50 protein-coding genes, 1 tRNA gene and 1 pseudogene (1 of these 52 cut by a window edge) are annotated in these 56,308 nt (G+C 61.1%); 24 read left to right on the top strand and 28 right to left on the bottom strand.

Annotated elements, in window-relative coordinates; genetic code table 11:
• The 6 genes and pseudogenes from AC07W0_RS20940 to rpsU form a co-directional block, all read right to left on the bottom strand.
• Positions 1 to 304 (bottom strand): annotated as a pseudogene (locus tag AC07W0_RS20940) (hypothetical protein) (its annotated part extends 115 nt beyond the left edge of the window); the annotation flags it as partial.
• 197 nt (positions 305 to 501) lie between these two features.
• Positions 502 to 578: transfer RNA gene (locus tag AC07W0_RS20935), tRNA-Ile, on the bottom strand.
• Positions 579 to 593: 15 nt separating this feature from the next.
• A complete protein-coding gene (locus tag AC07W0_RS20930) occupies positions 594 to 4,337 on the bottom strand; it encodes an EAL domain-containing protein (protein WP_017847824.1) in 3,744 nt (1,247 codons plus the stop codon).
• Positions 4,338 to 4,470: 133 nt separating this feature from the next.
• Positions 4,471 to 6,321, bottom strand: coding sequence for an RNA polymerase sigma factor RpoD (gene rpoD / locus AC07W0_RS20925; protein WP_017847823.1), 1,851 nt, complete (start codon positions 6,319 to 6,321; stop codon positions 4,471 to 4,473).
• A gap of 67 nt (positions 6,322 to 6,388) precedes the next feature.
• Positions 6,389 to 8,359 (bottom strand): DNA primase, encoded by a 1,971-nt coding sequence (dnaG, locus tag AC07W0_RS20920; protein ID WP_102618127.1) that lies wholly within the window; start codon positions 8,357 to 8,359, stop codon positions 6,389 to 6,391.
• A 448-nt stretch (positions 8,360 to 8,807) separates the two neighbouring features.
• Positions 8,808 to 9,023, bottom strand: coding sequence for a 30S ribosomal protein S21 (gene rpsU, locus AC07W0_RS20915; RefSeq protein ID WP_002551877.1), 216 nt, complete (start codon positions 9,021 to 9,023; stop codon positions 8,808 to 8,810).
• Between the two features lie 203 nt (positions 9,024 to 9,226).
• Here rpsU and tsaD point away from each other — a divergent pair, with 203 nt between their 5' ends.
• Positions 9,227 to 10,252 carry a tRNA (adenosine(37)-N6)-threonylcarbamoyltransferase complex transferase subunit TsaD gene (gene tsaD / locus AC07W0_RS20910; RefSeq protein WP_017847821.1) on the top strand — a complete coding sequence of 342 codons (1,026 nt, stop codon included), beginning with the start codon at positions 9,227 to 9,229 and terminating at the stop codon, positions 10,250 to 10,252.
• 33 nt (positions 10,253 to 10,285) lie between these two features.
• Here tsaD and plsY read toward each other — a convergent pair whose 3' ends face one another.
• Positions 10,286 to 10,855, bottom strand: a complete 570-nt coding sequence (gene plsY / locus AC07W0_RS20905) for a glycerol-3-phosphate 1-O-acyltransferase PlsY (protein ID WP_102618126.1) — start codon at positions 10,853 to 10,855, stop codon at positions 10,286 to 10,288.
• Positions 10,856 to 10,927: 72 nt separating this feature from the next.
• On the opposite strand from plsY, the gene folB reads away from it, so the two are divergent.
• Both folB and folK read left to right on the top strand, forming a co-directional pair.
• Positions 10,928 to 11,281 carry a dihydroneopterin aldolase gene (folB, locus tag AC07W0_RS20900; RefSeq protein WP_026140135.1) on the top strand — a complete coding sequence of 118 codons (354 nt, stop codon included), beginning with the start codon at positions 10,928 to 10,930 and terminating at the stop codon, positions 11,279 to 11,281.
• On the top strand, positions 11,272 to 11,790 hold the full coding sequence (gene folK, locus AC07W0_RS20895; RefSeq protein WP_046381854.1) for a 2-amino-4-hydroxy-6-hydroxymethyldihydropteridine diphosphokinase: 519 nt from the start codon (positions 11,272 to 11,274) through the stop codon (positions 11,788 to 11,790). The genes folB and folK overlap by 10 nt, the downstream gene beginning before the upstream one ends.
• Here folK and AC07W0_RS20890 read toward each other — a convergent pair.
• From AC07W0_RS20890 to AC07W0_RS20840, 11 genes are all read right to left on the bottom strand, one after another.
• Complete coding sequence (locus tag AC07W0_RS20890; protein WP_017847817.1) at positions 11,785 to 13,014, bottom strand: multifunctional CCA addition/repair protein; 1,230 nt, start codon at positions 13,012 to 13,014, stop codon at positions 11,785 to 11,787. The genes folK and AC07W0_RS20890 overlap by 6 nt on opposite strands.
• Before the next feature lie 63 nt (positions 13,015 to 13,077).
• The gene (locus AC07W0_RS20885) at positions 13,078 to 14,640 is read right to left on the bottom strand and encodes a SpoVR family protein (RefSeq protein ID WP_017847816.1); all 1,563 of its coding nucleotides are present in this window, start codon (positions 14,638 to 14,640) and stop codon (positions 13,078 to 13,080) included.
• Positions 14,637 to 15,908, bottom strand: a complete 1,272-nt coding sequence (locus AC07W0_RS20880; protein WP_017847815.1) for a YeaH/YhbH family protein — start codon at positions 15,906 to 15,908, stop codon at positions 14,637 to 14,639. Before AC07W0_RS20880 ends, AC07W0_RS20885 begins: the two co-directional genes overlap by 4 nt.
• A gap of 113 nt (positions 15,909 to 16,021) precedes the next feature.
• On the bottom strand, positions 16,022 to 17,944 hold the full coding sequence (locus tag AC07W0_RS20875) for a PrkA family serine protein kinase (RefSeq protein WP_017847814.1): 1,923 nt from the start codon (positions 17,942 to 17,944) through the stop codon (positions 16,022 to 16,024).
• Between the two features lie 285 nt (positions 17,945 to 18,229).
• Positions 18,230 to 18,559, bottom strand: a complete 330-nt coding sequence (glpE, locus tag AC07W0_RS20870; protein WP_102618125.1) for a thiosulfate sulfurtransferase GlpE — start codon at positions 18,557 to 18,559, stop codon at positions 18,230 to 18,232.
• Positions 18,560 to 18,592: 33 nt separating this feature from the next.
• Positions 18,593 to 19,444: a symmetrical bis(5'-nucleosyl)-tetraphosphatase gene (locus tag AC07W0_RS20865; protein WP_102618124.1), complete on the bottom strand. Its 852-nt coding sequence runs from the start codon at positions 19,442 to 19,444 to the stop codon at positions 18,593 to 18,595.
• Positions 19,444 to 19,824: a Co2+/Mg2+ efflux facilitator ApaG/CorD gene (gene apaG, locus AC07W0_RS20860; protein ID WP_017847811.1), complete on the bottom strand. Its 381-nt coding sequence runs from the start codon at positions 19,822 to 19,824 to the stop codon at positions 19,444 to 19,446. The genes AC07W0_RS20865 and apaG overlap by 1 nt, the downstream gene beginning before the upstream one ends.
• Before the next feature lie 107 nt (positions 19,825 to 19,931).
• The gene (rsmA, locus tag AC07W0_RS20855) at positions 19,932 to 20,744 is read right to left on the bottom strand and encodes a 16S rRNA (adenine(1518)-N(6)/adenine(1519)-N(6))-dimethyltransferase RsmA (protein WP_017847810.1); all 813 of its coding nucleotides are present in this window, start codon (positions 20,742 to 20,744) and stop codon (positions 19,932 to 19,934) included.
• Positions 20,741 to 21,730 (bottom strand): 4-hydroxythreonine-4-phosphate dehydrogenase PdxA, encoded by a 990-nt coding sequence (pdxA, locus tag AC07W0_RS20850; protein ID WP_017847809.1) that lies wholly within the window; start codon positions 21,728 to 21,730, stop codon positions 20,741 to 20,743. The genes rsmA and pdxA overlap by 4 nt, the downstream gene beginning before the upstream one ends.
• Positions 21,727 to 23,067, bottom strand: a complete 1,341-nt coding sequence (locus AC07W0_RS20845; RefSeq protein ID WP_026140134.1) for a peptidylprolyl isomerase — start codon at positions 23,065 to 23,067, stop codon at positions 21,727 to 21,729. Before AC07W0_RS20845 ends, pdxA begins: the two co-directional genes overlap by 4 nt.
• The gene (locus AC07W0_RS20840; protein ID WP_102618123.1) at positions 23,042 to 25,819 is read right to left on the bottom strand and encodes an LPS-assembly protein LptD; all 2,778 of its coding nucleotides are present in this window, start codon (positions 25,817 to 25,819) and stop codon (positions 23,042 to 23,044) included. Before AC07W0_RS20840 ends, AC07W0_RS20845 begins: the two co-directional genes overlap by 26 nt.
• Positions 25,820 to 25,949: 130 nt before the next feature.
• Between AC07W0_RS20840 and AC07W0_RS20835 the strand changes: the two genes are divergently transcribed.
• The 3 genes from AC07W0_RS20835 to AC07W0_RS20825 are packed head-to-tail and all read left to right on the top strand — an operon-like array spanning position 25,950 to position 28,415.
• On the top strand, positions 25,950 to 26,975 hold the full coding sequence (locus AC07W0_RS20835) for an aminoglycoside phosphotransferase family protein (protein WP_046489158.1): 1,026 nt from the start codon (positions 25,950 to 25,952) through the stop codon (positions 26,973 to 26,975).
• Positions 26,972 to 27,646, top strand: a complete 675-nt coding sequence (murU, locus tag AC07W0_RS20830) for an N-acetylmuramate alpha-1-phosphate uridylyltransferase MurU (protein WP_046489161.1) — start codon at positions 26,972 to 26,974, stop codon at positions 27,644 to 27,646. The genes AC07W0_RS20835 and murU overlap by 4 nt, the downstream gene beginning before the upstream one ends.
• 1 nt (position 27,647) lies before the next feature.
• Entirely contained in the window at positions 27,648 to 28,415 is a 768-nt protein-coding gene (locus AC07W0_RS20825; protein ID WP_017847804.1) for a TerB family tellurite resistance protein, read from the top strand.
• Positions 28,416 to 28,438: 23 nt separating this feature from the next.
• Here the strand turns inward: AC07W0_RS20825 and AC07W0_RS20820 are convergent, their stop codons facing one another.
• Positions 28,439 to 29,413 (bottom strand): alpha/beta hydrolase family protein, encoded by a 975-nt coding sequence (locus AC07W0_RS20820; RefSeq protein ID WP_102618122.1) that lies wholly within the window; start codon positions 29,411 to 29,413, stop codon positions 28,439 to 28,441.
• Between the two features lie 77 nt (positions 29,414 to 29,490).
• Here AC07W0_RS20820 and AC07W0_RS20815 point away from each other — a divergent pair, with 77 nt between their 5' ends.
• From AC07W0_RS20815 to AC07W0_RS20750, 14 genes are all read left to right on the top strand, one after another.
• Entirely contained in the window at positions 29,491 to 31,485 is a 1,995-nt protein-coding gene (locus AC07W0_RS20815) for a sensor histidine kinase (protein ID WP_102618121.1), read from the top strand.
• 18 nt (positions 31,486 to 31,503) lie between these two features.
• Positions 31,504 to 32,133, top strand: a complete 630-nt coding sequence (locus AC07W0_RS20810; RefSeq protein WP_017847801.1) for a response regulator — start codon at positions 31,504 to 31,506, stop codon at positions 32,131 to 32,133.
• Between the two features lie 225 nt (positions 32,134 to 32,358).
• On the top strand, positions 32,359 to 33,471 hold the full coding sequence (locus AC07W0_RS20805; RefSeq protein WP_017847800.1) for an ABC transporter ATP-binding protein: 1,113 nt from the start codon (positions 32,359 to 32,361) through the stop codon (positions 33,469 to 33,471).
• Positions 33,472 to 33,515: 44 nt separating this feature from the next.
• Positions 33,516 to 34,556, top strand: coding sequence for an ABC transporter substrate-binding protein (locus AC07W0_RS20800; protein ID WP_017847799.1), 1,041 nt, complete (start codon positions 33,516 to 33,518; stop codon positions 34,554 to 34,556).
• A 149-nt stretch (positions 34,557 to 34,705) separates the two neighbouring features.
• A complete protein-coding gene (locus AC07W0_RS20795; RefSeq protein WP_102618120.1) occupies positions 34,706 to 35,953 on the top strand; it encodes an ABC transporter permease in 1,248 nt (415 codons plus the stop codon).
• A 12-nt stretch (positions 35,954 to 35,965) separates the two neighbouring features.
• Positions 35,966 to 36,790 (top strand): ABC transporter permease, encoded by an 825-nt coding sequence (locus tag AC07W0_RS20790; protein WP_017847797.1) that lies wholly within the window; start codon positions 35,966 to 35,968, stop codon positions 36,788 to 36,790.
• 123 nt (positions 36,791 to 36,913) lie between these two features.
• Positions 36,914 to 38,062, top strand: coding sequence for an iron-containing alcohol dehydrogenase (locus tag AC07W0_RS20785; RefSeq protein ID WP_102618119.1), 1,149 nt, complete (start codon positions 36,914 to 36,916; stop codon positions 38,060 to 38,062).
• Between the two features lie 84 nt (positions 38,063 to 38,146).
• Positions 38,147 to 38,821, top strand: a complete 675-nt coding sequence (rpe, locus tag AC07W0_RS20780; protein WP_046381868.1) for a ribulose-phosphate 3-epimerase — start codon at positions 38,147 to 38,149, stop codon at positions 38,819 to 38,821.
• The gene (locus AC07W0_RS20775; RefSeq protein WP_017847794.1) at positions 38,818 to 39,636 is read left to right on the top strand and encodes a phosphoglycolate phosphatase; all 819 of its coding nucleotides are present in this window, start codon (positions 38,818 to 38,820) and stop codon (positions 39,634 to 39,636) included. The genes rpe and AC07W0_RS20775 overlap by 4 nt, the downstream gene beginning before the upstream one ends.
• 69 nt (positions 39,637 to 39,705) lie before the next feature.
• Positions 39,706 to 41,187 carry an anthranilate synthase component I gene (trpE, locus tag AC07W0_RS20770; protein ID WP_046381870.1) on the top strand — a complete coding sequence of 494 codons (1,482 nt, stop codon included), beginning with the start codon at positions 39,706 to 39,708 and terminating at the stop codon, positions 41,185 to 41,187.
• 20 nt (positions 41,188 to 41,207) lie between these two features.
• Positions 41,208 to 41,801: an aminodeoxychorismate/anthranilate synthase component II gene (locus tag AC07W0_RS20765; RefSeq protein ID WP_102618118.1), complete on the top strand. Its 594-nt coding sequence runs from the start codon at positions 41,208 to 41,210 to the stop codon at positions 41,799 to 41,801.
• A gap of 9 nt (positions 41,802 to 41,810) precedes the next feature.
• The gene (gene trpD, locus AC07W0_RS20760; protein ID WP_017847791.1) at positions 41,811 to 42,860 is read left to right on the top strand and encodes an anthranilate phosphoribosyltransferase; all 1,050 of its coding nucleotides are present in this window, start codon (positions 41,811 to 41,813) and stop codon (positions 42,858 to 42,860) included.
• Complete coding sequence (gene trpC, locus AC07W0_RS20755; RefSeq protein ID WP_102618117.1) at positions 42,857 to 43,693, top strand: indole-3-glycerol phosphate synthase TrpC; 837 nt, start codon at positions 42,857 to 42,859, stop codon at positions 43,691 to 43,693. Before trpD ends, trpC begins: the two co-directional genes overlap by 4 nt.
• 176 nt (positions 43,694 to 43,869) lie before the next feature.
• Entirely contained in the window at positions 43,870 to 44,565 is a 696-nt protein-coding gene (locus AC07W0_RS20750) for a lipoate--protein ligase family protein (protein ID WP_017847789.1), read from the top strand.
• On the opposite strand, the gene crp is transcribed toward AC07W0_RS20750, so the two are convergent.
• On the bottom strand, positions 44,562 to 45,206 hold the full coding sequence (crp, locus tag AC07W0_RS20745) for a cAMP-activated global transcriptional regulator CRP (RefSeq protein WP_017847788.1): 645 nt from the start codon (positions 45,204 to 45,206) through the stop codon (positions 44,562 to 44,564). The two genes, AC07W0_RS20750 and crp, sit on opposite strands and share 4 nt — an antisense overlap.
• Before the next feature lie 248 nt (positions 45,207 to 45,454).
• On the opposite strand from crp, the gene AC07W0_RS20740 reads away from it, so the two are divergent.
• A complete protein-coding gene (locus tag AC07W0_RS20740; RefSeq protein ID WP_005792019.1) occupies positions 45,455 to 45,877 on the top strand; it encodes an OsmC family protein in 423 nt (140 codons plus the stop codon).
• 57 nt (positions 45,878 to 45,934) lie between these two features.
• On the opposite strand, the gene coq7 is transcribed toward AC07W0_RS20740, so the two are convergent.
• From coq7 to hemJ, 6 genes are all read right to left on the bottom strand, one after another.
• Positions 45,935 to 46,582 carry a 2-polyprenyl-3-methyl-6-methoxy-1,4-benzoquinone monooxygenase gene (coq7, locus tag AC07W0_RS20735; protein ID WP_017847787.1) on the bottom strand — a complete coding sequence of 216 codons (648 nt, stop codon included), beginning with the start codon at positions 46,580 to 46,582 and terminating at the stop codon, positions 45,935 to 45,937.
• Positions 46,583 to 46,700: 118 nt separating this feature from the next.
• Positions 46,701 to 47,039, bottom strand: a complete 339-nt coding sequence (locus AC07W0_RS20730) for a histidine triad nucleotide-binding protein (protein WP_017847786.1) — start codon at positions 47,037 to 47,039, stop codon at positions 46,701 to 46,703.
• A 46-nt stretch (positions 47,040 to 47,085) separates the two neighbouring features.
• Positions 47,086 to 47,874, bottom strand: a complete 789-nt coding sequence (locus AC07W0_RS20725) for an SDR family NAD(P)-dependent oxidoreductase (protein WP_017847785.1) — start codon at positions 47,872 to 47,874, stop codon at positions 47,086 to 47,088.
• A 63-nt stretch (positions 47,875 to 47,937) separates the two neighbouring features.
• The gene (locus AC07W0_RS20720; protein WP_017847784.1) at positions 47,938 to 48,888 is read right to left on the bottom strand and encodes a DUF805 domain-containing protein; all 951 of its coding nucleotides are present in this window, start codon (positions 48,886 to 48,888) and stop codon (positions 47,938 to 47,940) included.
• A 68-nt stretch (positions 48,889 to 48,956) separates the two neighbouring features.
• A complete protein-coding gene (locus AC07W0_RS20715; RefSeq protein WP_102618116.1) occupies positions 48,957 to 49,919 on the bottom strand; it encodes an NAD(P)H-dependent flavin oxidoreductase in 963 nt (320 codons plus the stop codon).
• Positions 49,920 to 49,943: 24 nt separating this feature from the next.
• Positions 49,944 to 50,372: a protoporphyrinogen oxidase HemJ gene (gene hemJ, locus AC07W0_RS20710; protein WP_017847782.1), complete on the bottom strand. Its 429-nt coding sequence runs from the start codon at positions 50,370 to 50,372 to the stop codon at positions 49,944 to 49,946.
• Between the two features lie 136 nt (positions 50,373 to 50,508).
• Here hemJ and argC point away from each other — a divergent pair, with 136 nt between their 5' ends.
• Positions 50,509 to 51,543 (top strand): N-acetyl-gamma-glutamyl-phosphate reductase, encoded by a 1,035-nt coding sequence (argC, locus tag AC07W0_RS20705; protein ID WP_017847781.1) that lies wholly within the window; start codon positions 50,509 to 50,511, stop codon positions 51,541 to 51,543.
• 165 nt (positions 51,544 to 51,708) lie between these two features.
• Positions 51,709 to 52,059 (top strand): iron-sulfur cluster insertion protein ErpA, encoded by a 351-nt coding sequence (erpA, locus tag AC07W0_RS20700; RefSeq protein WP_007906865.1) that lies wholly within the window; start codon positions 51,709 to 51,711, stop codon positions 52,057 to 52,059.
• Between the two features lie 78 nt (positions 52,060 to 52,137).
• On the opposite strand, the gene AC07W0_RS20695 is transcribed toward erpA, so the two are convergent.
• Both AC07W0_RS20695 and AC07W0_RS20690 read right to left on the bottom strand, forming a co-directional pair.
• A complete protein-coding gene (locus AC07W0_RS20695) occupies positions 52,138 to 53,229 on the bottom strand; it encodes an anhydro-N-acetylmuramic acid kinase (RefSeq protein ID WP_102618115.1) in 1,092 nt (363 codons plus the stop codon).
• Between the two features lie 3 nt (positions 53,230 to 53,232).
• Positions 53,233 to 54,651 (bottom strand): peptidoglycan DD-metalloendopeptidase family protein, encoded by a 1,419-nt coding sequence (locus tag AC07W0_RS20690; RefSeq protein ID WP_017847778.1) that lies wholly within the window; start codon positions 54,649 to 54,651, stop codon positions 53,233 to 53,235.
• Positions 54,652 to 54,860: 209 nt separating this feature from the next.
• On the opposite strand from AC07W0_RS20690, the gene tyrS reads away from it, so the two are divergent.
• On the top strand, positions 54,861 to 56,060 hold the full coding sequence (tyrS, locus tag AC07W0_RS20685) for a tyrosine--tRNA ligase (protein WP_017847777.1): 1,200 nt from the start codon (positions 54,861 to 54,863) through the stop codon (positions 56,058 to 56,060).
• Positions 56,061 to 56,308 lie beyond the last annotated feature (248 nt).

Here is a 56,308-nt window from a genome sequence, read left to right as displayed (position 1 = left end):
TTCGAAGCAAACGAACGACCCAGTAAGCCGTTTGCATGGGTATAGCTCGAAAGTTGTGCGTTCATCTGTTGCATCAAGTCGAGCAGATCACACACCACCTGAAAGATGTTCACGCTCTCAGATCCGACATGATTTTTTGGTGCATGCATCTGCAGACTGACCCCCGCTACGCTCTTACGCAGCCCCTCAATCCTGTCCTCCATATCCCCACCCACCGTGGCGTTGCGTTTTTGCCCCACCACCAAGTTCAAGTCCGGCCAGTCGCTTGGTGCAGATCATCCACTGCCGCTAGGCTTGCAGCTCCAGGTATTGGAATGGAAAGGTTGAGCACTATATGGAGATACACGCTTTCCTATTGAGGGCGTTGAACCCCACCTATCAGGATCTCCAGATAGGGTGATGTGGACGTTTTGTGGACGGTAGTGCCTTTATGAAATTTCCTGGCTGAAGATTTTGCATCTTAAAAAACGACGAAAGCCGCGCAATGCGCGGCTTTCGAATTGGTGGGCCCACACGGACTTGAACCGTGGACCAAAGGATTATGAGTCCTCTGCTCTGACCAACTGAGCTATAGGCCCTTAACAGGTCGCGGATTATAGCGATGGTTTCTCCGCTGTGCTATCCGAAAAATCCTGAACCCTCATACGAAGAAACGTTGCGGCAAAAAGCTCCGGGGGCAGGGGCAGGCTGACGATGTAGCCTTGCATCTGTTCGCAGCCCTCGGCGGCGAGGAAGGTTTGTTGGGCGGGGGTCTCTACGCCTTCGGCGATGATGGTGAATTGCATGCTGTGGCCCAGGGCAATGATGGCGCGCACGATCGCCACATCGTGGGGGTCGTCGGGCAGGCCGCGGATGAAGGATTGGTCGATTTTCAGGAAGTCCAGGGGCAGGCGCTTGAGGTAGCTGAGGGATGAATAGCCGGTGCCGAAGTCATCGATCGCCAGTTGTACGCCCAGGCGTTTGAGTTGGTGCAGCACGTCCAGCGCTTCTTCGGCCTGGCTCATGATGAAGTTTTCGGTGATCTCCAGTTGCAGGCAGCCGGGTTCGAGGCGGTAATCGCGCAGTAGCTGTTCGATGCGTGACAGCAGGTTGGGCTGGCGCAGTTGTGCGCCGGCGAGGTTGACTGACAGCGGGCCGAAGTGATCGAACACGGTTTGCCAGGCGTGCATTTGTTGGCAGGCCTGTTCCAGGACCCAATCGCCGATCTGCAGGATCATGCCGTTCTCTTCGGCCAGGGCGATGAAGTGTTCGGGCGGTACGTCGCCGAAGGTCGGGTGGTGCCAGCGGATCAGCGCTTCGGCGCCGATCAGTTCCTGGGTCTCCAGGCTCCGTTTGGGTTGGTAATACAGGCTCAGCTCATTGCGTTCGATGGCCCGGCGCAGTTCATGTTCCAGCGCCACGCGTTCTTTGGCCTGGGCGGTCAGGTCGCGGGTGTAGCCTTCGACGCGGTTGCGGCCCTTGGCCTTGGAGCGGTACATCGCGGCGTCGGCGTTTTTGACCAGGGTGGCGACGTCCATGCCGTCCTGGGGGTACAGGCTGGTGCCGATGCTGGCGCTGATAAAAAACTCGTGCTCACCCGCCTGGAACGGCGGGGTGAAGCAGGCCAGCAGTTTATTGGCCAGGTGCTGGGCGTCGCTGGCTTGCTGCAGGCCGGGCAGGAGGATGATGAATTCGTCGCCGCCCAGGCGGGCGACGGTGTCGATGTCGCGCAGTTGCTCCTTGAGGCGCACGGCGATGTTCTGGAGCAGCAGGTCGCCGATCGGGTGGCCGAGGCTGTCGTTGATGTGTTTGAAGCGATCCAGGTCGAGGAACAGCACGGCGCCCTGGTGGCCGCTTTCCTGTTGATTGTTGAGCGCGGCCTGTAGCCGGTTTTCAAACAGGGTGCGGTTGGGCAGGCCGGTCAGCGGGTCGTGATGGGCTTGGTAGTCGAGGCGGGCCTGGGCGTGTTTGAGGCTGGAGATGTCGGCAAACACCGCGACGAAGTGCGTGATCGCCTGGTCGCGGTTGCGCACGGCGCTGATGGTCAGCCAACTGGGGTAGACCTCGCCGCTCTTGCGACGGTTGGAGATCTCGCCCTGCCAATGCCCGTGAGTGGTCAACTGGTGCCACATTGCGGCATAGAATGCGCTGTCATGCAGGCCGGAGGCGAGCAGGCGCGGGGTGTGGCCGAGGGCTTCGGCTTCGCTGTAGCCGGTGATCTCGCTGAAGGCGCGGTTCACGGCGCTGATGTTTTGCCGGGTGTCGGTGATCAACACGCCTTCGGCGGTGCTTTCGAAGACGGTGGCGGCCTGTTGCAGTTTTTCCTGCATCTGTTGGCGCTCGGTAATGTCCCGGGCGATGGTCAGCATGCAGTCGTCATCGCCGATGGGCAGCGGACGGCTGGACAACTCGCACAGCCGGATCTGCCCGTCGCTGCGGCGGATATGGCAGATGAAATCGCGGACAAACCCGTCGCGTTGCAGCAGCTCCAGCATGTGTTTGCGTTCGTTGAGGTCGACCCAGATGCCCAGGTCCAGGGTCGACTGGTCGAGGGTACTCACGCTGGCGATGCCGGTAATGCGGCTGAACCCTTCGTTGACCTCGATCAGTTGGCCATCGCTCTGACGGCTCAAAAGCAAACCGTCGGGCGAGGCATGGAAGGCCTTGGCGAATTTCTCTTCGGAGGTTTGCAGCTGTTGCTGGGTTTCCTTGAGCTGGGTGATGTCTCGCACCACAATTACCAGGGCTTCGGTCGTGTCGAGTTGGAACGGTTCGGCGGAAATCAGCCCGGTAAAGGCTTGGCCGTTGCTGCGCAGAAAGCGCATTTCCAGGTTGCGGATGCTGGTGGTCTGCAGCCGTTGCAGCAGGTCCGGACCGATGCCCGGGATACCCCAGATATTCAGCGAAGTAGCGGTTTTACCGATCACGTCCTCGGCCTTCAGGCCCACCTGGTCCTCAAACGCTTTGTTGACCTCCAACAGGCAGCCGTCGGACATTCGTGCGATCACCAGAATGTCTGGGCACTGTTGGAACACCGAGGCAAATTTTTGCTCGGACAATTGCAGCGCCTCTTCCGTGCGCTTGGCGTCACTGATGTCGATCATCAAGCCACGGAGTACCGGTTCATGGCCGTGTTCGATCAGGCTGACAATATCGCGTACCCACAGGCAACGGCCGTCGGCGGTGATCACCCGGTAATCGACGCTGTGATCACGGCTGGCGCGGGTTTCGCGGTAGCAATAGGCTTCGGTGCGCGTCAGGTCGGCGGGGTGAATGATGCTGCGCCAGAAGCCTGGAATCAGCCAATGGGCGCGGGGGTAACCGAGCAGTTCTTCGGCATGCGGCGACACGTAACTGTAGGTGAAATCGCTAATGCTGGCTTCCCAGGCGATGGCGGACAAGCTCTCCACCAGGCCGCGATAGTGATATTCGCTGCTGCGCAATTCCTGCTCGAGGGCGACGCGGCGGGAAATTTCCGAGCTGAGCCGACGATTGATCCGAATCACGACGACCAATACGCTGCTCAGCAGCAGTATCGTGGGCAGGCCATACGTCAGCAGATCCGTCCAGAACGTGCGGTGATCGGTGAGGCTGCCGACCCAGTGTCGCTGGATCGCTTGCGTTTCGTCCGGGCTGAGGTCGGCGAGGACCTTGTCCAGAATCCCTACCAGCATTTTGTTTTCACGAGGCACGCCCATCGCCAGTTGGTAGCGGTAGGGCGTTTCACCGCTGACGTACAAGCCGTCGAGCTTGAGTTGGCGCAGGCTCCATACGCTCGAAGCCAGGTCGCCGACTACTGCGTCCACTTCATCGGTGGCCAGCGCCTGCAGGGTCGAGCTGACATTCGGCAAGGCCACCAGGTTGAGGTCGGGGTGGTGGGTACGCAGCAATTCATGGGGCGCGTAGTTTTCCACCACGGCAATCTTCAACCCATAGAGGTCCTTCAGGTTGTGCGGTTGCGCACCGCCTTCATGGGCGAGGATGACGATGGGGAAGTCCAGGTAAGGCCGCGTGAACGCCATGTAGGCCTGGCGCTCGGGGGTGGACATGATGCCCGGCAGCAGGTCGAGCTGGTTGTTGCGGGCCTGTTCGAGGACGGCGCTCCAGTTCACCGGCTCGATCAGCTTGATCCGGACGCCCAGGCGGTCTTGGATCAGGCGCACGTAATCCGCCGCCAAGCCTTGGTAGCGTCCGTTCTCGTCGCGGTATTCGAAGGGCGGCCAGGAGGCATCTACCCCCAGGCGCAGCTCCTGATGGTCCGCCAACCAGCCACGCTCATCCTCCGTGAGAGTCAAGGCGCCAGCCGTTGCGGTCCAGGTCAGCAGCGACAGCAAAAGCACGGTCGGCAATCTGGGCATAACGGTCTCGTTATGGCACGGGGAATGTTTCGAGTGTAGACGGGCATTGCGGGGGAGGGAGGGCGCAGCGGTGAATCTATAAAAAGTAATCGGTAGAAAGCAAAACCCCCGGCCTGGGCCGGGGGTTCTGGGATCACTCGTCGAGGAAGGAGCGCAGATGCTCGCTTCGCGTCGGGTGACGCAACTTGCGCAGCGCCTTGGCTTCGATCTGACGGATCCGCTCGCGGGTCACGTCAAACTGTTTACCGACTTCCTCAAGGGTGTGGTCGGTATTCATGTCGATGCCGAAACGCATGCGCAGTACCTTGGCTTCACGGGCAGTGAGGCCGGACAGTACGTCGCGGGTCGCTTCTTTAAGGCTCTCAACGGTGGCTACATCGATTGGCGACTGCATGGTCGAGTCTTCGATGAAGTCGCCCAGGTGGGAGTCTTCGTCATCACCGATCGGGGTTTCCATGGAGATCGGCTCTTTAGCGATCTTCAATACCTTGCGGATTTTATCCTCAGGCATTTCCATGCGTTCGCCCAGCTCTTCCGGGGTCGGTTCGCGACCCATTTCCTGCAACATCTGCCGGGAAATACGGTTGAGCTTGTTGATCGTCTCGATCATGTGCACCGGAATACGGATGGTGCGGGCCTGGTCGGCGATCGAGCGAGTGATCGCCTGACGGATCCACCAGGTGGCATAAGTCGAGAACTTGTAGCCGCGACGGTATTCGAACTTGTCCACCGCCTTCATCAAGCCGATGTTGCCTTCCTGGATCAGATCGAGGAATTGCAGGCCACGGTTGGTGTACTTCTTGGCAATGGAGATCACCAGACGCAAGTTCGCTTCAACCATCTCTTTCTTCGCGCGGCGGGCCTTGGCCTCACCGATCGACATGCGACGGTTGATGTCCTTGATCTCGGCAATCGTCAGGCCGGTTTCGGTCTGAAGTGCGGTCAGCTTCTGCTGGCAACGAATGATATCGGGCTGCAGGCGACCAATGGCTTCGGCGTATTTCGCCTTGCCCTTGGCCAGAGCGTCGGTCCAGCTTTCGTCAACTTCGTTGCCCGGGAACTGGCGCAGGAAGTCGGTACGCGGCATGCGCGCATCACGTACACAGAGCTGCATGATCGCCCGCTCTTGTGCGCGCAGACGCTCAAGGGCGCTACGAACACGCTCGACCAGGCCTTCGAATTGCTTCGGCACCAGCTTGATCGGCATGAACAGCTCAGCCAGCGCCACCAGCTCGGCAATTGCCAGCTTGTTGGAGCGACCGTGCTTTTTCAGGGCCTTGCGGGTGATTTCCATTTGATCGGAAACCGCACCGAAACGCTGGGCAGCGATGATCGGGTCTGGACCGCTTTCGACTTCATCTTCGTCGTCGGTGCTGGCTTCGGCATCGTCGTCTTCGGCATCGTCGTCCGCTTTCACGGCTTTCGGGTCGACAGGCGGCGGCACTTCGGCAGCAGGTGGCGCAATGCCGTCGTCCGGGTCGATATAACCGCTCAGGACGTCGGACAGGCGGCCACCTTCGGTGGTGACGCGAGTGTACTCGGAGAGAATGTGGTCAACCGTGCCAGGGAAGTGCGCAATTGCGCCCATCACTTCACGGATACCCTCTTCAATACGCTTGGCGATTTCGATTTCGCCTTCGCGTGTCAGCAACTCGACGGTACCCATTTCACGCATATACATGCGTACAGGGTCAGTCGTGCGACCGATGTCGGTCTCCACCGCGGCCAACGCGGCAGCGGCTTCTTCAGCGGCTGCCTCGTCGGTATCGGCGTCGGCCAACATAAGGGCGTCCGCATCCGGAGCACTCTCGTGTACGGGGATCCCCATGTCGTTGATCATGCGGATGATGTCTTCCACCTGCTCTGGATCTGAAATATCCTCAGGCAGGTGATCGTTGACCTCTGCGTAAGTCAGATACTTCTGCTCACGACCCAGGGTGATCAACTCTTTGATACGAGACTGCTGTTGCGCTTTTCCGGACATAACACCCTATCCACTGAAGGTCTTGGCGGGCAAAAAACAAGCCGAGGATTATACCCGAGCTATGACCTCACGCGCCAGCTGAGGTCGGGTTTGATGCGGAAACATTCTGTTTTAAGAGGTCACGCATCTGTTTTGCTATCTGAATTTGCTCTTCAGCCGATAATCCCGGCTGCCTCGCTCTCTTGATGAGTTCATCGAGGGTCTGCGTGTGCTGACCCGCGGATAACCTAGTAATGGTGTCTAAAAACTGTTGTTCAAGGTTATCGCCGTCAATTAGCCACTCCTTTTCCGCGAGTGCTTTCAACAACCGCCCTTGTTCGGTGCCATGCCAGCGAGCCATCAGCTGAATGGAGTTTAGCTTAGGATTTTTCTGCACCGCCTCGATCAGCGCGATCAGTACCTGGGCATAGGTACTGCTCTCGTTGGCAAAGTGCTCGGCACTCTCGACCTTGCCCGCCAATTGCGGATGGTGGATGAGCGTGCGCAGGGCAATCAGCGTCGGCGCCTCTACGGCCACCGGGGTGCGCGGGGCGTAGGCCTCGTCGCGGTCACCACGCTTGCCGTTTTTGTTCCAGGGCTTCTTGTCCCATTTCTTGCCGCCGGCGCCGGGCTTTTTCGGTGTCCACTCCTGCTGGGGCGTGTAGGCCTCCTGCGGTTGGTGGAAGTCGGAATAGTCCGGCATGGCGTCGTAATCCATGCCTGGGTCGTAGGCCGGCGGCGCATCTTGCGGTGCGCTGTGGACCAGCTGGCTGACCGCTTCGCCGCTCAGTCCGGTGATTTCCAGCAGGCGTTGACGCATCAGGGTGCGCAGGTTCGCGCCCGGCACTTTGTCGATCAGCGGCGCTGCGAGGGTGGCCATGTGCGCCTTGCCTTCGAGGGAGCGCGGGTCGGCTTCTTCGGTCAGTTGCTGGAAGAAATAGTCCGCCAGCGGCTGCGCATGCTGGTTGATGCGCGCGCGGAAGGCGTCGGTGCCTTCGGAGCGGACCAGGGTGTCCGGGTCTTCGCCTTCGGGCAGGAACAAAAAGCGTGCGCGGCGCCCGTCCTGCAGGCACGGCAGCGTGGCTTCGAGGGCGCGCCAGGCAGCGTTGCGGCCGGCCTGGTCGCCGTCGAAGCAGAACAGCACGCTGGGCACTACGCGGAACAGGCGCTTCAAGTGTTCTTCGCTGGTGGCGGTGCCCAGGGTCGCCACGGCATTGCGCAGGCCTTGCTGGGCGAGGGCGATCACGTCCATATAGCCTTCAACCACGATGATTTCGTCGAGGTTGCGGTTGTTCTTGCGCGCTTCGAACAGGCCGTAGAGTTCCTGGCCCTTGTGAAACACTGCGGTTTCCGGCGAGTTGAGGTACTTGGGTTTGTCGTCCCCGAGCACCCGGCCACCGAAGGCGATGATCCGGCCACGGCTGTCGCGGATCGGGAACATCACGCGGTCGCGGAAGCGGTCGTAGCGCTTGCCGGTCTCGGCGTTTTCCACCAGCAGGCCGGCGTCGATCATGGCTTTTTGCTGGAGGGTGTCGCTGCTCAGGTGTTTGTACAGGTTGTCCCAGCCCGGCGGGGCGAAGCCCAGGCCGAAGTCGCGGGCGATTTCGCCGGTGAGGCCGCGCCCCTTGAGGTAGTCGACGGCGGCTTTGCGCTGCGGATGGCTCTTGAGCGCCTGGCGATAAAAGTCGGCGGCGGCGGTCAGCAGCGGGTACAGCGGCGAATCGGTGGGTTGCCGCGGTTTGTGCGGGCGGCCGCTTTCTTCGCGGGGGATCTCCATGCCGGCGGCTTTGGCCAGTTCCTCGACGGCCTGGGGGAAGTCCAGGTTGTCGTGGTCCATGATAAAGCCGAGGGCGTTGCCGCCCGCGCCGCAGCCGAAGCAGTAGTAGAACTGCTTGTCGGGGCTGACGCTGAACGACGGGGTCTTTTCCTTGTGGAACGGGCAGCAGGCGGTGTAGTTCTTGCCCGCCTTCTTCATTTGCAGGCGCGAGCTGACCACATCGACGATGTCGGTGCGGTTCAGAAGGTCGTCAATAAAGCTCTGGGGTATCAGCCCGGCCATGGCGTTCTCGTCATCACTGCGTGGAAATGAGGGCCCGTGAAGTGCTCAAGCGCACGTATCGTATGGCTCGACCATCAATCGTCTGCTTGGGCTGTCAGGAAGTGTATCTGCCGAACATCCACTGACGTTAATTTCTACTCAGTCTGTTCGGCGAAGAAATGTTGCCCCGGCGTCCGGTCTTGGCCAATGGCGGGCCTCGGAAGCGCATCGATGGGCACAGCCGACACAGTCGATCGTCTGCTTGAAGAAATAAGTGTGCTCGTCAGTAGCCTTGTTAGACTCGTCAGAAGAGACGCGCACCGCTGGCAGAAGAGCCAGTCCTGACGTGTGAAGCAGTGTCTCGGTCGCATGCGCGGCGTCGACGGTGAAGCATCAAGCGATATCCGCAAATGCCAACAGCCCGGCTTAGGGCCGGGCTTGGCAGAAGCTTGCTACGAACGTCTGTGTATTAGTACAGACGAACGGCGCGGCGCTGCTCGCGCTGAACTTTCTTGGCGTGACGCTTAACAGCGGCTGCTGCTTTACGCTTACGCTCAGAAGTTGGCTTCTCGTAAAATTCGCGGCTACGAACTTCAGCCAGAACACCGGCTTTTTCGCAGGAGCGCTTGAAACGACGCAGAGCTACGTCGAAGGGTTCGTTCTCTTTTACTTTGACGGCTGGCATCCAGAGCTACCTTCTTTCATTACCGGGAATCAACGTTCTCGTCGCAAAAAATTCGCGGCTGAGGTCGTCGGTTTTTAAGGGTTGCGGATGTTAACCCCTCATTGCCAGGAATGCAAAGCCTCTGATCGAAAACCGCTAGTCGGGAGGGGGAGTGGCGACTATTATGCGCGCCTTCGAATTCAGCCTCTACAAGGCGCAAACCCATGCTAGTACTGGGACTTGAAACCTCCTGCGACGAAACCGGTGTCGCACTTTACGACAGTGAACGCGGGCTTTTGGCCGATGCGCTGTTCAGTCAGATCGACTTGCATCGCGCCTATGGCGGCGTGGTGCCGGAGCTTGCCAGCCGTGATCACGTCAAACGCATGCTGCCGTTGATTCGGCAGGTGCTGGACGAGGCCGGCTGCGTGCCGACCGAGATCGATGCGATCGCCTACACCGCCGGCCCCGGATTGGTCGGAGCCCTGCTGGTTGGGGCTTCTTGCGCCCAGGCGCTGGCATTTGCCTGGGACATTCCGGCCCTCGGCGTACACCATATGGAAGGCCATTTACTGGCGCCGATGCTGGAAAAAACACCGCCGCAGTTCCCGTTCGTCGCTTTGTTGGTTTCGGGTGGCCATACGCAGCTGGTTCAGGTCGATGGGATCGGTCAATACACGCTATTGGGCGAGTCGCTGGACGATGCCGCCGGTGAGGCGTTCGACAAGACCGCGAAGATGATGGGCCTCAATTATCCCGGCGGTCCGGAAATCGCGCGCCTGGCCGAAAAAGGCGTCGCCGGTCGCTATACCTTCCCGCGTCCGATGTGTGATCGCCCGGGGCTGATGTTCAGCTTCAGCGGTTTGAAGACCTCTGCCCTGAATACCTGGCAGCACAGCGTCAGCGCCGGGGACGACAGTGAGCAAGCCCGTTGCGACATCGCGCTGGCGTTCCAGCAGGCTGTGGTGGAGACTTTGACCATCAAGTGCAAGCGCGCCCTGAAACAGGCGGGCATGCAGCGCCTGGTGATCGCAGGCGGCGTCAGTGCCAACAAGGCCTTGCGCGCATCCCTGGAAAAAATGCTCGGCGACATGAAGGGCGATGTGTTCTATGCGCGCCCTGAATTCTGCACCGACAACGGCGCGATGATCGCTTATGCCGGTTGCCAGCGCCTGCAGGCCGGGCAGCACGAAAGCCTGGCGATCAGCGTGCAGGCACGCTGGCCGATGGAGCAGTTGTCACCGTTGTAGGCGCTCAAGGTGAGCGGAATTCATCGGCCGGATTTAAAAATGCCGTTCGCGCCCGGCAAACAGGTCGCGTAAATTGCCGCGATGGCGCCAGACGATCAGCAGGGTCAGCACACTCATCGGCAACAGCGCCGCCGGTTCCTGCCAGGCCAGCAACGGTAGGGTGAGCGGCGTGGCGATCAGCGCGGCCAGCGAGCTGGTGCGGGTCAGGTAGAAGGTCAGCAGCCAGGCGAGCATGGCCAGCAGCGCCGCCGGAGGGTAGATCCCCAGCAGCATGCCGGCCGCCGTGGCGACACCCTTGCCGCCGCGAAAACGAAAGTACAACGGAAACAGATGGCCGAGGACGGCGCACACGCCAATCCAGGCTTGCTGTTGCAGGGTAAGGCCGGCAAGGCTGGCGATCAGTACGGGCAACAGGCCCTTGCACACGTCGCCCAGCAGCGTCAGCACGGCGAGCTTCTTGCCGGCCAGGCGCAGCATGTTGGTGGCGCCGGCATTGCCTGAGCCACTCATTCGCGGGTCGGGATTTCCCGTCAGGCGGCTGAGCAAGATGGCGAAGGACAGCGAGCCGAGCAGGTAGGCGAAAATCGCCAGTGACCAAAACATGCTAACTATTCCGGGCGAGGACGCCCTGATTCTAACGGGGCATCGCGCCCTTGTCGTGCTGCGGAGAAGAGCTTGGACAGAGTGTTTATCGAAGGCCTGGAAGTCGACACCGTGATCGGGGCCTACGACTGGGAGCGCGGCATCAAGCAATGCTTGCGCCTGGACCTGAGTTTCGCCTGGGACAACCGCCCGGCCGCTGCGGGTGACGACCTCACCCTGGCACTGGATTACGCCAGTGTGTCCGCGCGTATCCAGGCCTTTGCCGAGCAGTCGCAGTACCAGTTGGTGGAAACCTTTGCCGAGCGTCTGGCCGAAGTGCTGATGAGCGAGTTCCAGATTCCCTGGCTGCACCTCAAGTTGACCAAGCCGGGGGCCGTGCCGGCCGCCAAGGGCGTGGGCGTGGAGATCGAGCGCGGATGTCGCTAACTCAGGTTTACCTTGGTCTTGGCAGCAATATCGAGCGCGAGCCCCATCTGTGCGCGGGCCTGGATGCACTCGCGGGCTTCTTGATCGACATGCGCTGCTCGGCGGTGTTCGAGAGCCAGCCGGTGGGCATCAAGAGCGGGCTGTTCTTCAATCTGGTGGTGTCGGCCTATACCGACCTGTCGTTGATGGAGCTGGATCGCCGGCTGAAGTCCATCGAGGCCGACAATGGCCGTTACGCGCCGGACCGCAAGGGCCTGCCGCTGGATATCGACGTGCTGCTGTACGGCGATCTGGTGGGCAACTTCGATGGCCTGATCCTGCCGCGTGCAGAAATCCTGAAAAACGCCTTCGTGCTGTGGCCGTTGTCGATGATGGCGCCAGATCGTGTACACCCTGAAGTGGGCAAGACGCTGGCTGAGTTGTGGCGGGATGCACAGATCGATCAGGTGCTGGCGCCCGTCGGATTCGAATGGCGGGGCCAGCAACTGACGCCGAGCGCGCTGCTATAGGGCGTGCTGTTCCTTGTAGGCTTTCAAGGTCTTGAGCCGTTCGCGCTTCAGGGCCTCGCCCAGTTCGGGGCCCTTGAAACCCTTCTCCAGCAACGGCGCCACCGCGACCTCGCGCGCGGCCTTTGCGGCGCCGCGCAAATAATCTGCCTGTGGATAACTGCGTTGTTCCAAGCCCTTGCGGCCGCGGGCGTCCATTTCGCAGGCGACCACGAACTCTTCAAAGCGCTGCGGCCGCCGGTAAACGTCAAAACTCTGCAGCAACTCCAGTAATGTCGAGGCTTTAAGCTCCAGTGCGCGATGCCCATGGGTGTGGTATTGGCCGACCAACAGCGCCAGTTCCTGGCAGTCCCTCGGCGCCTTGAAGCGTTCATTGACCGCCTTGATCAGCTTCAGGCCGCGCTGCTCATGGGCAATATGCTGTGGCAACTTATCCACAGGCGTCAGGCCTTTGCCGACGTCATGCAGCAGGCAGGCCCAGCGCACTGTCAGCGGCTGGTGATGCAAGGCGGCCTGTTCGAGCACGCTCAAGGTGTGAACGCCGCTGTCGATCTCGGGGTGATGGGCTGCGGGCTGCGGCACGCCGAACAGGGCGTCGACTTCCGGCATCAAGGTTTTCAGTGCGGCGCAATCGCGCAGCACCTGGATGAATACCTGGGGCTGGTCTTCCATCAGGGCACGGGAAATTTCCTTCCAACTGCGCTCCGGCGTCAGGGCTTCGAGTTCACCGGATTCGCTGAGTTGACGCATCAGGTCCAGGGTTTGCGGCGCCACTGTAAAACCCAGGTGGGCGTAGCGCGCAGCAAAGCGCGCAACCCGCAATACGCGCAGGGGATCTTCGGCGAACGCCGGGGAAACGTGGCGTAAAATGCGGGCTTCAAGGTCGCGCTGGCCGTGATAGGGGTCGGTCAGCCTGCCGTCGTCGTCCTCTGCCATGGCGTTGATGGTCAGGTCGCGGCGGATCAGGTCTTCTTCCAGCGTGACGTCCGGGCTGGCGTGAAACACAAAGCCGCCATAGCCCCGGCCACTCTTGCGCTCGGTACGGGCGAGGGCGTACTCGTCGCCGTTTTTCGGGTCGAGGAATACCGGGAAGTCCGCGCCCACCGGTTTATAGCCCTTGGCGAGCATTTCCTCGGCCGTTGCGCCGACGACGACACGGTCGATATCGGTGACCTTGATGCCCAGAAGGCGGTCACGCACCGCGCCGCCGACTTTGTAGATTTTCATGAAAAAGCCTCCATTAGCCGCACAGGATAACGCCTGTGCCCGGCCAATGGCGGCTTTGCCGTTTCAGAGATGAACGACGGCCAGGTCCAGGCGGCCGTAGTCGTTATCGTTGTGATCGCTGCGTGGGGGGACGTGGTGGGTTTTCATCACCTGATCGCCCTGCAGGGTTTCCAGGTGGATGTCGAACCCCCACAGCCGATGCAGGTGCTTGAGTACTTCCTCGGTGGAGTCGCCCAGGGGTTTGCGGTCGTGCTGCTGGTGACGCAGGGTCAGCGAGCGGTCGCCGCGCACGTCGATGCTGTAGATCTGCACGTTGGGCTCGCGGTTGCCCAGGTTGTACTGCGCCGCCAGGGTTTCGCGAATGGTGCGGTAGCCGGGCTCGTCGTGGATGGCCGGTACCACCAGGTCGTCCTTGAGGTCGTCATCGAGGATGCTGAACAGCTTGAGGTCGCGAATCACCTTGGGCGACAGGTACTGCAGGATGAAGCTCTCGTCCTTAAAGCTGCTCATGGCGAACTTGATGGTGGAAAGCCAGTCGGTGCCGGCAATTTCCGGGAACCAGTGGCGGTCTTCCTCAGTGGGGTTTTCGCACATGCGCCGGATGTCGCGGTACATCGCAAAGCCCAGCGCATATGGGTTGATGCCGCTGTAGTACGGGCTGTCGAAGCCGGGTTGGAACACCACGCTGGTGTGGGAAGTGAGGAACTCCATCATGAAGCCGTCAGTGACCAGGCCTTCGTCGTACAGGTCGTTTATCAGGGTGTAGTGCCAGAATGTCGCCCAGCCTTCGTTCATCACCTGGGTCTGGCGCTGTGGGTAAAAGTACTGGGCGATCTTGCGCACGATACGCACGATTTCCCGTTGCCACGGCTCCAGCAGGGGCGCGTGCTTTTCCAGGAAATACAGGATGTTTTCCTGAGGTTCGGCGGGGAAGCGCGCATTGTCCTTGTCGCTGTTTTTGTCGGCGCGTTTGGGAATGGTGCGCCACAGGTCGTTGATCTGCTTCTGCAGGTGTTCCTCGCGCTCCTTCTGGCGCAGGCGTTCTTCTTCGGCGGAAATCGGATACGGGCGTTTGTAGCGATCGACGCCGTAGTTCATCAGGGCATGGCAGGAGTCGAGCAAGTCTTCCACCGCATCGATGCCGTGGCGCTCCTCGCACTGCATGATGTACTGCTTGGCGAACACCAGATAGTCGATGATCGAGCTGGCGTCGGTCCAGGTGCGAAACAGGTAGTTGCCCTTGAAGAAACTGTTATGCCCGTAGCAGGCATGAGCCACCACCAGCGCCTGCATGCAGATGGTGTTTTCTTCCATCAGGTAGGCGATGCACGGGTCGGAGTTGATCACGATTTCGTAGGCCAGACCCATCTGGCCGCGGCTGTAGGACTTTTCGGTGCTGAGGAAGTGTTTGCCGTAGGACCAATGGTGGTAACCCAGGGGCATGCCTACCGAGGCGTAGGCATCCATCATCTGTTCGGCGGTGATCACTTCGATCTGGTTGGGGTAGGTGTCCAGGGCATAACCGGCCGCGATGCGGCTGATTTCCCGGTCGTAGGCCTGGATCAGTTCAAAGGTCCACTCAGACCCCGTGGAAATGGGTTGGCGTTTATGCTCTTTGGCGGTCATGTCACTAACCTGCGCTGGAAGAGTTCACGGAAGACCGGATAGATATCGCCGGCCGAGACCAATTGCTGCTGGGCGAACGTGTCGGCGAAGGCTTCGCCGATGCGCTCGTATTCGAACCACAGCGCCTGGTGCTCACGGGGGGTGATCTCGACATAAGTGTAGTACTGCACGAATGGCATGATCTGGTTGATCAAGATGTCCCGGCAGATCGGCGAGTCGTCATTCCAGTTGTCGCCGTCGGAGGCCTGCGCCGCGTAGATGTTCCAGTCGTTGGCCGGGTAGCGCTCGGCCATGATTTCCTGCATCAGTTTCAACGCGCTGGAGACGATGGTGCCGCCGGTTTCCCGTGAATAGAAGAATTCCTCCTCATCGACTTCCCGGGCGCTGGTGTGGTGGCGGATGAATACCACATCGATCTTGTCGTAGTTGCGCTTGAGGAACAGGTACAGCAGGATGAAAAAGCGCTTGGCGATGTCTTTGGTGGCCTGGGTCATGGAGCCGGACACGTCCATCAGGCAGAACATCACCGCCTTGGAGCTTGGGTTGGGTTGTTTGACCAACAGGTTGTATTTCAAGTCGAAGGTGTCGAGGAACGGCACGCGGTGAATGCGCGCGCTGAGTTTCTCGATTTCTGTCTCGATTTCCTGGATATCGCCGAAGTTGTCCGGTTCTTCGCGTTTCAAACGCGCCAACTCTTCCTTGGCCTCCTTCAATTTGGCGCGGCTGCTGCCGGACAGGGCGATGCGCCGGGCGTGTGCCGAACGCAGGGTGCGGATGATGTTGATCCGTGAAGGGTTGCCTTCGTTGCTGATCCCTGCGCGCACGGTCTTGAACGTGTCGGTGCCGGTCAGGTTGCGCTTGACCAGGTTGGGCAGTTCGAGGTCTTCGAACATGAATTCGAGGAATTCTTCCTGGGTGATCTGGAACACGAACTCATCCATGCCTTCGCCGGAGTTACCCGCCTTGCCGGGGCCTTTGCCGCCGCCACCGCCTTGGGGGCGCTGGATGTGTTCGCCGGTGGTGAACTCCTTGTTGCCCGGATGCACGACAGTCTGCTTGCCACCCCGGCCGTGGTGCAGCACCGGTTCGTCGATGTCCCGTCCGGGAATGCTGATCTGTTCGCCATGCTCCATGTCGGTGATGGAACGGCGGCTGACGGCCTCTTCAACGGCCTTTTTGATGTGGTCACGGTAACGCCGCAGGAAACGTTGACGGTTTACCGTGCTCTTGTTCTTGCCATTGAGGCGTCGGTCGATCACATAGCTCATGGGGAGCCCTCCGGGCAGCTTCACGTTACAAGCTTCAAGCCGCGAGCTGGAAGCTTAGAGACAAGCGGTCGACCGCCAGGCCATGGGCCTGGCAGTACACGCCCGTCGCTGCCTTACTGCGATTTGCGCACCCGCAGATACCACTCGGAGAGCAGCCGTACCTGTTTGTCGGTGTAGCCACGCTCGACCATCCGTGTAACGAAGTCGTTGTGTTTTTGCTGATCCTCCTTGCTGGCCTTGGCGTTGAAGCTGATGACCGGCAGCAGATCCTCGGTGTTGGAGAACATTTTCTTCTCGATGACCACCCGCAGCTTCTCGTAGCTGAGCCAAGTGGGGTTCTTGCCATTGTTGTTGGCGCGGGCACGCAGCACGAAGTTGACGATTTCGTTGCGGAAATCCTTCGGATTGCTGATGCCGGCGGGTTTTTCGATCTTTTCCAGTTCCTCGTTGAGGGCTACGCGGTTGAGGATTTCGCCGGTTTCCGGGTCGCGGTATTCCTGGTCCTGAATCCAGAAGTCGGCATACAGCACGTAGCGGTCGAAGATGTTCTGGCCGTATTCGCTGTAGGATTCCAGGTAGGCAGTCTGGATTTCCTTGCCGATGAACTCGATATAGCGCGGCGCCAGGTATTCCTTGAGGAAGCGCAGGTAGCGTTCGCGGGTTTCGGCCTGGAATTGTTCCTGTTCGATCTGCTGCTCCAGCACATAGAGCAAGTGGACCGGGTTGGCGGCGATCTCGTGAGGGTCGAAGTTAAACACCTTGGACAGGATCTTGAACGCGAAGCGCGTCGACAGGCCATTCATGCCCTCGTCCACGCCGGCGGTGTCGCGGTATTCCTGGATCGACTTGGCCTTGGGATCGGTGTCCTTGAGGTTTTCGCCGTCGTACACGCGCATCTTCGAATAGATATTCGAGTTCTCCGGCTCCTTGAGGCGCGACAGCACGGTGAATTGCGCGAGCATCTTCAAGGTGTCGGGCGCGCAATGGGCCTTGGCCAGGGAGCTGTTGAACAGCAGCTTGTCGTAGATCTTGATTTCATCGCTGACCCGCAGGCAGTACGGCACCTTGACGATGTAGATCCGGTCGATGAAGGCTTCGTTGTTCTTGTTGTTGCGGAAGGTGTGCCATTCCGATTCGTTGGAGTGGGCCAGCAGAATCCCGGTGAACGGAATCGCGCCGAGGCCTTCGGTACTGTTGTAGTTGCCTTCCTGGGTTGCGGTGAGCAGTGGGTGCAGGACCTTGATCGGAGCCTTGAACATCTCCACGAATTCCATCAGGCCCTGGTTGGCCCGGCACAGTGCGCCCGAGTAGCTGTAGGCGTCGGCATCGTTTTGTGGGAATTCTTCCAGTTTGCGGATATCGACTTTGCCCACCAGCGCCGAGATGTCCTGGTTGTTCTCATCGCCCGGCTCGGTCTTGGCCACGCCGATCTGGTTGAGGATCGACGGGTAGAGTTTCACCACGCGGAACTGGCTGATGTCACCGCCGAACTCGGCCAGGCGCTTGGTCGCCCAGGGCGACATGATGGTGTTGAGGTAGCGCCGTGGGATGCCGAAGTCTTCTTCGAGGATCGCGCCATCTTCCGTGGCGTTGAACAGGCCCAGGGGCGACTCGAAGACCGGCGAACCCTTGATGGCGTAGAAGGGCACTTTCTCGATCAGTTGTTTGAGCTTTTCGGCCAGGGACGATTTACCGCCGCCAACCGGGCCGAGCAGGTAGAGGATTTGTTTCTTCTCTTCCAGGCCTTGGGCGGCGTGCCGGAAGTAGGAGACGATCTGGTCGATGCATTCTTCCATGCCGTGGAAGTCTTCAAAGGCCGGATAGCGGCGGATCACCTTGTTCGAGAAGATTCGCGACAGACGCGAGTTGTTGGAGGTGTCCACCAACTGCGGCTCGCCAATCGCCAGTAACAAACGCTCGGCGGCAGACGCGTAGGTGCTGCGGTCACGCTTGCACAGGTCGAGATACTCTTGCAGTGTGAGTTCTTCCTGCTGCGTGGACTCGAAACGTTGTTGGAAGTGGCTAAAAATACTCATGACGTCGTCACCTCGCTCGATACGTGGAGCCGACGCCGGATCAATCAGTCGATGCTGGCAGTCATTGACGAACGCCAATGGCCGTTTTCCCCCCAGAACACCCTGAAACGCTACCGATGACCCGCACGCCGGTGTACCGGCTCTCCCCTGATTCGGATGGCCTGCGCTTAAGGATAGTTCGGAATCCGCGAGGTAAAGGAGGGATACGCAATTAGTTTGGGTGCGCCGTTCGTCAGAAACGGCGCAAGCCCAAGCGTCACGCGGGGTGGCGGGGTGTGAAAAAAATTATTGCGAATCGCCGGAGGCAATTTCTGCAGGATAGGTCGTATGCCACAGCTCAAAGCCGCCGTCCAGACTGTAGACGTCGGAGAAGCCCTGGCTGATCAGATAGGCGGCCGCGCTCTGGCTGGAATTGCCGTGATAGCAGGCCACGATCACCGGCGCGTCGAGGTCGGCGGCGCGGATGAAATCGGCGATGTTGTGGTTGTCCAGGTGCCGGGCGCCTTTGATGTGGTTCAGGGCGTAGGCCTGCGGATCACGAATATCCACCACCACCGCGCCTTGTTCGCGCAGGGCCTGGGCTTGTTCGGGTGGGATACGTTTGAATTCGCTCATGGCGGGCTCCTTGGGTTTGGCTGCAAGCGGCGTCTAGCGCTTCGCGGCAACCGACGGGGTCACGGGAAGAGGGGAAGGGCACTGGCAGCTCAGGCGCTCGCCGGTGTCGATGTTCATCAGGGTCATGGCGCCGCCCCACACGCAGCCGGTGTCGAGGGCGAACACGCCGGGTTCATCGCATTTGCCTTCGAGGGCCGCCCAGTGACCGAAGATGATCTTCGTGTCGCGGGTCTTGCGTTCCTTGTGGGCGAACCACGGTTTGTAGCCGGGCAGCGCGGTGTCGGCGCCTTCCTTGCTCTTGAGGTCCAGTTTGCCGTCGGCGGTGCAGAAGCGCATGCGTGTGAAATAGTTGGTGATCACGCGCAGGCGGGCGACGCCCGTCAGGTCGTTGTCCCATTTCACCGGTTCATTGCCGTACATGCCGTCGAGATAGGCGATGTACAGGTTGTCATCGGCCAGGGCGCTTTCGACTTCGGCGGCGCACTTGAGGGCTTTTTTCAGCGTCCACTGCGGTGGAATGCCGGCATGGACCAGCACCATGTCGCGCTGCTCGTCGTAGTGCAGGATCTTTTGCCGGCGCAGCCAGTCCAGCAAGTCGGCGCGATCCGGGGCCTCGAGGATTTCTCGCAGGGTATCGGCTTTTTTCAGGCGCTCGATGTTACTGCCGGCCGCGAGCAGGTGCAGGTCGTGGTTGCCCAGTACGCACACCAGGGAATCGCGCAGGCCATATAAGTAGCGCAGGGTCTCCAGGGACTCGGGGCCACGATTGACCAGGTCGCCTACCAGCCACAGGCGATCGTTCGCCGGGTCGAAGGCCACGCGCTCGAGCAGGCACTTGAGGGGCTGCAGGCAGCCTTGCAGGTCGCCGACCGCATAGGTTGCCATCAGTGCAAGGCTCCGGGCACGGCCAGGCGAAATGGCTTGATGATCGCGTCGAACAGTTTGCCGTCAGTGGCTTTCATCTGATACGAGCCTTGCATGGTGCCGACCTTGGACGTCATCACCGTGCCGCTGCTGTAGGTATGGCTGGCGCCGATATCGATCAGCGGTTGCTGGCCGACCACGCCGGCACCCCGCACCTCTTCCACTTGACCGTCACCGTCGGTGATCACCCAGTGGCGTGACAGCAGCTTGGCCGGCACCAGCCCGTTGTTTTTCACCGTGATGGTGTAGGCAAAGGCGAAACGGTTGTGTTCAGGTTGCGATTGGTCCGCCAGGAAGCGGGTAACGACGCTGACGTCGATCTGGTAGCGAGGATCGGACATGCAAGAGGCCTTAAAAGCAAAAGCGGAGGACAGCAGATGCGGATCAGTCTAGGCCAAGAGGCGGGCACTAGGCCAGACATGCTGTCGGGCCTGGTGCAGGGCGGGCTTCAGTCCGCGACGGGCGGCGGCTGGATCGCAAGCTGGTCGGCCAGGCGCACGAATGCGGCCAGGTCCAGTTGTTCCGGGCGCAGGCTGCCGTCGACGCCAGCGGCTTCGATCTCGGCGTTGCTCAACAGCGCTTTGAGCGTATTGCGCAAGGTCTTGCGGCGCTGGTTGAAGGCTTCGCGCACGACGCGCTCCAACAGTTTGTGATCCTTGGCCGGGTGCGGCAGCACGGCGTGAGGCACCAGGCGCACAATGGCCGAATCGACCTTCGGCGGCGGGTTGAACGCGCCCGGGCCAACATTGAACAGGTGTTCGACGCGGCAGTGGTACTGAACCATGATCGACAGGCGGCCCCAATCGCCGCCGCCAGGGCCGGCGGCCAAGCGCTCAACCACTTCTTTCTGCAGCATGAAGTGCATGTCGCGGATGATCCCTGCGTTGTTCAGCAGGTGGAAGATCAGCGGCGTGGAGATGTTGTACGGCAGGTTACCCACCACCCGCAGGCTGTTGGGCGCGGCATTGAGGCTGGTGAAGTCGAACTTCAGCGCATCGCCCTGGTGCAGGATGAAGTTGGACTTGCCGCCAAACTGCTGATTGAGGATCGGGATCAGGTCTTTATCGAGCTCAACCACATCCAGTTGCGCGCCGCTGGCCAGCAGGCCTTGGGTCAGTGCGCCCTGGCCCGGGCCGATTTCCAGCAGACGGTCTTCGGGCTTGGCATGGATGGAGCGCAGGATGCGGTCGATCACGCCAGCGTCGTGCAGGAAGTTTTGCCCGAAGCGCTTGCGCGCCCGGTGTTGGTAATGCTCGGTCATATACGGGTCTCGGCCATCTGATAGGCGGTTTCCAGGGCCACGCGCAGGCTGCCGGTATCGATCTTGCCGCTGCCCGCCAGGTCCAGGGCGGTGCCATGGTCGACGGAAGTGCGGATGATCGGCAGGCCCAGCGTCACGTTGACTGCGGCGCCGAAGCCTTTGTATTTCAGCACGGGCAGCCCCTGGTCATGGTACATCGCCAGCACTGCGTCGCAGTGCTCCAGATATTTGGGGGTAAACAGAGTGTCCGCGGGCAATGGGCCGCGCAGGTCCATGCCGTCTTGGCGCAGACGCTCCAGGGTGGGTTCGATGATGTCGATTTCTTCATGGCCCAGGTGGCCGCCCTCACCGGCGTGGGGGTTGAGCCCGCAGACCAGGATGCGCGGTTGGGCGATGCCGAATTTCTGTTGCAGGTCGGCATGCAGGATGCGCGTGACGCGCTCCAGGCGTTCGACGGTGATGGCATCGGCCACGTCGCGCAACGGCAAATGCGTGGTCACCAGGGCGACGCGCAGGCCATGTGTGGCCAGCATCATCACGACTTGGGGGGTGTGGGTCAGTTCGGCGAGGAATTCGGTATGGCCGGAAAAGGCGATGCCGGATTCGTTGATCACACCCTTGTGTACGGGGGCGGTGATCATGCCGGCGAAGTCGCCGTCGATACACCCTTGCCCGGCACGGGTCAGGGTTTGCAGCACAAAGGCCGCATTGGCCTTGTCCAGTTGCCCGGCGACCACCTTGGCCTGCAGCGGGGTATCCCACACATACAGGCTGCCCGCGGGAGCCGGCAGGTCGGGCCAGTTACCCGGCGCAACGTCCAGCAGCTTGACGGCCACGCCCAGTTGCGCGGCCCGCTCAAGGAGCAGGTCGCGGCTGGTAATGGCGATCAGGGGGTGTGGCTGGGGCTGCGAGGCGAGCAGCAGGCACAGGTCTGGACCAATGCCGGCCGGCTCGCCGGGTGTCACCGCGAAACGCTGGGGTTTCACTGGTTTGCCTGGTTGGTGCCTGTTTGCTCGGCGCCTGGCAGTTTGTTTTCTACGTAGGCTTCGTCACGGATCTGACGCAGCCAGGTTTGCAGCTCTTCATCGTACTTGCGGTTGCGCAGGACGGTCAGGGCTTGCTGTTCGCGGGCCTGGCTGGTGTTGTCGGTGGCGCGGCGGCCAAGGACTTCCAGTACATGCCAGCCATATTGCGTCTTGAACGGTTTGGACAGTACGCCTTGCGGGGTCTTGGCCATCACTTCCTGGAACTCCGGCACCAATGCTTTCGGGTCGATCCAGTTGAGGTCGCCACCGTTGAGGGCGGAACCCGGGTCTTCCGAGAAGCTTTTGGCCAGGGTGGCAAAGTCTTCGCCGCTTTCGATGCGGTCATAGATCTTCTGGGCCAGTTCCTTGGTTTGCGCTTCGGTGCGGATTTCGCTTGGTTTAACCAGGATGTGACGAACGTGGACTTCGTCTTTCAGCGAGGTCTCGCCGCCGCGACGTTCCAGCAACTTGAGGATGATGAAGCCGCCTGGGGTGCGGGCTGGCTGGGTAATGCCTCCCACTTCCATGGCACTCAGCTCACGGTCGAACGGCGGTGGCAATTGAGCGGCTTTACGCCAGCCCATATCGCCGCCTTCCAGGGCGTTGTCGCTGCCGGATTGGGCGATTGCCATCTGGGCGAAGTCGGCACCGGCCTTCAGGCGATCATAGATAGCCTGGGTTTTGGCGGCGGCTGCATTGAGCTGCTCAGAGTTGGCGCTGTCCGGGGTCGGGATCAGGATGTTGGCCAGGTGCAGTTCTTCGGAGAGCTGCATCTTGCCCAGGTCCGATGCGAGGAAGTTCTTCACTTCCTGCTCGGACACCTGAACCCGCTCGGCCACACGACGCTGACGCACACGGCTGATGATCATTTCGCGGCGGATCTGGTCACGCGCGTCCTCATAGGACAGGCCGTCGTGGGCCAGGGCGGCGCGGAACTGATCGATGCTCATGTTGTTGCGTTGCGCGATCGTGCCGACAGCCTGGTTCAGTTCTTCGTCCGAAATACGGATGCCGGAACGATCGCCGATCTGCAATTGCAGGTTTTCGACGATCAGGCGCTCCAGCACCTGTTGGTCCAGGACACTGGTAGGCGGCACACCACCGCCACGCTTGGCGATGGTTTGCTGAACTTCCTTGACCCGTTGGTCCAGTTGGCTCTGCATGATCACGTCGTTATCGACGATGGCCACGACCTTATCCAGCTGTTGAACCGCGGCATGCGCCGATGCGGTACCCAGGAACAGCGCGCCCAGCACGAGCGGGCGCAGACAATCAGAAAGCTTGATCTTCACGTTCACGATAACCTTGAATGCCTTTGTCGAGGAAGCTCTCTACCTTGGCGCCGGTCAGGCCGCCGAGTCCTTTGAGGACGATCTGGAAGAAGAGCCCGTGGTCACCCTTTTCGTTAAGCGGGGCGATCTGGCTGTATTCGTCGTTGGAAACCCAGTAACGGTTGATGACGCGCAGTTTCCAGCAGCAGTTGTCGTACTCGAAACCACCGAAGGCTTCCAAGGTACGGTTGCGGGCGTAGTCGTACTGCCAGCGGGTAATCATGTTCCACTGGGGAATGATCGGCCACATCATCGAGAAGTCGTGTTGTTGGATTTTGTAGTAATCCTTCACGTAGTTATCTTGACCGACAGTGCCGTAGTCGCCACCAAACTGCCATTTGCCGGTCAGCTGGTTGTAGACCACTTGGTCGTTGCGATAGCGATAACCGAGGTTGACGATCTTGTTCGGGTTGTCTTCCGGCTGGTAGTGGAACATCGCGCTGCCGGAACGTGGGGCGTGGCTTTCCGTGTCCCAGTTGTAATCGGCAGTGGCGCGCCAGTCGCGGTTGAAGCGGAACTCGTAGTCCAGCGCGATCGGCGAAACGTCGCTCTGGGCGTCGGCGCGGTCGGCTGCCAGGATGCCGGGCAGTTGAACTTCGCGGTCCTTGAAGTACAGGGCCTGGCCGACGCTGACGCGTTGGCGTTCGAAGCCGTTTTCTTCGATCCAGCGGCTGGTGAGGCCCAGGGACAGCTTGTTCTCATCGCCGATCCGGTCGGTGCCGCTGAAGCGGTTGTCACGGAACAGCGAGGCATAGCTGAACGAGTATTCGCTGGTGTCGAAAACCGGGATGTCGCTCTGGTCTTTATTCGGAACATAAAGGTAGAACGCGCGCGGCTCGAGGGTTTGGCGATAGTCTTTGCCGAACCAGTTGGTGTTGCGGTCGAAGTACAGGCCGCTGTCGACGCTGGCGATTGGCACGGCGCGATCTTGCGAGCTCTTGAACGTCTGGCCGGCTGCAGCCATTTGCGTCTTGCCCGTACCGTCAAGGTCGAGATCGTACTTGGTATAGACGTACTTCAACTTCGGCGTAATAAAGCCGTAGGTCCAGTTCATCGGGTAGTCGACGGCGGGAGCCGCGTTCAAGCGAGTACCGTCTGCACGGGTCAGGCCTGTGACGTAGGTGTCCAGACGAGGCGATACAAGGCCATTCTCATCAGTAAACGTGCCGTTTTCCAGGCTACGCTCAAAACGAACAGCTTCAGTCTCGTATGTGAAGTTCAACCCACCCGGATGGTACGGCAGCGCACCATTGAAAGTGATCTGCGGCAAGCGATCATACGGTGTGATCTGAGAGATCGTTGCCAGCTGATAAGCCTGGACGTTCACGCGCGCTTGGTAAGAATCGCCTCGATAAGTCACAGAACCTTGCTGGTTCAGGTAATCCCGACTCTCAACCCCTTCTTCATACGACTTCAAATCCTGGAAGTAGTAAGGATCACTGATCTTGGTGTAATCCACCTGAGTCGTCAGGCGCGAATCCAACCCGCCCTTATGCTGCCAATTGAGCATATAACGGGTTTTTTCGTAATCGGTCTGCTTGCTGCGTTCGTCGTTGTCGTCGTTCAGGTACGCGCCGCCGAACTGGCCTTCGCTGGATTTGGTGAGGTAGCGGAATTCGCCTTCCATCAACAAGCCGCGCTTGGTCATGTATTGCGGGTACAACGTGGCGTCGTAGTTCGGTGCCAGGTTGAAGTAGTACGGTGTCACCAGCGTAAAGCCAGTCTCGCTGCCGGTGCTGAAGCTCGGCGGCAGGAAGCCGGATTGACGACGGTTGTCGATCGGGAAATAGATGTAAGGGGTATACAGGATCGGGATGTTCTTGATCCGCAACGTCGCGTTGGTGGCCGTACCGAAACCGGTGGCCGGGTTCAACGTGATGTTGTTGCCCTTGAGCTGCCAGGCGTTGCTGTCTGGCTCGCAGGTGGTGTACGTACCGTCCTTGAGACGGATGATCGCGTTTTCGGCGCGCTTGGCGTACAGCGCGTTACCGCGGATGCGTGACTTGTGCATCACGTATTCGGCGTTGTCGATCTGTGCCGCGCCGGTATCGAGCTGGACCTGGGCGTGGTCGCCGACGATCAGCGCGCCGTTGTCGCGCAGGCGGACGTTGCCGTTCAGCTCGCCACGGTTCTCGGCCTGGTACAGGCTGGCTTCTTCAGACTCCAGCTGCATGCTGCCCTGGCGCATGACGACGTCACCGGCCAGGGTCGCGACCTGCTGTTCCTGCTCGTAACGCGAGGCCTTGGCGCCGATGAAGGTAGGCGCATCGCTCTTGTTCGTCTTGTCGTTCATGCCAGGACGAATCGGCTCGATGTACGCACCGGAGCAATAAGGACCGGTTTCCGCCAGTTGGGCGGCGGTCAGCTTCTCGCGAGGCACCCAGTCCAAGTGGCTGTAGTCGGCGCTGCGCGAACGCAGGCCACGGCCCTTGGATTCGGTGACCAGCATGGTCTTCGGCTCGGCCTCGGTGCCGCCTTCAGCGTTGGCTTGCGCCGTGCCGTTGGCCGAGCTGACGGCTGCACCGTCATGCACCGGGCGCGGTGGCAATGGGGCGGCGGCGGTTTTCGGCGCGCAATCCCAGGCACCCGAAGCAGAGACTGAGCAGTCATACTGTTCCGCGGCGACCACGAATGAGGTGGCGAAAGGTTGCATGGCCAGCAGACTGCCGGTTACCAGCAACGGAAATTTTCTACGAAACGCGGGGGATTTCAATGCCATCTTATTAGTCCGGGCTTCCTGCGTGCCATCTGCCCGCGGTGTGGGCCGCACGCCTCTCGATGGTCTGAAAAAGATGCGTGATAATAAAGCATGACCCGCTTGACGGCTAGCGCCGTCGGAGACCCTTGTAATGCCCGAGCAAGATCTACGTTTACAACAGCTGAAAGTCTGGCTGGATGAGCAGTTGCCGATCCTCTTCAACGCTCAGGATTGGGGCGCCGTACCCCCGGCCACATTGACCGCGGCCAGTAGCGACGCGAGTTTCAGGCGCTACTTCCGCTGGGAAGGCGGGGCGCATACTTTCGTGGTGATGGACGCTCCACCCCCCCAGGAAAACTGCAAACCTTTCGTCGATATCGCCGATTTACTGGCGAAATCGGCAATCAATGTGCCAAAAATTTATGCAGAAGATTTGCCGCGCGGCTTTCTTTTGCTCAACGACCTGGGCAGAAAAACCTACCTGGACGTGATTGACGAGCAAAATGCCGATCAATTGTTCGCCGATGCCATCGACGCCTTGCTGGCTTTCCAGCAGTTGCCGATGGACGCGCCGCTGCCCAGCTATGACGTCGCTTTACTGCGCCGCGAGCTGGAACTCTTCCCCGAATGGTACGTGCGCCGCCACCTGGGGATCGAATTCGACGCGCACCAGCAGGCGCTCTGGCAGCGTGTCAGCGAGCGCCTGATCGACAGCGCCCTGGCCCAGCCGAAAGTGCTGGTACACCGCGACTATATGCCGCGCAACCTGATGATCAGCGCGCCGAACCCCGGTGTGCTGGATTTCCAGGACGCGGTCTACGGCCCGGTGACCTACGACATCACCTGCCTGTTCAAGGACGCGTTCCTCAGTTGGCCACAGGCCCGCGTGCGCGAATGGCAGCGCGGTTATTGGCAGCGCGCCGTAACCCTGGGCATCCCGGTGCAGGCGGATTTCGACGACTTCCTGCGCGCCAGCGACCTGATGGGCGTGCAGCGTCACCTCAAGGTGATCGGTATCTTCGCGCGCATCTGTCACCGCGACGGCAAGCCACGCTACCTGGCCGACGTGCCGCGCTTCTTTGCCTATATAGAAGCGGTACTGGCGGACCGTCCGGAGTTGGGCGAACTGGCGGAGCTGCTGGCCAGCCTGCGCCAACCCGCCGAGGCGAGCGTATGAAGGCGATGATCCTGGCGGCCGGCAAAGGCGAGCGGATGCGCCCGCTCACCTTGCACACGCCCAAGCCGCTGGTGCAAGCGGGCAGCAAACGCCTGATCGAGTATCACCTGGAGGCGCTGGCCAGGGCCGGGTTCACCGATGTCGTGATCAACCATGCGTGGCTCGGCCAGCAGATTGAAAACTACCTGGGCGACGGTGCGCAGTTTGGCCTGCGCATCCGCTACTCCCCCGAGGGCGAACCGTTGGAAACCGGCGGCGGGATTTTCCAGGCGCTGCCGTTGCTGGGGGATGAACCCTTTCTGGTGGTCAATGGCGATATCTGGACCGATTACGACTTCGCCCAACTCCAGCGCCCGCTTCAGGGCCTGGCCCACTTGGTGATGGTCGATAACCCGGCGCATCACCCCTCGGGCGGGGATTTCCACCTGGATCATGGTGTGCTTCATGATGCGGCGCCCGGTGCCGATAACCTGACCTTCAGTGGCATATCAGTGCTCGACCCCAAGTTGTTCGCGGGTTGCAGCACCGGTGCTTTCAAGCTGGCGCCGCTGTTGCGCGCGGCCATGGCGCAAGGTCAAGTAACGGGAGAACACATGACGGGACGCTGGATCGATGTCGGCACGCTGGAGCGCCTGGCGCAAGTCGAAACCCTGCTGACAGCGGGGCGCTAAGATGTTGTGGCCTGGGACGCTGATCGGCGCCGGGGCTGGCTTTGCCATTGCCAGTATTCCGGGTGCCTTGTTGGGAGCCTTGCTCGGGCAGGCGCTGGATCGCCGCCTGCAACTGCACAGCTGGGCACAGTTGCGTGAGCGCCTGGGCGGGCGCCCGGCGTTGCGCAATGACGAACTGTTGTTTGTGCTGCTGGGCCGCCTGGCCAAAAGCAATGGCCGCGTGGCGGACGGGCATATCCAGCAGGCACGCCAGGAAATGCGCGCGCTGGACATGACCGAACCGGCCCAGCGTCGGGCGATTGCGGCGTTCAACCGCGGTAAATCCGGCTCTGACCGGGTGCGCGCCTACCTGCGCGTCCTCAAGTCCCAGCCCCATGCGTCAGAAGGCGTGTTGCGCGCCTGTTGGCGCATGGCCTGGGCGGATGGCCGCGCGGATGATGCCGAGCGTGACCTGATCAACTTGTGGGGCAAGTGGTTGGGCTGGACGCCGCAACAGCTTCAGGCGCTGGCCGCCGATTACGCGCCGGAGCGCAAGCCGGTGGCCAGCCGTGGCGCCGCGTATCAGGAGGCGTTGCGGATTCTGGGGGTGACCAGCACCACCGAGCCCTCGGCGATCAAGCGCGCCTACCGCCGCCTGCTCAGCCGCCACCATCCAGACAAGATCGCCGGTAGCGGCGCCAGCCCCGCGCAAGTGCGTGAGGCCACCGAGCGAACCCGCGAACTGCATAACGCCTATACGTTGATTCGCGAGCGGCGGGATTTCCGCTAGTCGTCCCATTTGGGCGCGGGCGCTCAGCTGTCTTTTGGCTCGGGGCTCAACCACCCGCGCACCCGCCGATACAACTGCTCCTGCTCGGCCGAACTGTTGCCGGGCACGGCCTTGAGCGACACTTGCTTGTAGCCGCCATTCTTCAAGCGTTTGGCGGCTTGGGCGCGTTCTCGTGCGGTGTTCCGGTCCTGGGCGAGGTCCTGGTAGAAGACATCCGCCGTGGGGACTTTCAAGCCCGGGGCGAGTTGTTGCAGGTCCGGTTGGCGACCCACGGGGGCCTTGCCCGCCACCATCACCAGCTTCTGCACCTGGCTCGGTTGTTTCTCGCTCAAGTACCGCGCGGCCCACCAGGCGCCGCTGCCATGGCCAAGCAGCACCACGCTGCGGGCGCCTTGGGTCTGGGCGAAAGCGACGGCGGCATCGATGCGCTCGAAGATACGCTTGGCATCGGTCTTGTCCTGTTCGTCCGCGCCCGGCACCACGGCCGGGTCGGTGCCTTCGGCTTCCGCGCTGGCGGCTTGCTCGATCGGTTTGGCGGCGGTGCTGCCGTCTTTGCTGCTGGTGTCGACGGCCGCGTTGGGCGCTTCGATCACCCGTGGTGGCAAGGTGTCCAGGTTCACGTCCGGCAGTGACAGACTGAGGGTGCCCCAGCCGGCATCCGGCAATTTACGCCGCAATGGTGCAATTGCTTGCGGCCAGTCAGCATTTTCACCCGCGCCAGGTACGATAATCACCACGCCTTCGGCTTCGGCGCTGTTGGCCGGTTTCCACAGGGCCAGGAATGAATCGCTGCCGGCCTGCAACTGTTGCTGTTCTTCGCGTGGGATCTGGCGTTCGAGGGCGCTGGCTTCTTCCCGGCTCCGCTCCGGCAGGGGCTGGCGTTCGAGCGGTTTTTCCGTAACCGGCGCAGGCGCGTCGGCGGCCTGGGCAGAAAAGACGGCGGTAAAGAGGAGTGACAGGCACAATGCTGGCAGTGCCGAACGGTTTCGATAGGGCATCGTTAATTCCCGGCCAGAAGTGATTCCAGCAGCCTAATGGGTTGGTCAGTATTTGTCAGTGATGTGAGACGTGGATCATGGGTTTTCGCTGTCTGCTGGTTATCGGCTGTATGTGCTTTGCCTTGATGGCGGGGGCTGCGCCCGTGCCTGTCGCTGCGCAAGCGCAGCTCTCTGTGCCGCAGCGCGAATGGCTGGCGCAACACCCGGAGTTGCGGGTGGGGCTGGTCTTGCAGGCGCCGTATGCGCAATACGACCGGCGCCTGCAGCGTTTGTCGGGGGCCAATGTCGAGTTGATGCAATGGCTGGCCAAGGCCCTGAACATCGAGCTGACGTGGCGCAATTTCCCCACTCAGGAGCAACTGGAAGCCGCCCTGCGCGACGGCGAGGTGGACATCGCCCCCGGTCTGCAGCAAACCCCGGCCGGTTTGCGCCTGTGGTTGTTCACCGACCCGTACATGCGCGTGCCCCAGCGTATCGTCGGTGTGCGTGAGGGCGGCGGTGCGGTGGATTTGGAAAAACTCGACGAACATTCCCGCGTCGCCGTGCGTATGCCCAGCGCCGTGGCCGATTACCTGCGCAGCACTTATCCCGGCCTCAACCTGCAAGGCGTGCCCATGGAGCGCCAGGCCTTGCAGTTGCTGGTCAGTCAGCAGGCGCGTTACGCCGTGGTGGATGAGGCGCAACTGAGCCGTTTGTCGGGCGAGCCTGAGTTCTCCGGGCTGGCGGTGGTCGGCGATATCGGCCTGCCGCAATTGCTGCGGGTGGCGACCCGCCGCGACTGGCCGGAACTGTCCGGCATCATGGAAAGCGCGTTGCGCGCCATCCCCGCCCGCGATCTGGACCAGTTGCACAACCGCTGGCTGCAACCCAAATACCCGCGTCTGTCCGAGTCTCCCGGCCTGTGGCAAAACCTCAGCCTGCTGCTGGGGTTGCTGCTGCTCGCCAGCCTGGCGGTGGTGTTCTGGCAGCGTCGCCAGCAACGAGTGCTGGAACACAAGCTGCTCGCCGCTCGCGAAGAAAGCGCCGCACGCGCCGCCGGTGCCGAAGCGCTGCGCCTGACGCAGTTTTCCATCGATCAAAGTACCGTCGGCATCCTCTGGGTCAATTGGGACAGCCATGTGCGCTACGCCAACCTGGCGGCGGAAACCATGCTCGGTTATGGCCCCGGCGCGCTGATCGAGCGTCCGCTGGCCGATTTCGACCCGAGCCTGAGCATGGACCGTTGGCTGAACCTGTGGAAACGCGCGCGTGCCAGCGAAGAGGGCCCGCAGCATTTCGCCGCCGACTGCCTGCGCGCAGACGGCAGCATCCTGCCGGCCGAGGTGTCGTTGAGCTTTTTGCGGTTTGCCGACGGCGAATACCTGGTGGTCTACCTCAATGACGTCACCGAGCGTCGCCGTTATGTGGCTGCGTTGCTGCAAAGCGAAGCGCAGTTGCGCGAGCTATCGGCGCACCTGGAAACCGTGCGTGAAGAAGAAAAGGCGCGCATCGCCCGCGAAGTACACGACGAACTCGGGCAAATGCTCACCGTACTCAAGCTGGAAACCTCCATGTGCGAGCTGGCCTATGCGCAACTGGACCCTGGCCTGAACGAGCGCTTGAACAGCATGAAACGCCTGATCGCCCAACTGTTTCAATTGGTGCGCGACGTGGCTACGGCGTTGCGCCCGCCAATTCTCGACGCCGGGATCGCCTCGGCCATCGAGTGGCAGGCGCGGCGCTTCGAAGCGCGCACGCAGATTCCCTGCCTGGTGCAAGTCCCGGATAACCTGCCGGCCCTGAGCGATGCCAAGGCCATCGGCCTGTTCCGTATCCTGCAGGAGGCGCTGACCAATGTGATGCGCCATGCCCAGGCGCATACTGTCGAGCTGACCCTGGCGGTGGAGGGCAAGCAACTGCGGCTGACCATCAGCGACGACGGCGTCGGTTTCATCGAGGCCAAGGGCCGTCCGGTGTCGTTCGGCCTGGTCGGCATGCGTGAGCGCGTGCTGATCATGGGCGGGCAGTTGAACCTGGACAGCCAGCCGGGGGAGGGCACCACCCTGAGTGTGACGGTGCCATTGGATGCATAACAATAAGAGGAAACCCCTGTGATCCGTGTACTGGTAGCCGAAGACCACACCATCGTGCGTGAAGGCATCAAGCAATTGATCGGCCTGGCCAAAGACTTGCTGGTGGTGGGCGAGGCGGGCAATGGCGAGCAGTTGCTGGAGACCTTGCGCCATGTGCCTTGCGAGGTGGTGTTGCTGGATATCTCGATGCCTGGCGTCAACGGCCTGGAAGCCATCGCGCGGATTCGTGCGCTGAGCAATCCGCCGGCGATCCTGGTGCTGTCGATGCACGATGAAGCGCAGATGGCCGCGCGGGCCTTGAAGGTTGGCGCGGCCGGTTATGCCACCAAGGACAGCGACCCGGCCCTGCTCTTGATGGCGATTCGCAAGGTCGCGGCCGGTGGGCGCTATATCGACCCGGACCTGGCCGATCGCATGGTCTTCGAGGTCGGCCTGACCGATTCGCGACCTTTGCATTCGCTGCTGTCGGAACGCGAGTTCTCGGTGTTCGAACGCCTGGCCCAGGGCGCCAACGTCAACGACATCGCTCAGCAACTGGCGTTGAGCAGCAAGACCATCAGCACCCATAAGGCACGCCTGATGCAAAAGCTCAATATCACCTCCCTGGCCGAACTGGTGAAGTACGCCATGGAGCACAAGCTGCTCTGACGACATGCCTGTTTGCGACCTCTTTCAGAGCGCCATTTGCCCGTTCTCGGCGCTTGCAGGCTGGCGCTCATAGCGGCGCTGTTCTATCCCCGCCATCGCTGTAGGGCGTTCCCTACCCCCAACCTTCCATCCGGCTGATGTGATTCTCTCCTGGCCCCCGATTTCCGGGGCCCCGCCCCTGGACTACGCTTGTGCCACAGCAGTCCAAAATACAAAGGTGCGGGTATGAGCGAGGCGGATTCAAATGATGTGCTGGTCAGCTTTCGTGGCGTGCAGAAGAGCTACGACGGCGAGAACCTGATCGTCAAAGACCTCAACCTGGAGATTCGCAAGGGCGAGTTCCTCACCCTGCTAGGGCCGTCGGGTTCGGGTAAGACCACCAGCCTGATGATGCTGGCCGGCTTCGAAACGCCGACTGCCGGCGAAATCCAGCTGGCCGGACGCGCCATCAACAACGTGCCGCCGCACAAGCGCGATATCGGCATGGTGTTCCAGAACTACGCGTTGTTCCCGCACATGACCGTGGCCGAGAACCTGGCGTTTCCCCTGTCGGTGCGAGGGTTGAGCAAGACCGATATCAGCGAGCGGGTCAAGCGCGTGCTGAGCATGGTCCAGCTCGACGCCTTCGCCCAACGCTACCCGGCGCAACTCTCCGGCGGCCAGCAACAGCGTGTGGCGTTGGCCCGGGCGCTGGTGTTCGAACCGCAGCTGGTGCTGATGGACGAACCCCTCGGCGCCCTCGACAAGCAATTGCGCGAACACATGCAGATGGAGATCAAGCACCTGCACCAACGCCTCGGCGTGACCGTGGTGTATGTGACCCACGACCAGGGCGAAGCCTTGACCATGTCCGACCGGGTGGCCGTGTTCCACCAGGGCGAGATCCAGCAGATCGCGGCGCCGCGTACCCTGTACGAAGAGCCGAAAAATACCTTCGTCGCCAACTTCATCGGCGAAAACAACCGCCTCAACGGTCGCCTGCACAGCCACACCGGCGACCGCTGCGTGGTGGAACTGGCGCGGGGCGAGAAAGTCGAGGCGCTGGCGGTGAACGTCGGCCAGGTCGGCGGCCCGGTGACCTTGTCGGTGCGGCCTGAGCGCGTCAGCCTCAATGGCTCCAGCGAACGTTGCGTGAACCGCTTCTCTGGGCGAGTAGCGGAATTTGTCTACCTGGGTGACCACGTGCGCGTGCGCCTGGAAGTCTGCGGCATGACCGATTTTTTTGTGAAACAACCGATCGCCGAGCTGGACCCGGCACTGGCGGTCGGCGACGTGGTACCGATTGGCTGGCAAGTCGAGCACGTTCGCGCACTCGACCCACTTCTAGAGGCGAAATAATCGCCCCCATGGCTTCACCAACCCTGCACGTGGAGAGAACAACAATGTTGAGATCCCTTAAGTATTCCGCACTGGCGATCGGCTTGATCGGCGCGACCCAGGCCATGGCTGGCCCGGATCTGACGGTCGTGTCCTTTGGTGGCGCGAACAAGGCCGCACAGGTCAAGGCTTTCTATGCACCGTGGGAAAGTGCAGGCAACGGCAAAATCATCGCCGGCGAGTACAACGGTGAGATGGCCAAGATCAAGGCCATGGTCGACACCAAGAGCGTGTCCTGGGACCTGGTGGAAGTGGAATCGCCGGAACTGTCCCGTGGTTGCGACGAAGACATGTTCGAGCCGCTGGACCCGAAACTGTTCGGCAACACCGCTGACTACGTCAAAGGCGCGATCCAGCCGTGCGGCGTGGGCTTCTTCGTGTGGTCGACCGTACTCGCCTACAACGCTGACAAGCTGAGCAGCGCGCCGACCAGTTGGGCGGATTTCTGGGACACCAAGAAATTCCCTGGCAAGCGCGGCCTGCGCAAGGGTGCCAAATACACCCTCGAATTCGCGTTGATGGCTGACGGCGTGGCGCCGAAGGATGTGTACAAAGTGCTGGCTGGCAAAGACGGCCAGGACCGTGCGTTCAAAAAGCTCGACGAACTCAAGCCGTCGATCCAGTGGTGGGAAGCCGGCGCGCAACCGCCGCAGTACCTCGCCTCGGGTGACGTAGTGATGAGCTCGGCCTACAACGGTCGCATCGCTGCCGTACAGAAAGAGAGCAACCTGAAAGTGGTCTGGAACGGTGGCATCTACGACTTCGACGCGTGGGCTATTCCAAAAGGCCTGGCCAAGGATCGCGCAGAAGCGGCGAAGAAGTTCATCGCCTTCTCGGTGCAGCCGCAGCAGCAGAAGATCTACTCGGAAAACATCGCCTACGGCCCGGCCAACACCCAAGCCGTACCGTTGCTGGCCAAGGACGTGCTCAAAGACATGCCGACCACGCCTGAGAACATCGCCAACCAGGTGCAGATCGATGTGAGCTTCTGGGCGGATAACGGTGAGCAACTCGAGCAGCGCTTCAATTCCTGGGCTGCCAAGTAACTCCATGTGGGAGGGGGCTTGCCCCCGATAGCGAAGTGTCAGTCAGAACATCTATCAACTGATACACCGCCATCGGGAGCAAACCCCCTCCCACAGGGGATCTGCTGCGTTTGGCAGAGTGCATTCATTTTCAAGTTTCGGAGTTAGCCATGGCCATCGCCGTTCCCTCGACCGAGGTCAACAGCCCCACCCTCAAGCAGCGCCTGGCGCGTGCCGAGCGGCTTAATCGCTGGAAGGCCCAGGCCTTGATTGCGCCGCTGGTGCTGTTTTTGCTGCTGGTGTTCCTGGTGCCGATCGTTGCGCTGTTGTACAAAAGTGTCGGCAACCCGGAAGTCGTGGGCGGCCTGCCGCGCACGGTGGTGGCGGTGAAGACCTGGGACGGTCGCGGCTTGCCTGGCGAGCCGGTGTACCAGGCGCTCAGCGAAGACCTTGGCGAAGCGCGCAAAAACCAGACCCTCGGCGATCTGTCGAAACGCTTGAACATGGAACTGGCCGGCTATCGCAGCCTGCTGACCAAAACCGCGCGGGCGCTGCCGTTTACCGAAGCGCCAGCCTCTTATAAAGAAGCGTTGGAAACCCTCGACGAACGCTGGGGCGACCCGGCGTACTGGCAGGCGATCCGGCGCAATACCAGCAGCCTGACGCCGTACTACCTGCTGGCGGCCGTCGATCACCGCATCGACGACCTCGGCGAAGTGGCCCCGGCCACGCCGGACCAGGCGATCTACCTGGACATCTTCGCCCGCACCTTCTGGATGGGCCTGGTGATCACCTTTCTCTGCCTGCTGCTGGCCTATCCGCTGGCCTACCTGCTGGCCAACCTGCCGGCACGGCAAAGCAACCTGCTGATGATTCTGGTGCTGCTGCCGTTCTGGACCTCGATCCTGGTGCGCGTGGCGGCGTGGATCGTGCTGCTGCAGTCCGGTGGCCTGATCAACGGCGCGCTGATGGGCATGGGCCTGATCGATAAGCCGCTGGAGCTGGTGTTCAACCGCACCGGGGTCTACATCTCCATGGTGCATATCCTGCTGCCGTTCATGATTCTGCCGATCTACAGTGTGATGAAAGGCATCTCGCCGACCTACATGCGCGCCGCGATTTCCCTGGGCTGTCACCCATTCGCCAGCTTCTGGCGCGTGTACTTCCCGCAAACCTACGCCGGTGTGGGCGCAGGCTGCCTGCTGGTGTTCATCCTGGCGATTGGTTACTACATCACCCCGGCCTTGCTGGGCAGCCCGAACGACCAGATGGTCAGCTACTTCGTGGCCTTCTACACCAACACCAGCATCAACTGGGGCATGGCGACCGCGTTGGGCGGCTTGCTGCTGCTGGCCACCGTGCTGCTGTACCTGATCTACAACCGGCTGGTGGGCGCCAGCCGCCTGCGCCTGAGCTAAGGAGACCTTGCGATGCTGAGCCCTTATATGTCGCCCGTGGAGCGGGTGTGGTTCTACAGCTTGCGGATCCTCTGCGGCTTGATCCTGCTGTTCCTGATTCTGCCTGTGCTGGTGATCATCCCGCTGTCGTTCAACAGCGGCAGCTTCCTGGTGTACCCGCTGCAAGGCTTCTCGCTGCACTGGTATCAGGACTTCTTCGCCTCGGCCGAATGGATGCGGGCGCTGAAGAACAGCGTCATCGTCGCCCCAGCGGCCACCGTGCTGGCCATGGTGTTCGGCACGTTGGCGGCGATCGGCCTGACCCGTGGGCATTTCCCCGGCAAGGCGCTGGTGATGGCCCTGGTGATTTCGCCGATGGTGGTGCCGGTGGTGATCATCGGCGTGGCCAGTTACCTGTTCTTCGCGCCGCTGGGGCTGGGTAACAGTTTCTTCTCGCTGATCGTGGTCCACGCCGTGTTGGGCGTGCCGTTTGTGATCATCACGGTGTCCGCGACCTTGCAGGGTTTCAACCATAACCTGGTGCGGGCAGCGGCCAGCCTGGGGGCATCGCCGTTGACCGCGTTTCGCCGGGTGACCTTGCCGCTGATCGCGCCGGGGGTGATTTCCGGGGCGCTGTTCGCGTTTGCCACCTCGTTCGACGAAGTGGTGGTGACGCTGTTCCTCGCCGGCCCCGAGCAAGCGACCCTGCCGCGCCAGATGTTCAGCGGTATCCGCGAAAACCTCAGCCCGACGATTGCCGCCGCGGCGACCTTGCTGATTGCTTTCTCGGTGTTGCTGCTGCTGACCCTGGAATGGCTGCGCGGCCGTAGCGAAAAATTGCGCACCGCCCAGGTCTAAATGTGGGAGGGGGCAAGCCCCCTCCCACAATCGGTTCTGTGACCATTCAGCTGTTGAATGGAAGACAACCGATCTCCGTCAGCTACTCTTGTGCCAGCCCACAATCGACAAGAGGCCGCGCACATGAGTACTTCCTCATTCAAGATCGCCCACAAACTGTTGACTGGCGCCGGCGCCATCGAGCAATTGGCCGCAGAGTTGACGCGGCTGGATGTCGACAACCCGCTGATCGTCACCGATGCCGCGCTGGTCAAGTCCGGCACCGTGGCGCTGGCGCTGGCGCATTTGGGCGAGCGCTCCTACGAGATCTTCGACCGGGTGCTGCCCGACCCGGAAATCGCCATTGTCGAAGATTGCATGCGCGCCTACCGCGAAGGCGGGCATGACGGCCTGATCGGCCTGGGCGGCGGCAGTGCGATCGATATCGCCAAGAGCGTGGCGGCCTATGCCGGATACCACGGCGCGCTGGCGGACCTGTTCGGTGTCGATCAGGTGCCGCGCAAGGGCCCGCCGCTGATCGCCATTCCCACGACGGCCGGCACCGGCTCGGAAGTGACCAACGTCGCGATCCTCTCCGACAAGGCCGCGCAACTGAAAAAGGGCATCGTCAGTGACTTCCTGCTGCCGGACGTCGCACTCATCAGCCCGCAGATGACCCTGACCTGCCCGCGCAGCGTCACCGCCGCCAGTGGCGTGGACGCGCTGGTGCATGCCATTGAGTCCTACCTGTCGCTGAACGCCTCGCCGATTACCGATGCCTTGGCCATCGGCGCGATCAAGCTGATTGCCAAGGCGTTGCCCAAGGCTTACGCCAACCCGGCCAACCTGCAGGCCCGCGACGACATGGCCACCGCCAGCCTGATGGCCGGGATGGCGTTCGGTAACGCCGGGGTCGGCGCGGTGCATGCGTTAGCGTATCCGCTGGGCGGGCGCTTCAATATCGCCCATGGCGTGAGCAATGCGCTGTTGCTGCCGTATGTCATGCACTGGAACAAGCTGGCGTGTGTCGAACGCATGCAGGACATTGCCCAGGCCATGGGCGTGAATGTCACCGGCCTGAGCGTCAATGAATCCGCCGACCAGGCGGTCGAGGCGATGACGCGACTGTGCGCCGCGGTGGAGATCCCATCGGGCCTGCGCAGCTTCGGTATCCCCGAAGACGCCCTCGCGGCCATGGCCGTGGAAGCGGCGGGTATCGAGCGCCTGATGTGCAACAATCCGCGCCAACTCAGCGCCGCCGATATCGAGAAAATCTATCGGTCGGCGTACTAGCCGTTGAGTTAGGTCACGGTGCGCTGGGCAAAGCATGAGGTATACAATGCGCGCCATTGTGATTTAGCTCAAAAAAGGTGCGTCATGCAGCCCTTCGTTATCGCTCCATCGATTCTCTCCGCCGACTTCGCCCGTCTGGGTGAGGAAGTGGACAACGTGTTGGCCGCCGGTGCCGACTTCGTCCACTTCGATGTCATGGACAACCACTACGTCCCCAACCTGACCATCGGCCCGATGGTTTGCGCGGCGTTGCGCAAGTACGGTGTCACCGCGCCGATCGACGCGCACCTGATGGTCAGCCCGGTAGACCGCATCGTCGGGGACTTCATTGAAGCGGGCGCGACTTACATCACCTTCCACCCGGAAGCCTCGCTGCACGTCGACCGCACCCTGCAACTGATCCGCGAAGGCGGCTGCAAGGCGGGCCTGGTGTTCAACCCGGCCACCCCGCTGGACGTGCTCAAGTACGTGATGGACAAAGTCGACATGGTGCTGCTGATGAGCGTCAACCCAGGTTTCGGCGGGCAGAAGTTCATCCCCGGCACCCTCGACAAGCTGCGCGAAGCCCGTGCGCTGATCGATGCCTCGGGGCGTGAGATCCGCCTGGAAATCGACGGCGGGGTCAACGTCAACAACATCCGCGAAATCGCTGCTGCCGGCGCCGACACCTTTGTCGCCGGCTCGGCGATCTTCAATGCGCCGAACTACCAGGACGTCATCGCCAAGATGCGTGCGGAACTGGCGCTGGCGCGTCCATGAGCGGCTTCGAGCGGCTGTTCCCCGGCAAACTGCCACGGCTGGTGATGTTCGATCTGGACGGTACATTGATCGACTCGGTGCCGGACCTGGCGGCGGCGGTGGACGAGATGCTGCTCAAGCTGGGGCGCAAGCCGGTCGGTATCGAGTCGGTGCGCAAATGGGTCGGCAACGGCGCGCAGGTGCTGGTGCGCCGGGCGCTGGCCAACCGCATCGAGGCCGAGGGGGTCGATGATGTCGAGGCCGAACACGCCCTGGAATTGTTCAACCTCGCCTATGAAGACCACCACGAACTGACCGTGGTGTACCCCGGCGTGCGCGACACCCTCAAATGGCTGAGCAAGCAGGGTGTGGAAATGGCCCTGATCACCAACAAGCCGGAGCGCTTCGTCGCGCCGTTGCTGGACCAGATGAAAATCGGCCGTTATTTCCGCTGGATCATCGGTGGCGATACCTTGCCGCAGAAGAAACCCGACCCGGCGGCGCTGTTTTTCGTGATGAAAATGGCCAATATCCCGGCGTCCCAGTCGTTGTTTGTCGGCGATTCGCGCAGCGATGTGCTGGCGGCCAAGGCGGCGGGCGTGCAGTGCGTGGCCTTGAGTTACGGCTATAACCACGGTCGGCCGATCGCCGAAGAGTCGCCCGCGCTGGTAATTGATGACCTGCGCCGACTAATCCCCGGTTGCTTGGGAGCGGGCGCTGAGATAACGTTGGCCGACACCGATCCGTCCCCTTCTGGAAATACCATCGTGGTAGTCACTCGCAAACTCTGGATGAAAGTCATCAAGGCCCTGGCCCGCTGGCGTTGGCGCGCCTGACTGAATCCTGGCCGCGCTGCGGCACGTTTGCACACCTGACCGTTAGACCCTCATGCCACGAGGCACCTCATGATCCGCGAAGAATTCCTGCGCTTGGCCGCTGCCGGCTACAACCGTATCCCCCTGGCCTGCGAAACCCTGGCCGACTTCGACACGCCGCTGTCGATCTACCTGAAGCTGGCCGACGCGCCCAACTCTTACCTGCTCGAATCGGTACAGGGCGGCGAGAAGTGGGGCCGTTACTCGATCATCGGCCTGCCGTGCCGCACCGTCATGCGCGTGTACGACCATCACGTCAGCATCACCCATGACGGCGTCGAGATCGAAAGCCATGACGTCGAAGACCCGCTGGCCTTCGTCGAAACCTTCAAGGCGCGCTACAACGTGCCGACCATCCCTGGGCTGCCGCGTTTCAACGGCGGCCTGGTCGGGTATTTCGGCTACGACTGCGTGCGTTATGTGGAGAAACGCCTGGGCAAATGCCCGAACCCCGATCCATTGGGCGTTCCGGACATTCTGCTGATGGTCTCCGACGCCGTGGTGGTGTTCGACAATCTCGCCGGCAAGATGCATGCAATCGTGCTGGCCGACCCCGCCCAGAGCGATGCGTTCGAGCAAGGCCTGGCCAGCCTCGAAGCCCTGCTGGAAAAACTGCGCCAGCCGATCACCCCGCGTCGCGGCCTGGATTTGCGCCGTCCGCCGGCGGCCGACCCGGTGTTCCGCTCCAGCTTTACCCAGGATGACTACGAGCGGGCGGTCGATACCATCAAGGAATACATCCTCGCCGGCGACTGCATGCAGGTGGTGCCGTCGCAACGCATGTCCATCGACTTCAAGGCCGCGCCGATCGACCTGTACCGCGCGCTGCGTTGCTTCAACCCGACGCCGTACATGTACTTCTTCAACTTCGGCGACTTCCACGTCGTCGGCAGTTCGCCGGAAGTGCTGGTGCGCGTCGAAGACAACCTGATCACCGTGCGCCCGATCGCCGGTACCCGCCCGCGTGGCGCGACCGAGGAAGCGGACCTGGCGCTCGAAGAAGAGCTGCTCAGCGACGACAAGGAAATCGCCGAGCATCTCATGCTGATCGACCTGGGCCGCAATGACACCGGGCGCGTCTCGGAAATCGGTTCGGTGAAGTTGACGGAGAAGATGGTCATCGAGCGCTACTCCAACGTGATGCACATCGTCTCCAACGTCACTGGCGAATTGAAGGCCGGCCTGACCGCGATGGACGCGCTGCGGGCGATTCTGCCGGCGGGCACCTTGTCGGGCGCGCCGAAGATTCGCGCGATGGAGATCATCGACGAGCTCGAGCCGGTCAAGCGTGGTGTCTACGGCGGCGCCGTGGGCTATTTCGCCTGGAACGGCAACATGGACACCGCCATTGCGATTCGCACGGCAGTGATCAAGGACGGGGAACTGCATGTGCAGGCCGGTGGCGGGATCGTCGCCGACTCGGTGCCGGCCCTCGAATGGGAAGAAACCCTGAACAAGCGCCGCGCCATGTTCCGTGCAGTGGCGTTGGCTGAACAGACCCCCCAGGGCTAAGAATTCTTGAGGTTTCCCCCATGTTGCTGATGATTGATAACTACGACTCCTTTACCTACAACGTTGTGCAGTACCTGGGCGAACTCGGTGCCGAGGTCAAGGTGGTGCGCAACGACGAACTGACCGTCGCCGAAATCGCCGCCCTGAACCCGGAGCGCATTGTGGTTTCGCCGGGGCCCTGCACGCCGACCGAGGCGGGCATCTCCCTGGAGGCGATCAAATACTTCGCCGGCAAGCTGCCGATCCTCGGCGTGTGCCTGGGTCACCAGTCCATCGGCCAGGCGTTTGGCGGTGAGGTGGTGCGGGCGCGCCAAGTGATGCACGGCAAGACCAGCCCGGTGTTCCATAAAAACCTCGGCGTGTTCGAAGGCCTCAACCTGCCGGTCACCGTGACGCGCTACCATTCGCTGGTGGTCAAGCGCGAAACCCTGCCCGACTGCCTGGAATTGACCGCCTGGACCCAGCTGGAAGACGGCTCGGTCGACGAGATCATGGGCTTGCGCCACAAGACACTGAACATCGAAGGGGTGCAGTTTCACCCCGAGTCGATCCTGACCGAGCAGGGCTACGAGCTGTTCGCCAACTTTCTCAAGCAGAGCGGCGGCACGCGCTAAGGACTTTTCATGGATATCAAGACTGCCCTGAGCCGTATCGTCGGCCATCTGGACCTGAGCACCGCGGAAATGAGCGATGTGATGCGTGAGATCATGACCGGTCAATGCACCGACGCGCAGATCGGCGCGTTCATGATGGCGATGCGTATGAAGAGCGAGAGCATCGACGAAATCGTCGGCGCCGTGTCGGTGATGCGCGAGCTGGCAGACAAGGTCGAGCTCAAGACCCTCGACGGCGTGGTCGATGTGGTCGGCACCGGCGGCGACGGTGCGAATATTTTCAACGTGTCCACGGCGGCCTCCTTCGTGGTCGCGGCAGCGGGTTGCACCGTGGCCAAACACGGCAACCGAGCGGTGTCCGGCAAAAGCGGCAGCGCGGATCTGCTCGAAGCGGCCGGGATCTACCTGAACCTGACCCCCGTACAAGTGGCGCGCTGCATCGACAACGTGGGCATTGGCTTCATGTTTGCGCAGTCCCACCACGGCGCGATGAAACACGCCGCCGGCCCGCGCAAGGATCTCGGCCTGCGCACCCTGTTCAACATGCTCGGCCCGCTTACGAATCCGGCCGGTGTGAAGCATCAGGTAGTCGGCGTGTTCAGCCAGGCGTTGTGCCGGCCGTTGGCCGAAGTGTTGCAGCGCCTGGGCAGCAAGCATGTGCTGGTGGTGCATTCCAAAGACGGCCTGGACGAATTCAGCCTGGCGGCGCCGACCTTTGTGGCGGAGCTGAAGAATGATCAGATCACCGAATATTGGGTCGAGCCTGAAGATCTCGGCATGAAGAGCCAGAGCCTGCACGGCCTGGCAGTGGAAAGCCCGGCGGACTCCCTGGCGCTGATTCAGGACGCCTTGGGGCGTCGCAAGACCGAAAACGGCCAGAAAGCCGCCGAAATGATTGTGCTCAATGCCGGTGCCGCGCTTTATGCCGCCGATCACGCCTATAGTCTTAACGAAGGCGTGGCCCTCGCGCATGATGCATTGCACACCGGCCTTGCCCGCGAGAAGCTCGAAGAACTGGGGGCCTTTACTGCGGTGTTCAAGATGGAGAATGAAGGATGAGTGTGCCGAGCGTTCTGGAAAAGATCCTGGCCCGCAAAGCCGAAGAAGTCGCTGAACGCCGTGCCCGCGTGAGCCTGGCCGAGCTGGAAAGCCAGGCGAAAATCGCCGATGCGCCGCGTGGCTTCGCCAAGGCCTTGATCGCTCAGGCCAAGCTCAAGCAGCCGGCTGTCATCGCTGAAATCAAGAAGGCCTCGCCAAGCAAAGGCGTGATCCGCGAAAACTTCGTACCGGCCGACATCGCCGTCAGCTATGAGAGAGGCGGGGCGACTTGCCTCTCCGTGCTGACTGATGTCGATTTCTTCCAGGGTTCCGACCTGTTCCTGCAACAGGCCCGCGCCGCGTGCAAGTTGCCGGTGATCCGCAAGGACTTCATGATCGATCCATACCAGATCGTTGAAGCCCGTGCCCTGGGCGCCGACTGTGTGCTGCTGATCGTCTCCGCGCTGGATGACGTGAAGATGGCCGAGCTGGCGGCCGTGGCCAAAAGCGTCGGCCTCGACGTGCTGGTGGAAGTCCACGACGGCGATGAGCTGGAACGTGCGCTGAAAACCCTCGACACACCGCTGGTGGGGGTCAACAACCGCAACCTGCACACCTTCGAAGTCAGCCTGGAAAACACCCTCGACCTGCTGCCGCGTATCCCGCGCGACCGCCTGGTGATTACCGAAAGCGGCATTGTTAACCGCGCCGACGTGGAACTGATGGAAATCAGCGACGTGTATTCGTTCCTGGTGGGCGAGACCTTCATGCGCGCCGAGAACCCGGGCGCCGAACTGCAACGTCTGTTCTTCCCGGAGCGTGGTGTGGCAGTCAGCGGTTCGACCCTGGATTGATCAAACCGCGGTCAGTATTTGAAGTGCGGTCAACATGTGGGAGGGGCGGTGCGACGGTTCGACTTGCCCCCGATGGCGGTGTATCAGTTGATAGATGTACTGACTGACACTCCGCTATCGGGGGCAAGCCCCCTCCCACATTGGGTTTTGTGTTTATTCAGCGAGGTAGGTGTTCGATGATCCAGCCAGTGTCGATGAGCGTCGAAGCCGGGCTTGCTGCCGAGCAGGCCTTACTGGCTGAAGTGTGCGCGGGTGAGCGGGCGTTTGGATTGCTGTTCTGGCAACCCAGCGACCAGGCATTGGTGATGCCGCGTCGTTTGAGCCGCTTGCCGGCGTTCGAGCTGGCTAGCCAGGTGTCGGCGCAGGCGGGTTGGCCGGTGCTGTTACGCGAAACCGGCGGCGAGCCGGTGCCGCAATCAAACGCCACGGTCAATATCGCCCTGGTCTACGCACCGCCGCGCAGCGAAGGCGACCAGGGGCGCATCGAAACCGGCTACCTGCGTTTGTGCCAGCCGATCTGTGACTTGCTGATCGAACTGGGCGGCGATGCTTCCGTCGGCGAAATCGACGGCGCGTTCTGCGACGGCCGCTACAACGTCAACCTCAATGGCCGCAAAATGGTCGGCACCGCCCAGCGCTGGCGCCAAAGTGGTGGCCGTCCGGTGGGGCTGGTACACGGAGCCTTGTTGCTGGACAACGATCGCGAAGAACTGATCGCGGCGGTCAATCGCTTCAATCAAGCCTGCGGCCTGGAACAGCGCGTTCGCGCCGACAGCCATATCGCCCTGCACGAAGCCTTCCCCGCACCGGACGCGCTCAGCCGGCTGGATGGGCTGTACCGGCAGATGCTGGCCAGCTTCCTGCCGGTTTAACGGGTGCCGAACACCACCATCGTCTTGCCTTTGACGTCTACCAGGTTGCGTTCTTCCAGATCCTTGAGCACGCGACCGACCATCTCCCGCGAACAACCGACAATGCGCCCGATCTCCTGACGCGTGACTTTGATCTGCATGCCATCGGGGTGAGTCATCGCGTCGGGCTGCTTGCACAGCTCCAACAGGCAGCGGGCCACACGGCCGGTGACATCAAAGAATGCCAGGTCGCCGACTTTGCGCGTGGTGTCCCGCAGGCGCTGGGCAATCTGGCCGCTCAGTGCATAGAGGATGTCGGGATCGTGCTGGGTCAGTTCACGAAACTTCGTGTAACTGATCTCGGCCACTTCGCTCTCGATTTTGGTCCGCACCCAGGCGCTGCGCTCCTGTTCTTTGCCCGCTTGTTCAAATAACCCCAGCTCGCCGAAGAAATCGCCGGTATTGAGGTAGGCAATGATCATCTCGCGGCCGTCTTCATCCTCGATCAGGATGGTGACCGAGCCCTTGATAATGAAGAACAGTGTTTCGGAGCGTTCGCCTGCGCAGATGATGTTGTGCTTGGCCGGGTAGCGACGACTCTGGCAATGCGTCAGCAGTCTGTCGAGATTCTTGATCTTGGGTATGGGAGTAAAAGCAACCATGGTTGTATCCCGAAAAAGACTGCACAGGGTGGTTGGATTTGTTTTTATCCAGCTGTATCTGCATTGATACACGTTGTACAAAGGATGGCAATGCGCCATTCATTTGGCGCCAGCTTACCAGACACATTGTGACTCGATTAGCCAATTTACCGGGTAACTGTGGCGATTGATGGCTTTACGCGCAAAAGCTGCCGGCCGCGGGCCGTGTGCTAAGCTGGCGACCCTTTTTTAGCAGTGGAGTCTGGGCGATGAAGGCACGCATCCAATGGGCGGGCGAAGCCATGTTCCTCGGTGAGTCGGGCAGTGGCCATGTCGTGGTCATGGACGGTCCGCCGGAAGCCGGTGGCCGCAACCTGGGCGTACGCCCGATGGAAATGCTCCTGCTTGGTGTAGGCGGTTGCAGCAATTTCGACGTGGTCAGCATTTTGAAAAAGTCCCGCCAGGCCGTGGAAAGCTGCGAAGCCTTCCTCGAAGCCGAGCGTGCGACTGAAGATCCCAAGGTGTTCACCAAGATCCACATGCATTTCGTGGTCAAGGGCCGGGCGCTGAAAGAAGCCCAGGTCAAGCGTGCCATCGAGCTGTCGGCTGAGAAGTATTGCTCGGCGTCGATCATGCTGGGCGCGGCCGGTGTCGCCATTACCCATGATTACGAAATCATTGAGTTGGGCTGATCCAGGGATTCGCCGGCAATAAAGACAGGGCGCTTTGATAGCGCCCTTTTTTGCAGGTTAGATGCGGTAGGTGCTTTTGGTCATGACCTTGGCCATCAGGCTCATGCCAAACCTCACCGGCGCCGGGAAGCGGAAACCACCGGCGTCCAGTGCGCTTTCTGCGTGGTGTTCTTCATCGATACGCATCTGTTCAAGAATCGCCCGGGACTTTTCGTCTTCGGTCGGTAACTGTTCCAGGTGCTCATCCAGGTGCTTGCATACTTGCTGTTCCGTGGCCGCGACAAACCCCAGGCTGACTTTGTCGCTGATCAAGCCGGCTGCGGCGCCAATCCCAAACGACAGGCCATAGAACAGCGGGTTCAGCACGCTGGGATGGCTGCCCAATTGGCGAATGCGTTGCTCGCACCAGGCCAGGTGGTCGATTTCTTCCTCGGCGGCATGCTCCATGGCTGCGCGCACTTGCGGCAGCTTGGCGGTCAGCGCCTGGCCCTGGTACAGCGCCTGGGCACAGACTTCGCCGGTATGGTTGATACGCATCAGGCCGGCGACGTGGCGGGTGTCGGTCTCGTTCATCTGTGCATCGGGCTGCACGATGGCGGGCGACGGGCGATACGGCTGGCCGCTGAATGGCAGCAGCGTGCGTATGGCCGTGTCGGCTTGCAACAACAGACGGTCAATTGGCGAGTAGTGACGTTGGGTAGTCATGCTGACCTCCGGGAAGAATCTCGGCGGCCAGTTTACCGCAAGAGAGGGCGAAGCGTTTGCGTTGAGTCAAGGGCATGGGGTCGCATGCGGGAGGCCGGCGACCCGTGTGTCAGGCGTATCAGCCCGGCGGCCAGTTCATCTGGCGCTGACCCAGCACATGCATGTGGATATGGTAAACGGTCTGTCCACCGTCTTCATTGCAGTTCATCACCACACGAAAGCCCTTCTCGCAGCCCTGTTCCAGGGCCAGGCGCTGAGCGGTGAACAGGATGTGCCCAGCCAGGGTTTTGTCGCTTTCGGTCAGATCGTTCAGGGTGCGGATCGGTTTTTTCGGGATAACCAGAAAATGTACCGGCGCTTGTGGGGCGATATCGTGGAAGGCGAGGACCTGATCATCTTCATAGATGATCTTCGCGGGTATTTCTCTGTTGATGATCTTGGTGAACAGAGTATCCAAAGCTGTTTCTCCATGGTGAATGTGCAGGGTGAGTGTACTCAGGCCTTCAGCGCGGGCAATAGGCCTTGTTGATCGCGCCGGCGAGCTTGCGGGTCAGCCAGCGTGGGCTCAAGCGCGGACTGAAGGCGAGCCAGCGATTGCGGCGGCCGGGGATGATGATGGCTTGGTTTTTTTCCAGGGCGCGCACGGTGTAGAGCGCCACTTCTTCCGGGCTCATCAAGTGCGCGCTGCGCTCGAGCTTGGCGGTGTCCATTTGCGCCGTGCCGAAGAAGGCCGTGCGCGTCGGGCCGGGGCACAGCACCGAGACCTTGATGCCGCAGGTTTTCAATTCTTCGCGCAGGCCTTCGGAGAAGTGCAATACATAGGCTTTGCTGGCGTAGTAACTGCTCATCCACGGGCCGGGCTGGAATGCGGCGATCGAGGCGACGTTGAGGATCTGCCCGCCGCCATGCAGGGCCATGGCATTGCCGAGGGCGTGACACATACGGGTCAGGGCGAGGATGTTGACTTCGATCAGGTCCTGCTCGGTCATCCAGTCCTGGGCCAGGAACGGCCCGCTGGTGCCCATGCCAGCGCAGTTGACCAGCAAGTCGATCTGCCGTTCGCCTTCCTCAAGCTCCAACAGGAACCCGGACAAACGCAGCGGCTCACCCAGGTCGCAGGCGCGGAACAGCACCTCGACGCCGAAGCGTTGCGTCAATTCGATTGCAATGCTTTCCAACTGATCACGCTGGCGGGCCACCAGAATCAAGCTGCGGCCGCGCCGGGCCAGTGCTTCGGCCAAGGCCAGGCCGATGCCGCTGGAGGCACCGGTGATCAGAGCGTAACGGGTCATGCCTTTCTCCATCGCAACGCCGCCGGACCTGTGACAGAGGCATCACAGGCGGCGGGCGTTTTTTCACTGTTCTGGAGAGTCTACAGGTTCGGCCGCGTCGTCAGCACTTTGCACGTCTTCTTCATTGACGATCACGCTTTGATCGGCGTCTTCATCGGAGGTGATGGAGCTGCTTTCGTAGCTGCTGTCCACGTTGCTTTCGAGTTGGTCCAGGTAGCCGTTCATCCCCAAGGCCATCAAGATGATGAGCATCAACGGAATAAACGCCAGCCACAGGGAGGCCAGGACTTTCACTGCCGTGGAGTTGCGCGGTGGCGGCGCACCGTACTGGTTGGCGCCGGTGTTACCTGGCAACACCAGCAGCAGCAGCGGGAAAATGCTGTTCACCAGCGGCACCAGGTTCAGCAGGTACAGCCAGCCGGACCAGCCCAGGTCGTGCAGACGCTGCACGCCGATTTGCACGCTGACCCAGACAATCGCCACGAACAGCGCGAAACCCAGCAGCGAGCCCAGGATGATGCCCGCCGTCGGCGAAGCGGTCGCCACGGCGAAGCCGGCAGTGGCGAGGATGCCCGAGGCGACGAGCATCGCGACGGTGAGTACCAGCGTCCAGGCCAGGTAGCGCAGGCGACCGATGCGGCCATGGATCGTGAAGATCTTGAGCTCGGCGTACTCCGGCAAATCGTCACCTACTGCGGCACGCGGTGGTGCATACGGGGAGGCGGCAGGGCGGGCAGAGGGCTCGGTCTCGTGGGTTTCGTCAAGGCTGAAGGCCACGGGCTGTTCGGCTTCGATACGCGCGTCGATCCCGGCGTTCTTCAGCGCGGTGAGGTAGGTTTCGGCATCGGGGCGCGCGAGGTCGCGCTTGAGGGCGACGGGGCGACCGGTAAAGAGCTTCTCGATGGCCTCAACGTTGCTTTTGAACAATTCGGCGAGATTCAGTTTAGCGGTGGTGCTTTCGACACCCGGGAGCAGGGCTCCATCAAACACAATCTTGAAACGGTTGTCGCTCATGCGGGCATCCTTGTCATGTTACAGGGGAGGGGGCAGGCCCGCTTCAATGGGCGGGCCCGGCAAGTGTATCAGCGCGGCCAGCGCAACTGTGCCGCCTTCTCGCGGGCTTCGCGGTATTCGGCATCCAGGCGCGCAATGAGTTCATCGACGCCGGGCAAATCATCGATCTCACCGACGCCCTGGCCGGCGGACCATACGGTCTTCCAGGCCTTGGCCTCGTCGTTCAACGGCTTGAGCTTGGCGCCGAAATTGACTTCGCCTTTGCCTTGCAGGGCGGCCAGGTCGAAACCGGCGTTTGCCAGGCTCTGGCGCATGAAGCTGGCGGGCACGCCGGAGACTGCGGCAGTGTGTACGATGTCGACGGCGCCTGATGTGAGCAGCATCTCTTTATATGCATCCGGCGCGTGGCTTTCGGCGGTGGCGATAAACCGCGTGCCCAGATACGCCAGGTCCGCGCCCAGCAACTGGGCGGCCAGGATTTCGTGCCCGTGGTTGAGGCAGCCGGCCAGCAGCAGGGTTTTATCGAAGAACTGGCGAATCTCGGCGATCAACGCGAACGGGCTCCAGGTGCCGGCATGACCACCGGCGCCGGCGGCCACGGCGATCAGGCCGTCCACCCCGGCTTCGGCGGCTTTCTCGGCGTGACGTCGAGTGGTGACGTCATGGAAGACCAGGCCGCCGTAGCTGTGTACCGCATCGACCAACGCCTTCACCGCGCCGAGGCTGGTGATGACGATCGGCACCTTGTGCTCGACGCAGATCGCCAGGTCTGCCTCCAACCGTGGGTTGCTGTGGTGGACGATGAGGTTGACGGCGTAGGGCGCAGGGTTGCTCAACTGCGCCAGGCCCGCTTCGATTTCCTCCAGCCAGGCCTTGAAGCCACTGCTTTCGCGCTGGTTCAGTGCCGGGAAACTTCCGATCACGCCATTGCGGCAGCACGCCAGGACCAGTTGCGGATTGGAAATCAGGAACATCGGCGCGGCCACGACGGGCAGGCGCAAACGTTGTTCAAGCAAAGCGGGCAGCGACATTGGAGGTACCCCGAGGCATTGACGTTAGAACGGTTTGACCACGACCAGAATTACGATAGCCAGCAATATCAGAACCGGGAACTCATTGAACCAGCGATAAAAGACATGGCTGCGGGTGTTTTCGCCACGGGCGAAGCGTTTTACCTGCGCGCCGCACATGTGGTGGTAACCGATCAGCAGAACGACCAGGGTCAGCTTGACGTGGAGCCAGGCGCCCATATGGAAGAGGCCGGGGTTGAGGGCGATCATCCAGATGCCGAAGACCAGCGTGGCAAGCATCGACGGGCCCATGATGCCGCGATACAGCTTGCGCTCCATGACGCTGAAGCGTTCCTTGCTGACGGTGTCTTCGCTTTGGGCGTGGTAGACGAACAGGCGCGGCAGGTAGAACAGCCCGGCAAACCAGCACACGATGCTGACGATATGGAAGGCTTTGACCCATAGATAAAGCATTTTTAGTTATTCCCAGGTTCACGGTAACTGAAGATAGTAGTGGCTCATGCGTCCTTACGTCACCTTGGCGGTTGTCGCAGGACAATGCGGCCCCTATTATCGACGGCTTTCCAGTGGGTTCTTTGAGGGCAGGTTTATGGTCAAGGTCGGTATCGTCGGCGGCACGGGTTACACCGGTGTCGAATTGCTGCGTCTGTTGGCGCAGCATCCGCAAGCTGAGGTGGTGGTCATCACTTCCCGATCCGAGGCCGGCCTGGCTGTGGCCGATATGTACCCGAACCTGCGAGGCCATTACGACGGCCTGGCGTTCAGCGTGCCGGACATCAAGACCCTCGGCGCCTGTGACGTGGTGTTCTTTGCCACCCCCCACGGCGTGGCTCATGCGCTGGCCGGCGAGTTGCTGGCCGCGGGCACCAAGGTCATCGATCTGTCGGCGGACTTCCGCCTGCAGGATGCCGACGAGTGGGCCAAATGGTACGGCCAGCCACACGGCGCGCCGCAGCTGTTGGAAGAGGCGGTGTACGGCCTGCCGGAAGTCAATCGTGAGCAGATCAAGCAAGCGCGCCTGATCGCTGTGCCGGGTTGCTATCCGACCGCGACGCAGTTGGGCTTCCTGCCATTGCTCGAAGCCGGGCTTGCCGACGTTTCGCGCTTGATTGCCGACTGCAAGTCGGGCGTCAGCGGCGCCGGGCGTGGGGCGGCGGTGGGGTCGCTGTACTCCGAGACGTCGGAAAGCATGAAGGCCTACGCGGTAAAAGGGCATCGTCATCTGCCGGAAATCCGCCAGGGGCTGCGTCGCGCCGCCGGTAAGGATGTGGGGCTGACCTTCGTGCCGCACCTGACTCCGATGATCCGTGGTATTCACTCGACACTGTATGCGACGGTGGTGGATCGCTCGGTGGATTTGCAGGCGCTGTTTGAAAAGCGTTACGCCAACGAGCCGTTCGTCGATGTGATGCCGGCCGGCAGCCATCCGGAAACCCGCAGCGTGCGCGGCGCCAACGTGTGCCGGATTGCCGTGCATCGGCCGCAGGACGGTGATCTGGTGGTGGTGCTGTCGGTGATCGACAATCTGGTCAAGGGCGCTTCGGGCCAGGCGGTGCAGAACATGAACATCCTGTTCGGCCTGGATGAGAAGCTGGGCTTGTCCCACGCAGGCATGCTGCCGTAAGGCTGTCAGGTCGCCAAGCAGAAGGCCCGTCGATCGGGCCTTTTGTGTTTTTAATGGCGGCTGCGCAGATTGATATACCGTAACAATAGTTGACCGCTTTTCTAGGAGAAGCGGATAATACCGACCATTACGCATATGGCGGCGGTACGCCGGGAGATTATCAGCATGAGCGTTGAGTCCTTCACCCCCACGGCTTTGCAATTCACCCACGGTGCTGCGCACAAGGTGAAGAGCCTGGTCGATGAAGAGGGTAATGATCGCTTGAAGCTGCGCGTATTTGTTACGGGCGGCGGTTGTTCAGGGTTTCAGTACGGTTTTACCTTCGATGAAGAAGTGGCCGATGACGACACCATCGTCGAGCGCGAGGGCGTGAGCCTGGTTGTGGACCCCATGAGTTTCCAATACCTGGCAGGCGCCGAGGTGGATTACCAGGAAGGTCTGGAGGGTTCGCGTTTCGTGATCAAGAACCCTAATGCCACGACTACGTGTGGTTGCGGGTCTTCGTTCTCGATCTGATCGGTAGCGGATACAAAAACGCCGCTTGGCTTTGATCGGCCAAGCGGCGTTTTGCTGTCTGCGGATTCTGGCGGGCAGTCAGGCGGGGTAGATCGCGCCCAGCACCCGTAGCCCGCGTGCGCCAGTGACGCTGGGGCGGTTGGCGGCGATGCCTTCGAGGCAGCAATGGGCCAGCCAGGCGAAGGCCATGGCTTCGACCCAATCGGGGTCTACGCCGCAGGTGGCGGTGCTGCTGACCTGGGTCGATGGCAATAGCGTGGCCAGGCGCTTCATCAGCGTGCGGTTATGCGCGCCGCCGCCGCAGACAAGCAGGGTGTTTGTCTGGGGTTGGGCGGTTTGCAGGGCCTCGACGATGGTCAGGGCCGTCAGTTCCAGCAGCGTGGCCTGGATGTCCTGGGGGGCGAAGGCGGGTAGGCGCGCCAGGTGTTGTTGCAGCCATCCCAGGTTGAACACTTCGCGCCCGGTGCTTTTCGGGCCTTTGGTCAAGAAAAAGGGGTCACTGAGCAGCGTGTTGAGCAACTGAGGTTCGACTTTGCCGCTGGCGGCCCATTGACCCTCGCGATCAAAGTGTTCGCCGCGCTGTTGATGAATCCAGGCATCCAGCAAGACATTGCCCGGGCCGCAGTCGAAGCCGGCTACGGGTTTTCCGGTCTCGATCAGGCTGAGGTTGCTGAAACCTCCGACGTTCAAAACCGCACGATTCCCGCTGCGTTCGTCAAACAGTGCTTCATGAAAGGCCGGTACCAATGGCGCGCCCTGGCCACCTGCGGCAACGTCGCGGCTGCGGAAGTCGCTGACCACGGTGATGCCGGTCAATTCGGTGAGCAAGGCAGGGTTGCCGATCTGTACGGTGAAACCGCGTGCCGGTTCATGTCGGATAGTCTGCCCATGGCTGCCGATCGCGCGAATGTCCTGGGGCTTGAGGTTGTGCTGGTCGAGCAGGGCATGGATGCCCTGGGCGGCGAGTGTCACCCAGTGCTGCTGGGCCATTGCCGAGCGGGCGATCTCATCCGGGCCGCTGGCGCACAGGCCAAGCAGCTCCGCGCGCAGGCTGTCTGGCATGGGGATGTAGTGAGTGGCGATCAGCTTGATCGCCGCCTCTTGTTCGATCAGGGCGATATCCAGGCCATCGAGACTGGTCCCTGACATCACGCCTATATAGAGCGGCATACCTTAGCGCTTCGCCGAAGCCAGCAGGGTGGAGCGCTCCTGATCCATACGTGCCATCAGCGGTTGGCTTTGTTGCATGAAACGCGCGCGTTCGGCCTTGGCGATCGGGTCGGCCATCGGCAGTTTCTGGCCCAGCGGGTCGACGTGTACGCCATTGACCTGAAATTCATAGTGCAAGTGTGGGCCGGTGGACAAGCCGGTCGTGCCGATATAACCGATCACCTGGCCCTGCTTCACGTTGCCGCCGGTCTGTACGCCCTTGGCGAAGCCTTGCATGTGGCCATACAGCGTGCGGTAGGTGTTGCCGTGCTGGATGATCACGGTGTTGCCGTAACCGCCGCGACGTCCGGCCAACAGTACCTTGCCGTCACCTGCGGCCTTGATGGGCGTGCCGCGCGGCGCTGCATAGTCGACGCCTTTGTGGGCGCGGATTTTGTTCAGGATGGGGTGCTTGCGTCCCATGGAGAAGCGCGAGCTGATGCGGGCGAAATCCACAGGTGTGCGGATAAAGGCCTTGCGCATGCTGTTGCCATCAGCGGTGTAGTAACTGCTGTTGCCTTGTTTGTTGGTGTAGCGCACGGCGGTGTAGGTCTTGCCGCGGTTGGTAAAGCGCGCGGAGAGGATATTGCCGGTGCCGACCACTTTGCCGTTGGCGACCTTCTGCTCGTAGATCACGTCGAATTCGTCACCCTGGCGGATGTCCTGGGCGAAGTCGATGTCGTAGCCAAACACGCTGGCCATGTCCATGGTCATGCTGTGGGACAAGCCGGCACGGGCGGCCGATTGCGACAGCGAGCTGTTGATGACGCCATGTACGTAGGCGGAGCGCATCACTGGCTTGGTGGTGATGCGATTGAACGCGAAACCCTTGGCACCCTTGGTCAGGGTGATGCTTTCCAGGTCGCTGAGGTTGCTGTGCAGGTTGTTCAGCTGGCCATCTGGGGTCAGTTCGAATTCGAGTTTTTGACCGCGTTTGAGCTGGGTGAATTGCTTGGCTTGTTTATCGCTGGCCAAGACCTCATTAATCGTAGTGGCAGGTAGGCCGACCTTCTCGAACAGGGTGGAAAGCGTGTCGCCCTTGCCGACGAGCACCTCGCGATGCTGGGGGTTCTTGGCCTGCGCTACGGCAGGTGCAGCCTGCTGCTGGGCGGTTTTGTCGGTTTCGTCCGGGGCGCTTTCGATCTGGGCAAACGGCGAATCGACGGATGCATTTGTGGCTTGTTGCGCGTCGGAAGCGTCTTGATCTTGTGTCAGTTGTTCTGCGGGACTTTCCAGGTCAAGGCTCAGGGATGTTCGTTTGGCTTCTACGTCACTGGAAGGGAATACCAGGAGTGCCAGGCTCAGAAGGGCGGCGATACCACTTGCAGCGAGCAGGTGGGTCTTTGGGTAAAGCGGCGGCGCTTTAGACGGTTCTGTGGTCATAGGTAATTTTGACTTTGAAGATGAAATGGAAAAGATGACTGACATGATGAAGATGAAATAACTGTATAAAATATAACCAAATCATCTGTGACGCAAGCTCGCGAACGCCGGGCTTGTCGAACGGTGTCCGTGCGCAGGGCAAAACTTGTAATTAGTCCCTGATCTTGTATGGTTGGTTCCCTTTTGAATCTGAGCCTTGCGGGTCTGTTATGAAGTCGGTTGAAGAGCAGCTAGCGCTGATAAAACGTGGTGCGGAAGAACTGTTGGTCGAGGCGGAGCTGATCGAAAAGCTCAAGCGTGGCCAGCCCCTGCGTATCAAGGCCGGCTTTGATCCGACTGCGCCGGATCTGCACCTGGGCCATACCGTGCTTATCAATAAGCTGCGCCAGTTCCAGGACCTGGGGCATCAGGTGATCTTCCTTATAGGGGATTTCACCGGGATGATCGGTGATCCAAGCGGCAAGAGCGCCACGCGTCCGCCGCTGACCCGTGAACAGGTTCTCGAGAATGCCGAGACCTACAAGACCCAGGTGTTCAAGATTCTCGATCCGGCCAAGACCGAGGTGGCGTTCAACTCCACCTGGATGGACAAGATGGGGCCGGCGGACTTCATTCGTCTGACATCCCAGTACACCGTGGCGCGCATGCTTGAGCGCGATGACTTCGACAAGCGCTATTCGACCAACCAGCCGATCGCGATCCATGAGTTCCTGTACCCGCTGGTCCAGGGCTATGACTCGGTGGCGTTGCGCGCTGACGTTGAGTTGGGTGGCACCGATCAGAAGTTCAACCTTCTGATGGGGCGTGAGCTGCAGCGTGCGTATGGGCAAGAGGCTCAGTGCATTCTGACCATGCCGTTGCTGGAGGGGTTGGACGGCGTCAAGAAGATGTCCAAGTCCCTGGGCAACTATGTCGGTATCCAGGAAGCGCCGGGCGTGATGTACGGCAAGCTGGTTTCGATTCCGGATGCGCTGATGTGGCGTTACTTCGAGCTGTTGAGCTTCCGCTCGATGGATGAGATCAATGCGCTGCGTGCGGATGTCGAGGCGGGTGCCAATCCTCGCGACGTGAAGATCAAGCTGGCTGAAGAGATTGTTGCGCGTTTCCATGGCGAGGAGGCTGCGGCCAGTGCTCACCGTGCGGCGGGCAACCGGATGAAGGATGGTGAGCTGCCGGATGATCTGCCGGAGATCGAGCTGACTGCTGCCGAGGCAATGCCGATCGCGGCCGTCCTTAATAAGGCAGGCCTGGTGAAGAACTCGGCGGTCGCGCGTGACCTCTTGGGTTCCGGTGGTGTGCGTATCGATGGTGAAGTGGTTGATCGCACCTTTATATACGCGCTGGGTGCGACCCATGTTTGCCAGGCTGGGAAGAAGGCATTTGCGCGTATTACGCTCAAATCCGAATAAGTCTGAAATTAACTGTTGACGGCGATTTATATCTGTCTATAATTCGCCCCACTTCCGGCGCAGTCGAAACGGAAAACTCCTTGATAAACAAAGAGTTGCGCAAGATTCGACAGCGACCTGCTTCAGTTCATCGAAGCCTGGAAGGAGTTGGTAGAGCAGGGTTGTTTGGCGCTATTAACGTTTCGATCTTCTCGGTCGAAAGCGGAGAAAAAGAGGTGTTGACAGCAGTGTGTAACGCTGTAGAATTC

It is taken from the genome of Pseudomonas sp. GW704-F2 (genome assembly GCF_059423025.1).
Note: the sequence above shows the minus strand (reverse complement) of the source record. Positions and strands in the feature narration are given on the sequence as shown.

What these genes read in the sequence shown, in the direction of transcription:
- crp (WP_017847788.1), bottom strand. Translation starts at nt 45,206, where the DNA reads ATGGTTGCTTTTACTCCCATACCCAAGATCAAGAATCTCGACAGACTG.
- AC07W0_RS20930 (WP_017847824.1), bottom strand. Translation starts at nt 4,337, where the DNA reads ATGCCCAGATTGCCGACCGTGCTTTTGCTGTCGCTGCTGACCTGGACC.
- AC07W0_RS20720 (WP_017847784.1), bottom strand. Translation starts at nt 48,888, where the DNA reads ATGAGCGACAACCGTTTCAAGATTGTGTTTGATGGAGCCCTGCTCCCG.
- apaG (WP_017847811.1), bottom strand. Translation starts at nt 19,824, where the DNA reads ATGTCCGATCCTCGCTACCAGATCGACGTCAGCGTCGTTACCCGCTTC.
- AC07W0_RS20865 (WP_102618124.1), bottom strand. Translation starts at nt 19,444, where the DNA reads ATGGCAACCTATGCGGTCGGCGACCTGCAAGGCTGCCTGCAGCCCCTC.
- plsY (WP_102618126.1), bottom strand. Translation starts at nt 10,855, where the DNA reads ATGTTTTGGTCACTGGCGATTTTCGCCTACCTGCTCGGCTCGCTGTCC.
- AC07W0_RS20880 (WP_017847815.1), bottom strand. Translation starts at nt 15,908, where the DNA reads ATGAGCTATGTGATCGACCGACGCCTCAATGGCAAGAACAAGAGCACG.
- AC07W0_RS20765 (WP_102618118.1), top strand. Translation starts at nt 41,208, where the DNA reads ATGTTGCTGATGATTGATAACTACGACTCCTTTACCTACAACGTTGTG.
- dnaG (WP_102618127.1), bottom strand. Translation starts at nt 8,359, where the DNA reads ATGGCCGGGCTGATACCCCAGAGCTTTATTGACGACCTTCTGAACCGC.
- AC07W0_RS20695 (WP_102618115.1), bottom strand. Translation starts at nt 53,229, where the DNA reads ATGCCGCTCTATATAGGCGTGATGTCAGGGACCAGTCTCGATGGCCTG.
- AC07W0_RS20785 (WP_102618119.1), top strand. Translation starts at nt 36,914, where the DNA reads ATGAGTACTTCCTCATTCAAGATCGCCCACAAACTGTTGACTGGCGCC.
- AC07W0_RS20740 (WP_005792019.1), top strand. Translation starts at nt 45,455, where the DNA reads ATGAAGGCACGCATCCAATGGGCGGGCGAAGCCATGTTCCTCGGTGAG.
- argC (WP_017847781.1), top strand. Translation starts at nt 50,509, where the DNA reads ATGGTCAAGGTCGGTATCGTCGGCGGCACGGGTTACACCGGTGTCGAA.
- rpsU (WP_002551877.1), bottom strand. Translation starts at nt 9,023, where the DNA reads ATGCCAGCCGTCAAAGTAAAAGAGAACGAACCCTTCGACGTAGCTCTG.
- AC07W0_RS20725 (WP_017847785.1), bottom strand. Translation starts at nt 47,874, where the DNA reads ATGACCCGTTACGCTCTGATCACCGGTGCCTCCAGCGGCATCGGCCTG.
- glpE (WP_102618125.1), bottom strand. Translation starts at nt 18,559, where the DNA reads ATGAGCGAATTCAAACGTATCCCACCCGAACAAGCCCAGGCCCTGCGC.
- AC07W0_RS20715 (WP_102618116.1), bottom strand. Translation starts at nt 49,919, where the DNA reads ATGTCGCTGCCCGCTTTGCTTGAACAACGTTTGCGCCTGCCCGTCGTG.
- trpE (WP_046381870.1), top strand. Translation starts at nt 39,706, where the DNA reads ATGATCCGCGAAGAATTCCTGCGCTTGGCCGCTGCCGGCTACAACCGT.
- AC07W0_RS20875 (WP_017847814.1), bottom strand. Translation starts at nt 17,944, where the DNA reads ATGAGTATTTTTAGCCACTTCCAACAACGTTTCGAGTCCACGCAGCAG.
- AC07W0_RS20750 (WP_017847789.1), top strand. Translation starts at nt 43,870, where the DNA reads ATGATCCAGCCAGTGTCGATGAGCGTCGAAGCCGGGCTTGCTGCCGAG.
- AC07W0_RS20820 (WP_102618122.1), bottom strand. Translation starts at nt 29,413, where the DNA reads ATGCCCTATCGAAACCGTTCGGCACTGCCAGCATTGTGCCTGTCACTC.
- AC07W0_RS20790 (WP_017847797.1), top strand. Translation starts at nt 35,966, where the DNA reads ATGCTGAGCCCTTATATGTCGCCCGTGGAGCGGGTGTGGTTCTACAGC.
- folK (WP_046381854.1), top strand. Translation starts at nt 11,272, where the DNA reads ATGTCGCTAACTCAGGTTTACCTTGGTCTTGGCAGCAATATCGAGCGC.
- AC07W0_RS20815 (WP_102618121.1), top strand. Translation starts at nt 29,491, where the DNA reads ATGGGTTTTCGCTGTCTGCTGGTTATCGGCTGTATGTGCTTTGCCTTG.
- rpe (WP_046381868.1), top strand. Translation starts at nt 38,147, where the DNA reads ATGCAGCCCTTCGTTATCGCTCCATCGATTCTCTCCGCCGACTTCGCC.
- AC07W0_RS20890 (WP_017847817.1), bottom strand. Translation starts at nt 13,014, where the DNA reads ATGAAAATCTACAAAGTCGGCGGCGCGGTGCGTGACCGCCTTCTGGGC.
- AC07W0_RS20835 (WP_046489158.1), top strand. Translation starts at nt 25,950, where the DNA reads ATGCCCGAGCAAGATCTACGTTTACAACAGCTGAAAGTCTGGCTGGAT.
- hemJ (WP_017847782.1), bottom strand. Translation starts at nt 50,372, where the DNA reads ATGCTTTATCTATGGGTCAAAGCCTTCCATATCGTCAGCATCGTGTGC.
- trpD (WP_017847791.1), top strand. Translation starts at nt 41,811, where the DNA reads ATGGATATCAAGACTGCCCTGAGCCGTATCGTCGGCCATCTGGACCTG.
- AC07W0_RS20800 (WP_017847799.1), top strand. Translation starts at nt 33,516, where the DNA reads ATGTTGAGATCCCTTAAGTATTCCGCACTGGCGATCGGCTTGATCGGC.
- rpoD (WP_017847823.1), bottom strand. Translation starts at nt 6,321, where the DNA reads ATGTCCGGAAAAGCGCAACAGCAGTCTCGTATCAAAGAGTTGATCACC.
- trpC (WP_102618117.1), top strand. Translation starts at nt 42,857, where the DNA reads ATGAGTGTGCCGAGCGTTCTGGAAAAGATCCTGGCCCGCAAAGCCGAA.
- AC07W0_RS20690 (WP_017847778.1), bottom strand. Translation starts at nt 54,651, where the DNA reads ATGACCACAGAACCGTCTAAAGCGCCGCCGCTTTACCCAAAGACCCAC.
- tyrS (WP_017847777.1), top strand. Translation starts at nt 54,861, where the DNA reads ATGAAGTCGGTTGAAGAGCAGCTAGCGCTGATAAAACGTGGTGCGGAA.
- AC07W0_RS20805 (WP_017847800.1), top strand. Translation starts at nt 32,359, where the DNA reads ATGAGCGAGGCGGATTCAAATGATGTGCTGGTCAGCTTTCGTGGCGTG.
- AC07W0_RS20840 (WP_102618123.1), bottom strand. Translation starts at nt 25,819, where the DNA reads ATGGCATTGAAATCCCCCGCGTTTCGTAGAAAATTTCCGTTGCTGGTA.
- AC07W0_RS20795 (WP_102618120.1), top strand. Translation starts at nt 34,706, where the DNA reads ATGGCCATCGCCGTTCCCTCGACCGAGGTCAACAGCCCCACCCTCAAG.
- AC07W0_RS20885 (WP_017847816.1), bottom strand. Translation starts at nt 14,640, where the DNA reads ATGACCGCCAAAGAGCATAAACGCCAACCCATTTCCACGGGGTCTGAG.
- tsaD (WP_017847821.1), top strand. Translation starts at nt 9,227, where the DNA reads ATGCTAGTACTGGGACTTGAAACCTCCTGCGACGAAACCGGTGTCGCA.
- AC07W0_RS20825 (WP_017847804.1), top strand. Translation starts at nt 27,648, where the DNA reads ATGTTGTGGCCTGGGACGCTGATCGGCGCCGGGGCTGGCTTTGCCATT.
- coq7 (WP_017847787.1), bottom strand. Translation starts at nt 46,582, where the DNA reads ATGACTACCCAACGTCACTACTCGCCAATTGACCGTCTGTTGTTGCAA.
- erpA (WP_007906865.1), top strand. Translation starts at nt 51,709, where the DNA reads ATGAGCGTTGAGTCCTTCACCCCCACGGCTTTGCAATTCACCCACGGT.
- AC07W0_RS20775 (WP_017847794.1), top strand. Translation starts at nt 38,818, where the DNA reads ATGAGCGGCTTCGAGCGGCTGTTCCCCGGCAAACTGCCACGGCTGGTG.
- murU (WP_046489161.1), top strand. Translation starts at nt 26,972, where the DNA reads ATGAAGGCGATGATCCTGGCGGCCGGCAAAGGCGAGCGGATGCGCCCG.
- rsmA (WP_017847810.1), bottom strand. Translation starts at nt 20,744, where the DNA reads ATGACCGAGCATTACCAACACCGGGCGCGCAAGCGCTTCGGGCAAAAC.